The organism is Nonomuraea cavernae, assembly GCF_040655715.1.
Taxonomy (GTDB): Bacteria; Actinomycetota; Actinomycetes; order Streptosporangiales; family Streptosporangiaceae; genus Nonomuraea; species Nonomuraea cavernae_A.
In genome coordinates, this window is sequence record NZ_JBFAKL010000038.1 from 1 (window position 1) to 54948 (window position 54948).

A 54948-nucleotide genomic window follows, 5' to 3' on the forward strand; every position below is an offset into this window, starting at 1 on the left:
CTCATCCTCGGAGTCGGCCTGCGGATCGCCGCCGCAACCGGCAGCCTCCTGATGGTCATGATGTGGGCGGCGGCCCTGCCCCTGACCACCAACCCGTTCATGGACGACCACATCATCTACGCGATCGTGATGGTCGGCCTGGCCCTCGGCGGCGCGGGCACCACGCTCGGCCTGGGCAACCTGCCGATCGTCCGGCGCACCGCCTGGCTGAAGTAGCGGCCACGACCGCGACGCCCACCTCCGGCCACGGAGGTGGGCGTCGCGTTTTGTGCCAGCGGACCGCGTCAGGCGGCCTCGATGCCGTCGAGGATGATCGCCAGGCCGCCGTGGAACGTCTTCCTGGCCTCGCGCTCCAGGTAGGGGCCGCTCTCGTCGTCCGAGCGCGGCGCGGCGGCGGCGGCCTCCAGCCAGGTGACGTTGGGGAAGCGGGCCGCGAAGTCGGGCGCGGCCTCCTTCAGCGTGCCGGACCGGTCGAGCCACCACGCGTCGTCGGACACCCCCGTCGCGGCCTCCGCCTGGCGGGCCTCGGCGATCGTCTGCGCCGCCCCGCGCACGAAGTGGAACAGCGTGCCCACCACGCGCCGCAGCACGTCGCGGTCGAGCCCGGTCTCGCGCAGGACGCCCAGCAGGGTCTCCAGCGTGAGGTACTCGTTGGGGCCCAGCACCGGGCGCGCCTGCGACACCAGCAGCAGCCACGGGTGGCGCAGGTAGCAGGCGCAGGTGTCCTCGGCCCACGCGGTCAGCGCCGCCCGCCAGCCCGCCGTCAGGTCGTAGCGGGTCGGCAGCTCGCCCAGCGCCCGGTCGTACATGAGGTCGACCAGCTCGCCCTTGCCGGGCACGTACGTGTAGAGGGCCATCGCCGAGCGGCCGAGCCGCTCGCCCACGGCCCGCATGGACAGCGCCGCCATGCCCTCGGCGTCGGCGACGGCGATCGCCGCGTCCACGATGCGCTCGACGCTGAGACCGGGCTTGGGCCCCGGGCGCGCCTCGGAGGAGTCACCGGCGCCCCACAGCAGGGCCATGGACCGGCGCGCGTCACCCTGCCCGGCGAAGACCACCACGATGCCGCTCCTCGTCTCTACCGGCCTAAGGATGTCTACCGGCCTAAGGAGTCTCAAGGATAGGGGCGATGCCCCGCCGGGCCCGGCACGCGCACCAGGGCGCAGCCCGAGCTCCTGGGCGTGCCACCGATCGACGCACAGGTGCGTGCCGTCTCAGGTGAGCGGGCCGCGTGGAGTGACCAGCCCGGACTCGTACGCCAGGACCACGAGCTGGGCGCGGTCGCGGACGCCCAGCTTGGTCATGGCCCGGCTGACGTGCGTCTTGGCCGTGGCCGGGCTGATCACCATGTGGGCCGCGATCTCGTCGTTGGACAGGCCGCGCGCGACCAGCGCCACCACCTCGCGCTCCCGGTTGGTGAGGATCTCCAGGCCGACGGGGAAGGGCTCGGGGCGGCGGGCGACGTACTCGGAGATCAGCCGGCGGGTGATCGCGGGAGAGAGCAGCGCGTCGCCCCGAGCCGCGACGCGTACCCCCTGGAGCAGGTCGGCGGGCTCGGTGTCCTTGACCAGGAAGCCACCCGCGCCCGCCCGCAGAGCCTCGAAGACGTACTCGTCGAGGCCGTAGTTGGTGAGGATCACCACGTGCACCCCGCTCAGCCGCTCGTCGGCGGCGATGCGCCGGGTCGCCTCGATGCCGTCCATCACCGGCATCTGCACGTCGACGAGCGCCACGTCGGGCAGGTGCCGCAGGGCCAGGGCGACGGCCTGCTCGCCGTCGGCGGCCTCGGCGACCACCTCGATGTCGTCCTCCGCGCTCAGCAGGGCGCGGAACCCGGCGCGGATCAGCGCCTGGTCGTCGGCGAGCAGCACGCGGATCACAGGCTCTCCTCCAGAGAAGGCGCGGCGGCGGGGCTTTCGGTGAGGGGGAGTTCGGCGCGTACGGTGAAGCCGCCCTCGGGGCGCGGCCCGGCCCGCAGCCGCCCGCCGAGCGCGGTGACGCGCTCCCGCATGCCCCGCAGCCCGACCCCCGGCTCGGACGCGGCCCTGGGGCCGGAGCGGCCGTCGTCGTCGACCTGCACGACCAGATGGCCGCCGGTGTGGCCGATGCGCACCGACGCGGACGCCGGCCCGGCGTGCCTGGCCACGTTGGTCAGCGCCTCCTGGACGATCCGGTAGGCGGCCTGATCGACCTCGGCGGGCAGGGGCTCAGGCCGGCCGTCGACGGTCACGCCGACGGGCAGGCCGGCGGCGCGGGCCCGCCGCACCAGCTCGTCGAGCCGGTCCAGCCCGCTGCCCGGCGGATCGCCGGCCGAGTCGCGCAGCACCTCCAGTGTCGCGCGCAGCTCGCGCATGGCCTCGCCGCTCGCCTCCTGGATGGCCAGCAGCGCCTCGGGCACCTCCTCGCCCCGCTTGCGGGCCAGGTGGACGGCCACCCCGGCCTGCACCTTGATGATCGAGATGCTGTGCGTGAGCGAGTCGTGCAGCTCTCTGGCGATGCGCAGGCGTTCCTCCCCGGCACGCCGCAGCGCCGCCTCCTCGCGGGTGCGCTCGGCCTCGGCGGCCCGTTCCTCGACCTGACGCAGGTAGGCCCGCCGGTGCCGGGACACGGTGCCCGCCACCCCGGCCGCCAGGAACCAGCCCAGCAGCAGGATCGTCCGTTCGGCGAGCGGCTGCGCGGGCCCGCCCGCGGCTCCGGCCAGGTCGCCGGCCAGCCACACACCGAGGAACACGGCCGAGGCCGCCGCGGCGGGCAGCCGGTGACCGCTCCGGGTGGCGGCGAACACCGCCACCAGCACCGGAAACGCCGCCGACGGGCCAGGATCCAGCCGCGACGAGTAGACCAGCATGCACGCCGTGGCCACCGTCAGCGCCACCAGCGGCGCGATCCGCCAGGCGACCAGCGCCAGCGAACCCGCCACGATGACCAGATGGTCGAGGGGCCGCGCTCCGGGCAGCGACAGCGCGCCGATCTCCAGCAGGACGGCGACCGTCAGCGCGAGCGCCGCGTCGGCCATGCGCTCAGAGCTCATCCCCGAACAGTAGAGCCTGATTCGATCATAATCCTCCGCATAAGGGCGGATCCCGGGACTACTCCCGGCGAGGTATCCGCCCCGGACCTACGCCCGGCCGGGTAGCCGCAGATGCCTTCGTACGCAGGACGACCGCGCCCCCCTCCAGCGGCGACGATCTCCTCATGTCCACGACCACTACACCTTCGACCGCCACACCCACGACCACGGACGCCGCCGGTCATCTGCGCGGAGCCTTCGGCGGAAACCTGCACCTGCCCGGCGACGAACGCTACGACGCCGAACGGCTCGCCTGGAACCGCGCCCTCGATCCGCGCCCGGCCATCGTGGCCGAGGCCGCGCACGTCCGCGACGTGCGGGCCGCCGTCATGACGGCCCGCGAGCACGGACTGCCGTTCGCCGTCCAGGCCACCGGCCACGGCACCCATGTGCCCGCCGACGGCGGCCTGCTGCTCAAGACGTCGCGGCTGGCCGCCGTGCACGTCGATCCCGGGCGCCGCACCGCGCGGGCCGAGCCCGGCGCGCTCTGGTCCGACGTGATCGCCGCCGCCGCCCCGTACGGCCTCGCGCCCCTGTCCGGCACGCCCGCGATCGGCGTGACCGGCTACACGCTGGGCGGCGGCACCGGCTGGCTGTCCCGCCTGCACGGGTACGCGGCCGACAACCTGCTGCGCGCCGAACTCGTCACGGCCGGCGGCGAGACGGTCACGGCAGGTCCGGGGGAGCATCCGGAGCTGTTCTGGGCGCTGCGCGGCGGCGGTGGCAACTTCGGCGTGGTGACCGCGCTGGAGTTCCGGCTCCACCCGGTCGCCGAGGTCTACGCCGGCATGACGCTGCACTCCGTGGACCGGGCCGCCGCCACGCTGGCCCGCTACCGCGAGTGGGCCCCGGGCGAGCCGGACGAGTCGAACACCTCGGTCATCCTCATGCGCACGCCCGGCCCGGACGGCTGGGCGCTGGCCGTGCGCGCCTGCCACGCGGGCCCGGCCGAGGAGGGCCGCCGCCTCCTCGCGCCGCTGCTGGAGGCGGCCGGACCGGTGACGACAGGCGGTTTCGCCACGATGACCTTCGGAGAGGCGGCGACGGCCTTCGGGGGCCCGGCGCCGGAGCCGATGGCCGTCAGGCAGCACCTGGAACTGCTCCACCAGGTGCCCGACGACGCGATCGAGACCATCCTGGCCGCGACCGGCTCGCCCATCGCGGCGGTGGAGCTGCGCCACTGGGGCGGCGCGATGGCCCGGCCGGCGCCGGACGCCGGCCCGGTCGGCCACCGCGACGTGCCGTACTCCGTCATCGCCACGGCGATTCCCGGCGGATCCGGTGAGCCCGCTCTCTCCTGCCTGCGCGACCTGGCCGCCGGCCTGAGACCGCACGCGACCGGCGGCTCGTTCCTGAACTTCCTCACCGACCCCGCCAGAACACGCGACGCCTACACCGTGGCCGACCACGAGCGCCTGACCGAGGTCAAGCGGGCCTGGGACCCGGGCAACCTGTTCGGCCGCACTCACAACATCCCGCCCACCTGAACGGAGGATCACGCGGATGCCCGCACCCTTCCCCCACATCACCCCGGTGCCGGCCGAGACGACGACGGGGCGGACCGCCCAGGTGGACGCCCGGCGCGCCGAAGCGGCGGTCACCACGGCGGCCCGGGCCCGCCGCGTGACGGCCGATCCTAGGCCGGTTGGCGTGACCGGGCGGCCGAGCGCTGACCCGGCGGAAGGGTGCGGACGAACCGCTCCTCGGTGGCCGGGACGGCGACCAGGTGGGCCGAGGTCTCGTGCTCGCGGCGCACGCCCACACTGGCCAGGTAGAAGGGGACCAGCAGCGCCTGGGCCCGGCGCCGGCCCAGGCTCAGGTACCCCCAGCGGAACCACTGCGGCACCAGGATCGTCCCCGGCAGTTCCTCCAGCCCGCCGAACGCCTCCATCACGCGGGAGGCCACCTCCCACGCCGCCTCACCCGGCCGCCGAGTCCCGGGAGTCGCGACCGTCTCGCCCCCGCCGTCGTCGGCGAAACGGCGCGTGGACAGGCTCAGCGACGACAGTCTGCCGCCCGCCGCCACCTCGACCGTGGCCGACGCCCTGCCGTACACCGGGATCTCGCGGACGAAGTGGCGGAAGGCGCCGACGGCGCGGCCCAGCACCGGCTCGGCCGTGCGGCCCGGCCGCCCGCCGCCCGCCCCTCCGATCCGCCAGAGGCGCTCGAACGTCAGCCTGTCGCCGGCCGGGACGAGCGAGGCCAGCCCCAGCCGCTCGCCGGCCTGCCGCAGCAGTCCGGTCAGCTCGTCATCGCCCGGATCGGCCTTGAACAGGTCCTCGAACGGCGCCAGGTCGAGCTGCACGGTCAGCGCGCTCGACGCGTGGAACCCGGTCGCGCGCAGCAGGCCGGGCAGGCGGACGACGGTGCGGTCGGGGTGGCCGGTCACCTCCGGGCGCGGCGCCGGCCGGCCGCTCGGTCCGGCGATGGTCTCAACGGTCTCGACGAGCGCGCGCAGGCGCGACCGCACCGTGCCGCGGTCGGGCGGGGGGAGCCGCACCACGTCGATCGCGGCCGGGACGTCTCCGGCCATCGCGGCGAGCTCCTCCACGAGGTCCGTGGCGTACGAGTAAGCGGGCATGGCGCTCCTAGGCTCTTCGCAGGGGCTCTTCTCGGGGTGGCCGGTCAGCCGCGCCCAGCGCCACAGCAGGCACGCCTGACACCGTCGCGGCCGTGCCGACGGCCCTCAATGCTGGGCACGCCCGGCTCGCCGCGCGTCAGGAGGGCACCTGGGGATTGCCCTAGTCACCCGCCGTCGGCGGGTTGTCGAGATCCGGCGGCCGGCGCCGACCAGAGGGTGAGACGCGTCGCGACACCCCGGTGGAGGCACAGGTGAAGTACATGATCCTGATTTACGGCAACCAGGTCACCCGCGGGATCTGGCGTGAGTTGCCCGACGAGCGGCTGGTGGAGGGCTGGCGGGCCCATGCCGCGGTCACCGGTGACCTGGCGGCGTCCGGCGAGTTGGTCGTGTCCGCGGCGCTGGCCGACGCCTCGCTCGCCAGGCGGGTGCCGGCGGGCGGGGGCGAGCCGCTCGTCCCGGGGGCGGACGAGCGGCTCGCCGGGATCCTCCTCGTCGACTGCGAAAGCTTCGAGCGGGCCGTGGAGATCGGCTCCCGGCTGCCCGAGGCGCCGTACGGGGTGGTGGAGGTGCGGCCGGTGCTGCGCGACGGCGGACTGGAGATGTGAGCGCCGGCCTCCCCTGACAGGGGAAGGGCCGGAGACGCGCGACGCGTCTCCGGCCCTCCTCCCCAGGGGCAGCGGGGGATCAACCCCGGGAACGGCTGCCCAGCGTCTTGCGCCAGTGCAGCCCACCCGGCAGGTTGACCGATAACGTGCGCCGGCCGTCGGCGGTGCGGGTGACCCTGAACAGGCGGTTGCCCCAGCTATGTCCGACACCACCACGGGACAGGTTCAGCCGGAACGGCCCCTTCTTGAACGACTTCCGGTAGCTCCAGCCCATCGCTCTTCCTCCATCGAGATCGCGAGGACCACCAGCTACCCGGAAAAGCGACGATCTATCAAAATTCAGCCATGACGGTGTGACCGGCCCTTGCCGAACGTCTTACCGACCTTGAGGCCGCCGGGCAGCCGTACCTTCACCTGCTTGCGGCCGTCGGGCGTCGTCGTCACGTAGAACTTGCGGGTGTTGAAGGTGTAGCTGACCCCGTGCGGCGACAGGGTGACGCGGCACGGCCCGGCCTGAATCGAGTTGATCTTCATGCCCCCTCCTCATGCCCCTCACCAGGGACAACGTGTCATGCTTCGTCCCGATTCCGCCTCAACCGTCGCGCTCGGCCGGGCCTGGGCGTGACAATCGACTGCCACGTTGCCGTGAGGAGAGGAGGCCGGCGTGACCATCGCCGCCTACACCGTGACCGGGCCCGTCGCCGAGCACGCGGAGGGCCCCGTGTGGTCCGGCCGCTGGGCGGGGCTGCGATGGGTCGACATGCTGGCCGGTGACCTGCTGGAGCTCGGCGCGGACGGCACGGTCCGGCGCCGGCACGTGGGCGCCGTCGCCGCGATCATCAGGCCGCGCACCGGCGGCGGGTTCGTGGTCGCGGCAGAGCGCGAGCTCCTGGTGTCCGACGACGACGCCTTCGACGCGCCGCTGCGCTCGCTCGGCCAGGCGTGGACCGACCCGTCGATCCGGATGAACGAGGGCGGCTGCGACCCCGACGGCCGCCTCTACGTCGGCACCATGGCCTACGACCAGAGCCCGGGACGCGGCGCCCTGCACGTCGTCGAGCCCGACGGCTCCTTACGCGTGGTGCTCTCCGGGACGACGATCTCCAACGGCTTCGACTTCAGCCCCGACGGCGGTCGCGCCTACTACGCCGACACGGTCACCGGGCGGGTCGACGTGCTCGACTACGACCCCGAGCGGGGCCTCACCGGACGCCGGCCGTTCGCCGTCGTGGACCCCGGCAAGGGAGCGCCCGACGGGCTGACCGTCGACGCCGAGGGCGGGGTGTGGGTCGCGCTGTGGCAGGGCGGCGCCGTGCACCGCTACAGCCCCGAGGGCGAACTCGACGCCGTGGTGCGGCTGCCCGTCGCCAAGGTCACCGCCGTCGCGTTCGGCGGCGAGCGGCTCGACCGGCTGTTCATCACCACCTCGTGCCTCGATGTCGACCGCTCGCGGCAGCCGGACGCCGGCGCCGTCTTCGCCGCGGACCCCGGCGTCCGCGGCCGCCCCGTCCTGCCCGCGGCGCTCTGACGGGCGTCCCGCTGTCGGGCCGGCGGGGCGCGACGAGGCTCGGGTTCGCGCTGCTTCTGCGGTTCCGCGCTGAACGGCCGGTTCCCGACGGGCCGGGCGGGAGGTGTTCAAGCTGAACGCGATCCGCAAGGTCGGCGCGTAACGCCGGACGCTCGCCCGTTCCGGCGGCGGCGCGGCTGGACCATCCCGGCGATACTGTGGGCGTGGAGTACGTGTCCAGAGTGCCGCGACCGCCGCTGGACGGGCTGATCGACGACCTGTACTACCTGGAGGGTGCGCCGCCGTACGCCCGGCTGACGCTGCCGCCGAGTCCGTCGGCGTTGCTCATCGTCAACCTCGGGGCGCCGTTCCGCATCCGCGCCGGCACCGACATCGAGACGGCCGAGTACGCCGACGGCTGCGTGATCACCACGCCCACCCGCGCCTTCGAGTTCGGCTATCCGCCGGAGACCCGGTCCGTCGGCGTGCACGTCAAGCCGTGGGGGCTGGCGCCGTTCCTGCCGATGCCCGCGGCCGAGCTGTGTGACCGGCCGGTGACGGTAGAGCAGGTTTGGGGCCGGCCCGCCGTTGCTGAGCTGCGAGACCGGCTGTCCACGGCGGACGGACCGCACGAGATGCTGACGCTGCTCGAGGAGGAGCTGATGCGACGGCTGTGCGAGACCGCCGGCCTGGGGCTGGTCCGCCATACGAGCAGCGTCATCGCGGCGGCCGGCGGGGCGGTGGCGATCGGCGACCTGAGCGTGGCAGCCGGTGTCAGCAGCACTCATCTGGCACAGCGGTTCAAGGAGCTCATCGGCGTCACGCCGAAGCGGCTGGCCCGCACCTACCGCTTCACCGCCACCGTGTTCGCGATCAACCCCGCCGGGCCGATCGACTGGGGCGACCTCGCCGGTGGCGCGGGCTACTTCGACCAGGCCCACTTCGGCCACGAGTTCCGGGCGTTCACCGGGCTCACGCCGACCCGGTACGTCGAAGTCCGGCGGCGGTTCCTGCGCGAACATCCCGGCCACGCGCTGGACGGCTGGCCGCTGCCGGCCGATTGATTTCTTACAAGAGCGACAGCTCACGACACGCTAATTTGTGGGCACCCCAACGCAGAGGAGAGCCCCGTGGGCAAGGTGGTCATGTACAGCTCGGTGTCGGTGGACGGCTTCGTCGCGGACGAGAATGACCAGCCCGGACCGCTGTTCGACTGGTTGTCCAGCGGTGACGTCCCGTTGGACGAGAGCGGCGAGCTGAAGGTGTCGCAGACCTCCTACGACCACACCCGCTCGTACTGGGACCAGATCGGAGTCACGATCGCCGGCCGCCACGTCTTCGACCTGACGGACGGCTGGGACGGAAAGCCTCCGAGCGGGATCGACCACGTGGTCGTCGTGACGCACCGGCCGCAGCCCGAGGGCTGGGACCCCGAGGCGCCGTTCCACTTCGTCGACGGCGTCGAGGCAGCCGTGGCCAAGGCGCAGGAGCTTGCGGGTGACCGCATGGTCGAGGTCGCCGCCGGCGACGTCGGTGGCCAGGTGCTTGCCGCGGGCCTGGTCGACGAGGTGCGCATGGACGTCGTACCCGTCGTGTTCGGGTCCGGCAAGCGCTACTTCGGGTCGGTCCACGCGCAGCACCTGTTGGAGGATCCTGACGTGATGATTCAGGGCAACCGGGTGCTTCACCTGCGCTATCGGGTGCGCCGTTGACCGATCTGAGCGGGTATGCGAAGAAGTCCACTCTTGATCGCGTGTACCTGGCTGCACGAGTCTTACCGACACCCCGGTTCGGGGCGCTGGGTTCGGGAGGGTGCCAGGTTCGCGGAGAACGCGGCACAGCGCGCCCGAGGGTGGCCGGGCGCGCTGTGACTGGGATGGGCGGGATCAGCCGACACGCAGGGTGAGCCCGTACGCGCCGAGGATCTCGTTGACCGGCTGGTGGTAGGTGGTGCCGCCGACGGTGCAGTTGCCCGATCCGCCCGAGGTCACACCCTGGGCCTGGCTGCCGGAGATGAACGAGCCGCCGGAGTCACCGGGCTGCGCGCACGCGCTGGTGCGGGTGAGGCCGGTCACCGTGCCCTGCGAGTACCTGACGCTGGCGTTGTGCTGCTGGATGACGCCGCAGCGCCAGCCGGTGGTCGAGCCGGAGCGGCAGATCGACGCGCCGACGGACGCCTGCGTGGATCCGCGCACGATCACGTTCGAGCCGCCGGAGCCGCGTACCCACGGCTGCGGGGTGTGGCCCGGAGTGGCGACCCACGCGTAGTCGTTGCCCGGGAACGACGCGCCCTGGAAGGTGCCGGACGGGTTGCTGGTCGTGGAGCCGGCCATCCGGCAGTGGCCCGCGGTGACGAAGCCGGGAGTGCTGCCACGGGTGACGGAGAAGCCGATGCTGCACCGGCTGGAGCCGATGTAGTAGGCGGCGCCGCCGATGAGGTTGATGTACGTCTGAGGGCTCTCGGCGCTGACGACCACGCGGACCGCCTTGCCGTCCACGCCCGCGGCGGCGGCCAGGGCGTCGCCGGCCTGCTGCGTGGGAGCCTGGATGACGACGCTGTTGGTGGTCACGTCGGCGTACCAGAGGGCCGCGCCGGTCTTGGCCTGCTCCGGTGCCCGGTCGAGCTGGTCCTTGACCGAGTTCAGCTGGGTGAGCGTCCGGGCGACGACGATCGGCTGGCCGCCCTGCGCCTCGATGCCTGGAGCGGCGGCGGGGTCGGTGGTGGCGACCATGAGCTTGGAGGCGTCGGCGTTCAGCCAGGAGCCGCCGTACGACGCGCCGAGGGCGGAGGCCAGCCGGGCCTCGGCCGCCGCGGCGCGCTGCTCGTTGGCCAGCCGGGTGACGGCCTGCTGTTCGGACAGCCCCAGGTCGCGTTCGAGGGCGTCCACCATGGTGGGCGGCGCCGTGTCGGCGGGCTGGGACGGGGGTTCGGAGGCAGCGGCGGGGCTGAGGGGAGTGGCCAGGCAGACGGCCACGATGGTGGCGCCTGCCAGTGCCCAGCGCTTACTCGACATGTGCACTCCTTTGTGGGGGGTGCTGTCAAGTTATCCGCTAGGCAAATTTCGACCTAGATACCAAAAGATCCCTATTACGGAGTTATGGATCGCCGCACATCCTCCACCAGGGCGCCCGCTGCCGCCACGGCCTGCCCGATCTCCTCGGCTGAGCCGCCGATCCGGCCGAGCACCTCTCGGGCGCGGTCCGCGAAGTCGCGCGGGGCGCCGGGCAGCCGACCGGCCGAGACCACCATGCCCTTCTCGTTGATCAGCCAGCGTCCGGCGTGACCGTGCAGGGCCTGGCAGGCGACGCCGACGGCCCGGAAGAGGCAGCCGGCGGCGTACACGGGATCCCGCCCCGAGGCCCCGTACGACGCCAGGCCTACGGAGAAGTGCGCCTCCCACAACCCGCGCACGAGCGCTTCGCCCAGCGCGGCCGGGTAGCGCTGCACCCGCTCGCGCAGCTCGGTGAGCCGCCCGCCGGGATCGGCGAGCACCCGGCAGAGCGCCACCTCGCCGGCGTAGGCGTGCGAGTAGAAGCCCAGGGGATGCCCGGCCTGGACGCCGATCTCGTAGCGGCCCGCCTGGCAGTCGGCCCAGACCCGGTGGACACGGTCGAGATCGCGGTAGATCCAGTCGACCCGCGCGCCGTCGATGGTCAGCCAGCCGCCGCCGTCGACCCACGGCCCCCAGCCGCCCGGCGCCGTCAGCTCCGCCTGGTCACCTGCGTGCCCCACGGCCACGGCCCGGAGTGCCGTGACGTCGAGCTCACCGCGATAGTAGAGCCCGAGGTCGTAGTCGGAGTCGGGGCGGTGCGTGCCGCGTGCCCGGCTGCCGCCGAGCACCACGGCCACCACCGAGGGGATCGCGGCCAGCTCCCGGGCCAGCGCCTCCAGCCTCACGTCATCCATGGTCGTCCTGTCCAGAGGTCGTGGGGGACTCGCGGGCGAGCGCGGCGTTCGTGCCGCCGATCGTAGCGCCGTCAAGGTGATGGACCGTGATGGGAGCCGACGACCGGATGACCTCTGTGGTGAGCGTGACGTGCTACCGCGTACCGGGCAGTCCGATGTCCTCGCAACGAGGAATCCCCCTGGGCGGCACGTCACCCGGGATCTTGGGGAGGTCCACGTACAGGTCCGAAACCCGATAATGGTGGTTGATCCGAATCAGACCGTATGCGTGACCGGGACGATATGGACAGGCGCGGCGGCGTTGAATGCCCAGCAGCCGTTGTGTCGTTGATCCGCGAGGCCGCCGGGCTTGGGTGAGGACCGGCGAACCGGACCTCGATCAACGGGCGGTTCGCGGTGGCTCTCCGCCCAGGCGGTCGCCGTACGCCGATGATCTGCTCGGCGAAGGCGCGTGGATTCTGTCGGTGGCGGAGGACGGGATGGCGACCGCGGTTTCGTGGGAGGAATTCGAGCGGCAGGCGCCGGAGCCGGCGAAGGTCGCGCGGGCGTTGTTGGACGAGCGCCGGCACAAGGTGCTGGCCACGCTGCGCAAGGACGGGGGGTCCGGCAGGTCCGGCGTAAATAATCTACTTTGTAAAGGCGGTGGGTGATTCGAGCACATCCTGTGAGCGTTTCGAGCACGTTCTCATGCACGAAAAAGCCTCCGTCGACGAACAGCGGCTGGCCGGTGACGAACGCTGAGGCGTCGCCGGCCAGGAACACCGCGGCGCAGGCGAAGTCGGCGGGCACGCCGTTGCGGCCGCTCATGTGGCGGCCTGCGAGCGGGTCAGCCCGGCGAGGGCGGCCTTGGACACGCCGTAGACGCCGCTGTCGCCGAAGGCGCTGACGCTCTGCTGCGAGCCGATGTTGATGATGCGGCCCCAGCCGCGTTCGGCCATCCGCGGCCCGAAGTGCTGGCCGAGCAGGTAGGGCGCGGTCAGGTTGACGGCGACGGTCTGCTCGTAGTCGTCCTCGGTGGCGATCAGGCGGGTGTGCCGGATCGGGCCGCGATGGCGCGGAGCAGGCTCCGCACGCCGGCCACGTGTCCGCCCGTCCCGAGGAGAAGCAGCCGGTAGGCGCCCCCGGCCACGCCGGGGAAGACGGCCCGGGTTTCTGCGCGCAGCCGCGTCCTGCCCGTACCGGCCGGCTCCATACGGAAGATCAGCGCATAGGACGAGAAGCGGTGGCGGCCTTCGAGCGCCAGCTCGATCCCCGGATCGGCAGCGGTCACCAGGAACCCGGGGACGGCCGAGCCCACGGCCAGCGGCCGCGGCCCGGAGGCGGCGCGGTCGGCGCACCGGACGAGCCTGGCGTAGCCGGCCGCGTGGGGCCGGGAGAAGGTCCGCTCGACCGTTTCGAGCATCGCGCGCCACACGTCGTCGCGGTCGGCCGTGATGAAGATCGCGTGTTCGTCCAGGTAAGGGGCATGGGATGGGCGCATTTCGGGCTCCAGGGGGCGGGCTCGCCGTGGCGTTCTCATGCGCCGATGGCGCCCTTGTCGGCGGCGAGTTGGGCGCGCATCGCCTCCGCCAGCGCCTGCGCCGCCGTCAGCGGGCGGACCATCACCGTGAGCTCGGCCACCGAGCCGCCCTCGCCGAGGTGTAGCAGGTCAACGCCCTCGATCTCGCGCTCGCCGATGCGGGCGCGGAAGACGAGCGCATGGTCGGGGGCGTCGTCGGCGCCGACCTCCCGTACGTACCGGAAGTCCTCGAAGACGCGCTGGACCGCGTGCAGGATCGGCGCGACGGTGTCCCGCCCCTGGTACGGCTTGAACACGATGGGGCTGAAGAAGACGACGTCATCGGCGAGCAGCGCGACGGCCGCCGCCATGTCGCGGGCCTCGACGGCAGCACGGAAGGGGTGCATCGACTCGCTCTCCCTATAGTCAACAAATTGAATAGCTGCATAGGATACTAATCACAGACAAGGGAGGTTGACCAGATGGCGTTGCGCCACGCGGCACTCACCGCTCTCCTGGAGGGCGAGGCCTCGGGCTACCAGCTCGCCAAGCGCTTCGACGTGTCGGTCGCCAACTTCTGGTCGGCCACACCGCAGCAGGTCTACCGCGAGCTGGAGCAGCTCGAAAGCGCCGGCCTGGTGAGCGGGCGCGTCGTCGAGCAGGCCCGCCGGCCGAACAAGCGCGTCTACACGCTCACGGACGCCGGGCGTGATGAACTCCACGCGTTCACCGCCCGGGCCGCCCGGCCCACGGCGATGCGCGACGACCTCCTGGTCAAGCTGCAGGCCGTGGACACGGGCGACGTGGAAGCGGTCATGAAGGCCCTGACCGAGCGAATGGAGCGGTCGCGGGTCAAGCTGGCCCTGTACGACCGCCTCAGGGACGACCTGCTCCAGGGTCGCGACGAGGAGGAGTTCCTGCGTGAGGCGGAGCGGGTCGGGCCGTACCTGACGCTGATGGGGGGGCGTGCCTACGAGCAGGCGAACCTGCGCTGGGCCACGACCGTCCTGCAACTCCTCGACCGGCGATCCGGCGCGGCCCGCACACCCTGAGCCGCGGCCAGGGCTCCGCTTCGACTGGTGGCGAAGGTGCGGTGAGCCCAACGGCGCCGTACGCCGATGATCTGCTCGGCGAAGGCGCGTGGATTCTGTCGGTGGCGGAGGACGGGATGGCGACCATGGTTTCGTGGGAGGAATTCGAGCGGCAGGCGCCGGAGCCGGCGAAGGTCGCGCGGGCGTTGTTGGACGAGCGCCGGCACAAGGTGCTGGCCACGCTGCGCAAGGACGGGTCGCCGCGGGTGAGCGGCACCGAGTCGCAGTTCCGCGACGGCGATCTGTGGCTGGGGTCGATGCCAGGGGCGGTCAAGGCCCTCGACCTGCGGCGCGACCCGCGGATGGCACTGCACGTCACCTCCGCCGACCCTGGCGAGGGCGATCCGTCGGCCTGGAAGGGGGACGTCAAGCTGGCGGGGCGCGCGGTGGAGATCAGCGACGGGGAGGCGCTGGCCTCGTTCGGCCTGCCGGACAGCGACGCGCACCTGTTCCGGGTCGAGTTGTCCGAGGTGGTGTGGACCCACGTGCAGGGCGACGAGCTGGTCATCGAGGCGTGGCACGAGGGAGCGGGGGTCCGGCAGGTCCGGGCATAAATGATCTACATTGTAAAGGCGGCGGGCCGTTCGGGCGCGCCCTAGTGCACGAAAAAGCCCCCGTCGACGAACAGCAGCTGGCCGGTGACGAACGCTGAGGCGTCGCCGGCCAGGAACACCGCGGCACCGGCGAAGTCGGCGGGCACGCCGTTGCGGCCGCTCATGTGGCGGGCGGCGAGGTGCTCGACGCGTCCCGGGACGGCCTGGGCCGCTTCGGTGAGCGGGGTCAGGACAAACCCGGGGATGATCGTGTTGACGCAGACGCCGCGCGCCGACCAGGCTTCGGCCTGCGAGCGGGTCAGCCCGGCGAGGGCGGCCTTGGACACGCCGTAGACGCCGCTGTCGCCGAAGGCGCTGACGCTCTGCTGCGAGCCGATGTTGATGATGCGGCCCCAGCCGCGTTCGGCCATCCGCGGCCCGAAGTGCTGGCCGAGCAGGTAGGGCGCGGTCAGGTTGACGGCGACGGTCTGCTCGTAGTCGTCCTCGGTGAGCTCGGCCATGGGTTTGCGGATGTTGTTGGCGGCGTCGTTGACCAGGATGTCGATCTCGCCGGCGGCGGCGCAGACGTGTGTGACGGCATCGCGGTGGCCCAGGTCGGCGCTGATGCTGGAGGCGGTCACACCGTGGCGGCGCAGCCGTTCGGTGGCCTTGTCGAGCTCGCCCGGCCGGCGGGCGACGATCACTACGTCGGCGCCCGCGCGGCCGAGCGCCTCGGCGATGGCGTAGCCGATGCCCGAGCTGCCGCCCGTCACCAGGGCGCGGCGGCCGTCGAGGGAGAAGAGTTCGCGAAGGTAGGCAGACACGGATCGTCAAGCTAGCAGTGCTCCACCAGAGGGCGGACGCGGACCCTGGGGTCAGCCGGGTGTGGGGGAGGCCGGTGGAGGGTCGGTGGCGGTGGCGACGATGTGGGCCAGGGTGATCTCGCTGAGCAGGGCGTCCTCGTGCCGGCGGATCTCTTCCCACACGTCGGCCAGCGGGCGGGCGACGCCGGGGAAGTGGCCCACGCCGCTCTCCACGCCTTCGGTCACGCGGATCACGTCGGCCAGGGAGATCGTCTCCGCGGGGCGGGCCAGCCAGTAGCCGCCGTCGGGGCCGCGCTGGCTGTTGATCAGTCCGGAGCGGCGGAGCTGGAGCAGGATGTTGTCGCAGAAGCGGCGGGGGATGTCCTGGCCGGCCGAGATGAGTTCGGCGCGTACGGGGCCGTCGGCGGCGGCGAGCACCACCATGGCACGCAGGGCGTAGTGCGTGCGGGCGGACATGCGCATCATGCGGCGGGGCGGTGGGAAGGCAGGGCGGCGGGGCCGGTCGCCGCGGGACGGATGGGGTGGCGTCCCGGCCGGGTGTTGCGACGAAGCCGGTCCCGGCTGCTCGGGGCAGCCGGGACCGGGTGACGTGCGTTCACGGGCGGCTTCAGGATGCGGACGTCGTCTCTTCCTCGTCGCGTCGGGCTCGCAGCTCGGCCTCGATCGCCTCGACGGACTCCTCGGCCTTGGCGCGACGGTAGGCGCGGACCGAGATGGCGATCGCTCCGGCCCAGATGACGGCGATGGTGATGTAGGCGATGGTCTGCACGTTGCCGGGGGCGTCGATCCAGTCGGAGCGCAGCAGGGTCCGTACGTTGGTCAGGATGATGACACCGCCCACGGCGGAGCCGAGGATGCGCGGCGGGATGTGGCGCACGAGCCAGGCGGCGATGGGCGCGGCGATGACGCCGCCGATGAGCAGGACGGCGACCCAGGAGAAGTCGATGTTCTCCGAGCCGATGCCGACGAAGAAGCCGATGCTGGCGGCGATGGCGACGAGGAACTCGCTGGCGTCGATCGAGCCGATGACCTTGCGGGGCGCCAGGCGGCCGCTGGCCAGGATGGCGGGCGTGCCGACGGGGCCCCAGCCGCCGCCTCCGGTTGCGTCGACGAAGCCGGCGACCAGGCCCAGCGGGCCGAGGAAGCGCTTGCGCAGCGGCTTGCCCAGGTTGTCCTTGGGCAGGCCGAAGGCGGTGAAGCGGATGAGGATGTAGATCCCGAGCGTCAGCAGGATGAGCGACATGATCGGGGCGGCCACGTCGGTCGAGAGGCTGGACAGGAAGGTGGCTCCGGCGAAGGCGCCGACGGCGCCGGGGATGCCGATCTTGGCGACGACTTTCCAGTCGATGTTGTCGAAGCGCCAGTGGGAGACGCCGGAGGCGAGGGTGGTGCCGATCTCGGCGAGGTGGACGGTGGCCGACGCGGCGGCCGGGTTGGTGCCGATGGCCAGCAGGAGGGTCGTGGACGTCACGCCGTAGGCCATGCCTAGGCTGCCGTCGACGAGCTGGGCGGCGAAGCCGACCAGACCGAGCAGGACGAGCGCGCGCACGGGTCCACCTTTCCTTCTTTTCCTACTATGTCGAGTGGGAATAGCGTGTATCAGGGAAGGGTGGTTCGTCAAGCCACGGTTCGCCATCCGCTACGGCCGATCTCAGTGGCAGCGGTGGGCGGGAGGCACCTCGTCCAGGGCGAGCGCGGTCAAGGCGGTGGCCATGGGCGAGGCCGCGCCGGCCTCGGGCAGGCCGAGCAGGATGGTCCGGGTCTCCTCCGGTTCGAGCGGGATCGCGCAGACGCCCGTGGTGCGTGCGGGCAGAGCCAGCTCGGGGATGATCGACACACCGAGGTCCTCGGCGACCAGGGCGAGGATGCTGCCGGTGTCGCGGACCCGGTAGTGGCAGCGCAGGGACGCGCCGGCCCGCCGTACGAGGTCGGTGATCAGCGGCTCGCACCCGCCCGTGGACATGATGAACGGGTGGCGCGCCAGGTCGGTCACCGCGACGGTGGGCCGGGAACTCAGCCGGTGGGCGGCGGGCAGGACGGCGAGCATCCGGTCGCGGGCGAACGGCGTGGTGGCCGGCCCCGGCGCGACGGTGGTGAGAGTGGCCACGTCGACCGCGCCGGTCACCAGCCAGTCCAGCACCTCCTCGTCCGAGCCCTCCAGGACGGTCAGGGTCACGCCGGGGTGGGCGGTGGTGAAGGCGCGCAGCACGCGTGGCAGCAGTGAGGCGTTCGCGCTGGGGATGACGCCGACGCGCAGCCGACCCCGGGACTCGCCGCGGGCGGCCGCCGCCTCCTGTTCGAGGGCGTCGAGCTGGGCCAGGATGAGCACGGCCCGCCGGATCGCGGCGCGGCCGGCGCCGGTCGGCGTCACCCCGTGGTTGTTCCTGGTGAACAGGGTCAGGCCGAGCTCGCTCTCCAGCAGGCGCAGGGCGTGGCTCACCGCGGACTGGGTGGTGGCGAGCTCGTCGGCGGCGCGGGTCATGTTGCCGGTGCGGGCGACCGTCACCAGGATGCGGAGCTGGGTGAACGTCATCGGGCGAGCGCCGCCCGCAGGAATCCGGTGATCAGCGGGTGCGGCCGGCCGGGTAGCGAGCGGGCTTGGGGGACGAACAGCGTGGCCAGGTAGAAGGGGTGGCCGGGCAGTTCGAGGACGCGGGCCTCGCCGCCGGTGTCGGTGCCGCTCACTCGCAGGCCGCCGTCGTGCAGGGCCTGCTGGTGTTCGGGGTTGAGGCCGAAGTCGCAGTAGTACCGCTCCTCGGTCGTGTCCTCGCCGTACAGGGTAGCGGCGGTGGAGCCGGGCACGAGCGCGACCGGCATGGTCGCGCCCTTGAGCGAGCAGGCGAGCTCGGAGACGAACAGGCGCGAGGCGTAGGGGTCGTACTCGGCGTGCTGCGCGTCGGCGAAGCCCAGCACGGTGCGCGCGTACTCGATCACCATGTGCTGGCAGCCGCCGCACGTGCCCAGCGTGGGCACGCCGTGCTCGCGGGCGTGCCGCAGCGCGCGCACCGCCCCGTCGAGGCTCTGGTACGGGCTGCCGGGGGCGCACCAGAGGGCGTCGGCGGACCGTACGGATGACAGGTCGGTCTCCAGGGGAGCGGTCGGCACCCAGCGGGTGTCCACATGGACGCCGAGGTGTTCGGCGGTGTGACGCAGGGCGTCGTCCGTGGCGGTGTGCGGAGTGAACGTGGGGTCGTGGTCGCCGACGATGGCGACGGTCAGGCGGGAGCGCATGAAGCCGACTATCGGGGAGGGGGCACCCGGGCGCCAATGCCGGACGGCGCTCCCGGCATGAGCACCTCTTCATGTCCGGGCGGGCACACGGGAAGAGGCTTGCCCGGCGCCGCGCGGGAGGAGTAAGCTCACACGCTTGGACGCAAATCGCAGAGATTCAACAGACCGCCTGTTAGGAGTATATCAGCTAATGACTAATCGTCAAGAAGTTCTGGCCGAGGCCCTTGACGTCGAGCAGGAGACCGTGTCGATGCTCTACGGCCGGCTCGATCTGGCGCGATCGCGGGCCGAGGCGGCGCTGGCGCGCGTGCACGGCGGCGGCGGAGCGGGCGGCACCCGCCAGGCCAGACTGGAGCGCGACGTGGCGGCCGGCGAGCAGGCGCGCCGGCTGGCGCGGCTCAACGCCGTCGAGCGCGGCCTGTGCTTCGGCCGCGTCGACGACGCGGCAGGCCAGACGGTCTACATCGGGCGGATCGGGCTGCGTGACGAGGAGTACGAGTCGGTGCTGATCGACTGGCGGGCGCCGGCCGCCCGCCCGTTCTACGTCGCCACGGCGGGCGATCCGGGCGGGCTGGTGCGCCGCCGCCACCTGCATCTGCGCGACCGCGCGGTGGTGGGGCTGGACGACGAGGTGTTCGACCTGGAGCGGATGAGCGACGGCGACCGGCGCACGCTGGTGGGGGAGGCGGCGCTGCTGGCGGCGCTGCGGCGTGGCCGTACGGGACGGATGGGCGACGTGGTGGCCACCATCCAGACCGAGCAGGACCGGGTGATCCGGGCCTCGTGGCAGGGGGCGCTGGTGGTGCAGGGCGGCCCCGGCACCGGCAAGACGGTGGCGGCGCTGCACCGCGCCGCCTACCTGCTCTACACCCATCGAGACACGCTGGAGCGGCGCGGGGTGCTGGTGGTGGGGCCGAACGCGATGTTCCTGCGGTACATCGGCCAGGTGCTGCCGGCGCTGGGGGAGACGCAGGTGGTGATGTCGACGGTGGGCGAGCTGTTCCCGGGAGTGCGGGCGACGGCCGTCGACGAGCCGCGGGCCGCGGTGGTCAAGGGGGATCCGCGGATGGCCGAGGTGGTGGCGGGGGCGGTGCGGGAGCGCCAGCGGGTGCCGGCCGGCGATCTGGAGGTGGAGCTCGACGGCCTGGTCCTGCGGGTGCCGCACGAGAGGTGCGCACGGCTGCGCGAGCGGGCCCGGGCGGTGCGGCTGCGGCACAACATGGCGCGCAAGCTGTACGTCACCGAGTTGCTGAAGGAGCTGGCCCTGGCCGAGGCGCGCGCCCTGGAGGGGGCGTTGCGGCTGGACGAGATGGAGCTGGAGGACCCGGAGCTGGCCGAGCCGCTCGACCTCGAGGGCGACCTGGACGAGATGGACATCGAGCTGGCGAGCCGCCGCCTGTGGGAGCTGCCGGAGGTGCGGCGGGCGGTCGACGGGCTGTGGCCGGAGCTGACGCCGCAGCGGCTGCTCGGCGAGCTGCTGGCCACGCCTGCGACGCTGCGGGAGGTCTCGCCCGCGGGGCTGGACTGGCGGGCCCTGGTGCGGCCGGCGGACGCCGGCTGGACGGTGGGCGACGTGCCGCTGCTGGACGAGGCGGCCGAGCTGCTGGGCGAGGACGACTCGGCCCGCCGCGCGGCGGCCAGGGAGGCGCGGGCCGGGTGGCAGGAGCAGGAGCTCTTCGCGCGGGAGGTGCTGGAGACGACCGGGCTGCTGGAGGAGGGCATCTTCGGCGAGGCCGACCGGCTGGCGGCCCGTCACACCGGCGCCGACGACGACCTGACCACCGCGGACCGGGCGGCGGCCGACCGCACGTGGGCGTACGGGCACGTGATCGTGGACGAGGCGCAGGAGCTGTCGCCGATGGCCTGGCGGATGGTCATGCGCCGGGTGCCCGCGCGTTCGCTGACGGTGGTGGGCGACCTGGCGCAGACGGGGTCGGCGGCGGGCGCCCGGTCGTGGGGTGAGGTGCTGGATCCGCACCTGGCGGGCCGGTGGCGGGAGGAGCGGCTGCTGGTCAACTACCGCACGCCGGTGGAGATCATGCGGGTGGCGGCCGACGTGCTGCGGGCGGTGGATCCCGCTCAGGTGCCTCCGGAGTCGGTCCGGGAGGGGGAGTCGCAGCCGCGTGCCGTACGGGGCGGGGTGGCCGAGCTGCCGGCGCTGGTGCGGGAGGAGCTCGCGGCCATCGGGGAGGGTACGGTCGGCGTGATCACCTCGGACGCGCGGCACGCGCAGGTGGCGGCGCTGTTTCCCGGGCACGACCTCGACGCGGCCGTGGTGGCGCTGACGGTGACGCAGGCCAAGGGCCTGGAGTTCGACGCGGTGCTGGTGGTCGACCCGGCGGGCATCCTCGGCCAGTCGCCGATGGGTGGCCAGGACCTGTACGTGGCGGTGACCAGGGCGACCAGGCGCCTGACGGTCGTCCACGACGGCGACCTGCCCGGCGTTCTGTCCCGCCTGACGCAGAAATCTACAAAGTAAAGGCGGCGGGCGAGTTCACACCCTCAATCCTCACCATCAGAAGCCCTCAGCGGGCCGAACAGCTCGTCGGCCACGGCACGGATGCGGCCGAGCACCATGTCGAGGGCGCGCAGGGTGTCGAGGTCGAGGTGCTGCATGATGAGGTTGTACTGTTCCAGGCCGGCGTTGTTGATCTCTTCCATGAGCCTGGCGCCGGCTTCGGTCAGTTCGACGCGGCGCACGCGCCGGTCGTGGGGGTCTTCGTGCCTGCTCACCAGGTCCTGGGCGACGAGGCGGTCGACGATGCCGGTGACCGTGCCGAGTCCGACGCCGAGGCCGGTGGCGAGCTCCTGGCCGGAGGCCGAGCCGTGGATCGAAAGGATCATGACGACCTTCAGCTGGCGCATCGTGAGGTTGGACGCGAACAAAGGAGAGTCGTGCTGGGCGAAGGCCCGGCCGAGGCCACGCTGGGCTGCTGAGATCCGGCGGATCAGGTCATCGCGTTCGTTCTTCACGCTCACCTCTCGTTCCTGAGAAGGTTATCAGGAAGATCGTGTGAGGCTAAATATTCGTATGAGGCGAAGTGTTAGTCTGGGCCGAACTCTCGGAAGGACCCTGATGACCGCATTCGCCCGGTTGAGCCTCGCCAACCGCAGCCTCGTGATCCTGATCGCGCTTGTGATCACCGCGTTCGGCGCGTTCACGATCCCGCAGTTGAAACAGCAGTTGCTGCCGTCGTTGGAGTTTCCCGGGGCGTTCGTGGTGGCACCCTATCCCGGCGCGTCGCCGGAGATCGTGGAGGAGCAGGTCACGGCGCCGCTGGAGGAGTCCTTCCAGGGGGTCGCAGGCATGGAGCAGATCACCTCGACGTCCCAGGAGGGCCTGGCGCAGATCCAGGTGGCCTTCGAGTACGGCACGGACATCGAGTCGTCGATCAGCAAGATGCAGCAGGCCGTGAGCCGGCTCCAGGGGCGGTTGCCGGCAGGTGTGGAGCCGCAGGTCGTGGCGGGCAGCACCGACGACATCCCGGTGATGGTGCTGGCGGTGGGCGACGGTGGGGATCCGCGCGCGATGGCGGACAAGCTGAGCCAGAGCATGGTGCCGAAGTTGCAGGCGATCGAGGGTGTGCGGGAGGCGGCGGTCACGGGCACCCGTGAGGAGGTCGTGACGATCACGCCCGACCTGGGGAAGATGGCGCTGGCGGGGGTGTCACCGGCGCAGATTCCCGAGGTGCTGAAGGCGAACGGCACGCCGATCCCGGCGGGCACGCTGACCGCCGACGGCAAGTCGCTGACCGTGCAGGTGGGCGCGCGGGTCGACTCGATCGCCAAGCTGAAGGCGCTGTACCTGACGCCCGCGCAGCCGCAGCCGCAGCCGGCACAGCCCCAGTCGGGCCAGCCTCAGTCCGGCCAGCCGCAGACGGCACAGTCGGCGCAACCGCAGGCCGGCCGGCCCCAGCCGCAGTCGGGTCAGCCCCAGGCGGGGCAGCCGCAGACCGTGCAGCGGGTGTTGAAGCCGGTCAAGCTCGGTGATGTCGCCAAGGTGGAGCAGGCCCTGGCCGCGCCGACGACGATCACGCGGACCGGCGGTAAGACGAGCCTCGGTGTGTCGGTGACGATGTCGCCGGACGGCAACGCGGTGGCCATCTCGCACGAGGTGCGCGAGCAGCTGCCGGAGCTGACCAAGGAGCTGGGCGACTCGTCGGACACCGCGGTGCAGGTGGTGTTCGACCAGGCCCCGTACGTGGAGAAGTCGATCGAGGACCTGACCACCGAGGGCCTGCTGGGGCTCGCGTTCGCGGTGCTCGTCATCCTGGTGTTCCTGCTGTCGGTGCGTTCGACGGTGGTGACGGCGGTGTCGATCCCGCTGTCGGTGGTGATCGCGTTGATCGCGTTGTGGGTGGGCGACCACTCGCTGAACATGCTGACGCTGGGTGCGATGACGATCGCGATCGGCCGGGTGGTGGACGACTCGATCGTGGTGCTGGAGAACATCAAGCGGCATCTCGGTTACGGCGAGGAGAAGCGCGCGGCCATCCTGACCGGGGTGCGCGAGGTGGCGGGCGCGGTGACGGCGTCGACGCTGACGACGGTGGCGGTGTTCGCGCCGATCGCGGTGGTCGGCGGGATGGTGGGCGAGCTGTTCTCGCCGTTCGCGATCACGGTGGCGGTGGCGCTGCTGGCGTCGCTGCTGGTGTCGCTGACGGTCGTGCCGGTGCTGGCGTACTGGTTCCTGAAGGCGCCGGACCTGACGCCGGAGGAGGCGCGGGCGCAGCGCGCCAAGGCGGAGGCGAAGGAACTACGCAGTCCGTTGCAGCGGGCGTACCTGCCGGTGTTGCGGTTCGCGACGCGGTTCAAGCTGGTGACGGTGCTGATCGGGTTGGCGGTGTTCGTCGGCACGATGGGCATGGCCGGGCAACTGCAGACGAACTTCCTGGACGCCTCGGGGCAGGACACGATCTCGGTGAGCCAGCGGATGCCGGCCGGCACCGATCTGGCGACCACCGACAAGGCGGCCCAGCAGGTGGAGAACGTGCTCGCGGACCTGGACGGGGTGGAGTCCTACCAGGTGACCGTGGGCGGCGGCAACGCGATGATGGGCGGCACCGGTGGCGGCGCGGATCGGGCGTCGTACTCGGTGACGGTCGGCGAGGACGCCGACACGCCGGCGGTGGAGCAGGCGTTGCGCGACCGGCTGGCCACGTTGCCGGACGTCGGCGAGGTGCAGGTCGGCGGCATGCAGGGCGGCGGGTTCGCCACGGACACCGTTCAGGTGATCGTGAAGGCGCCGGACCTCGCGGCGCTGCGGACGGCGGCGGAGACGGTCGCGTCGGAGATGGGCGAGGTGTCCGGCCTGCGTGACGTGTCGTCCAACCTGGAGACGAGCGCGCCGCGTGTGGAGGTGCGGGTCGATCGGGCGAAGGCGGCCGCGAAGGGGTTGTCGGAGGCGCAGGTCGGTCAGTCGGTGGCGCAGGCGTTCCGCGGGGCGCCGCTGGGCCAGGTGACGCTGGACGGCCGGGCGAGTGATCTGGTGCTGCGCGTTGGCGAGGCGCCGGCCAACGTCAAGGAGGTCGGGGCGCTGCAGTTGCCGACGGCTTCGGGGCTGGTGAAGCTGTCGTCGGTGGCCGAGGTGAAGCAGGTCGGCGGGCCGACGCAGGTGACGCGGATCGACGGCGCCCGTTCGGCGACGGTGTCGGCCAAGACGACGAGCAGTGACCTGGGCAGTGTGACGCAGGCGCTGAACGAGCGGCTGAAGGGGCTGTCGCTGGGCGGCGGCGCGTCGTACGAGATCGGCGGGGCGTCGGCGGACCAGGAGGAGGCGTTCAAGGATCTGGGGCTGGCGATGCTGGCGGCGATCGCGATCGTGTTCATGATCATGGTGGCGACGTTCCGGAGTTTCGTGCAGCCGTTGATCCTGCTGGTGTCGATCCCGTTCGCGGCGACGGGCGCGGTCGGGCTGCTGGTCGTGACGGACACGGCGATGGGCGTGCCGGCGTTGATCGGCATGTTGATGCTGATCGGGATCGTGGTGACGAACGCGATCGTGCTGATCGACCTGATCAACCAGTACCGGGATCAGGGGATGGGGATCGTGGAGGCGGTGATCGAGGGCGGCCGGCGCAGGTTGCGGCCGATCCTGATGACGGCGGTGGCCACGATCTGCGCGCTGACGCCGATGGCGTTGGGCGTGACGGGGTCGGGCGGGTTCATCTCGCAGCCGCTGGCGATCGTGGTGATCGGCGGGCTGGTCACGTCGACGTTGCTGACGCTGGTGCTGGTGCCGACGCTGTACGTCATGGTGGAGCGGGCCAAGGATCGCCTGCGGCGCCGTCCCGACGCCGGTGCCCCGTCCGGCCCGGACGTGGACGGCGCGGGTAAGGAGAGCCTGGCCGGCCAGCCGGCCTGACCCCTTCGCGAGCAAGCCCCGGCCGGTCTGGCCGGGGCTTGCTGTGTTCGTGGGTGAGGTTTCACCACGGGAGGGGGCACCGGTGCCTGCCCGGCGCACCCGGGCAGGCTGTTCGCCGGTCCACGACCCCGGTCGATCATTTGTCGGTGGTGTTGGCCCGCTTGTTCGGCCTCTTCTCGAACACCGAGTCCGACGAACTCGACTCCTCTTCCTGGCTCGAGTCCGACGAACTCGACTCCTCTTCCTGGCTCGAGTCCGTCTCCTCTCTCGCCCTCTTCTCCGACTTTCCTCTCTTCTCCTGGGCCGCCTTCTTCTTCTCCTCCTGCCGCAGGAGTTCGTTCTTCTTCTCCGCCGCCTTCTTCTTCTCCTCCTCCTCCTTCGAGGGGAGCAGGGCCCAGACGATGCCGAGCTCGCTGACGTCCTTGTCCGTCAGCGGGACGCGCAACCTCCCCTCCCACTTCTTGCGGTCGTCTCTGACGATGCCCTTACCGCCCTTGTTGCTGGCGATCCATCCGGCCTTGAATATCTGCGTCTCGGTCACCGATCCCGGCTTTCGCATGTCCGGCTCGTACGCGTCGGAGAAGTAGACGTGGTGGAACTTGTTGAGCCATTCCGTGAAGCCCTCCGAGGTTCCGGCGGACTCCACGGGCTCGTTGGCCTTTTTCGGCTTTGGCGCGCTCTTGTTCTGGTTCGTGTCGTAATCCCTGGTGAAGAAGACACCGATGACCAGGCGTAGGCAGTCCGCGTAGTCCGTGTCGACCTTGTCGAGTTTTTGGATGTCCTTTTCGAAGTTGCTTCTGAAGTTCTTCGCCGCGTCGATCGACTGGACCTTCACCTCGATGATGACCTTGTCGGAGCCGCTGGCCGCGACTGTGCCGTTGAGCACCCAGTCGCACGCCATTTTCGCGTTGGGGTAGACGTTCCGCGTCTGCGGAGCCCCCAGGTCGGCCCAGAGGTACTTCTTCTGCAGGTGCAGCGTGAAGGCGGTTCTCAGCGAGTCCTCCCAGCCCTCTCCCGGGTTGGCCCACCATCCCGTGATCGTGTCGAGGTTGGCGTCGGTCCACGCGATCAGCTCTTCGAGGAAGAGTTTCACGGTCAGAAGCTTGGTGTCGCCGGACTGGAGCGGTGTGAGGATCGTCTGTTCCATCGTGCTCGTTCCCCCTGCTGTCCCAGGTGCTCGTTTGAAGGCTTCACCGTGCGCTCGCCCGCTCATCAACCGATTGGCGAATACTTGATGCGCCGGTCAGCGGGTATGGCGGAATACCGCAGAGAAATCTACATTGTAAAGGCCGTGTCGATGGTGCAAATAACACCTACCAAAAGAACAACCACCGCATCACCGATGCGGAGCATGGAATCAAGGTGACGGTCATACCCCGATCGTGGCGGGGTGCGATGGCCGGCCGATGCGGTCGCGGGCCTGGTGCGGTGCGGGTGGAGCCGGGTGAATAGACTTGTCCGACGTGACTTCGAAGCCGCGTATCCCTGATGTCCTGGCCGCTCGCTATGCCTCGCCGGAGTTGGCCCGGTTGTGGTCGCCCGAGTACAAGGTGGTGGCGGAGCGCCGGTTGTGGCTGGCGGTGCTGCGGGCGCAGGCGGAGCTGGGCGTGGCTGTGCCCGAGGGCGCGGTGGCCGATTACGAGAAGGTGGTCGAGCGGGTCGACCTGGAGTCGATCGCGGCGCGGGAACGGGTGACCCGGCACGACGTGAAGGCGCGGATCGAGGAGTTCAACGCGCTGGCGGGGCACGAGCAGGTGCACAAGGGGATGACCTCGCGTGACCTGACGGAGAACGTCGAGCAGTTGCAGGTGCGTGACAGCCTGCTGCTGGTGCGTGATCGGGTGGTGGCGTTGCTGGCGCGGCTGGCGTCGCTGGCGGAGGAGCACGAGGCGACGGTGGTGGCGGGCCGTTCGCACAATGTGGCGGCGCAGGCGACGACGCTGGGCAAGCGGTTCGCGTCGGCCGCCGACGAGCTGCTGGTGGCGTTCCGGCGGCTGGAGGAGCTGGTCGGCCGTTATCCGTTGCGGGGCGTCAAGGGGCCGGTGGGGACGGCGCAGGACATGCTCGATCTGCTGGGGGGCGATCGGGCGAAGCTGGCCGAGCTGGAGGGCCGGGTGGCGGCGCATCTGGGGTTCGAGCGGCGGTTGACGAGTGTGGGGCAGGTCTATCCGCGGTCGCTGGACTTCGAGGTGGTGTCGGCGCTGGTGCAGCTGGCGGCGGCGCCGTCGTCGCTGGCCAAGACGATCCGGTTGATGGCGGGGCACGAGCTGGTGACCGAGGGGTTCAAGGAGGGGCAGGTCGGCTCGTCGGCGATGCCGCACAAGATGAACACCCGGTCGTGCGAGCGGGTCAACGGGCTGGCGGTGGTGTTGCGGGGTTACGCCTCGATGGTGGGGGAGCTGGCGGGCGACCAGTGGAACGAGGGCGACGTGTCGTGTTCGGTGGTGCGCCGGGTGGCGCTGCCGGACGCGTTCTTCGCCTTCGACGGGCTGGTGGAGACGATGTTGACGGTGCTGGACGAGTTCGGGGCGTTCCCGGCGGTGATCGCGGCGGAGCTCGATCGTTACCTGCCGTTCCTGGCGACGACGAAGATGCTGATGGCGGCGGTGCGGGCGGGTGTGGGCCGTGAGCAGGCCCATGAGCTGATCAAGGAGCACGCGGTGGCGTCGGCGCTGGCGATGCGGTCGCGTGGGGTGGCCAACGAGTTGCTGGATCGGCTGGCGGCCGATGAGCGGTTCCCGCTGGATCGGGCGGCGCTGGAGGGGTTGCTGGCTGATCGGGTGTCGTTCACGGGCGCGGCGGCCGATCAGGTGGAGGCGGTGTCGCAGCAGGTGGGTGAGGTCGTGGCGGCGTATCCGGAGGCGGCCGCCTACCGTCCGGGAGCGATTTTGTGATCCGTGAGCTGATCTCGCTGGATCGGGTGCGGGCGGCGTGTGGTGACGACGATCTGCTCATGTGGGGGGCGCAGGGGCTGACGGGCGGGGCGCGGGCGTGGGCGCTCGGTGACGCGGTGGTGGCGGCGGCGCCGGGGGTGGCGCGGCGTGACCGGCTGACGGTGTGGGGCGGGGTTCCGGACGCGGTGGAGTTGGTGCGGCACGCGCTGGCGGAGGTGGGGCCGTCGTTTCGGCTGCTGGGCGGGGCCGGGCTGGTGGCCGAGGTGACGCCGAAGGTCGGCGGGCTGGAGGCCGGGCCGGTGTTCTCGTGGATGAGCCTGCCTGGCGGGTCTTTCGTGCGCGGGGGTGGTGGTCGTTCCGGCGATGCCGCGGGTGCGGGTGGCGTGGGGTGGCTGGGGCCGGAGGAGGACGGTGAGGTGGCGGCGTTGCTGAGGGAGGCGGCGCCGGGGTCGTACGCGGTGCCGGGTGGGGCCGGGGTGCGGCGGTGGGCCGGTCTGCGGGTGGAGGGGCGGCTGGTGGCGGTGGCGGCCGACGCGTGGAGTGCCCCGTCGGTGGGGTTGGTGGCGGGTGTGGCGACGGCGGTGTCCTCGCGGGGGCGGGGGCTGGCCGAGCGGGTGTGCCGGTGGGTGTCGGGTGAGCTGGTGGCGGCGCATGGGCGGGTGGCGCTGATGGTGGACGACGACAATCCGTCGGCGATCGGGGTGTACGTGCGGATCGGGTACGGGCGGGCGCCGGTGATGGTGTCGCGGGTCCGCTGAGCCCGTTCGCGGCCTCCTTCCCGGGTCGAACGGTTCGGGGGATTAATTGGGGTGAGGTTGCGGAGGGCGTCAGGCACAGTGGGCGGTGTGATGTCCGATTTTGTGCCTGGTATTGAGTTGTCCCGTGCGTTCTACGCCGAGGTGGTGGCGCCGCTGGTGGCCGGTGTGCCGCACAGTGCCGCGTTGATCGGGCCGGGGTCTGAGGTGCTGGCGTTCGACACGGGCCGCTCGGCCGACCATGACTGGGGTCCGCGGGTGCTGGTGTTCACGGCGCCGGAGGCGGTGGAGGCCGTGGAGGCGAGGGTGGCGGCGGGGCTGCCTGGCCGGTTTCGCGGTTTTGAGACGGTGTTCGACTATCGCGGGGTGGTGCGGCCGGGGGTGGAGGTGGCGGATCTGGGGGTGTGGCTGGAGGGGCGGCTCGGGTTCGATCCGGAGGGCAGTGGGGGGATTTCGCTGCTCGACTGGTTGTCGGTGCCGTGGCAGAGCCTGGCCGAGGTGACGGGGGGTGAGGTCTTTCACGATGGGCTGGGCCGGTTGGAGGGGGTCCGGGCGGCGTTGCGGTGGTATCCGGCTGACGTGTGGCGGTATGTGCTGGCGTGCCAGTGGCGGCGTATCGCGCAGGAGGAGCCGTTTCCGGGGCGGTGCGGGGAGGTGGGTGACGAGCTGGGGTCGGCGGTGGTGGGGGCGCGGCTGGCGCGTGAGGTGATGCGGCTGGCGTTGCTGTTGCGGCGGCGTTATCCGCCGTACGCGAAGTGGCTCGGTAGTGCGCTGGCGCGGTTGCCGGGGTCGGCGGAGCTGGGGGAGGCGCTGGGGTCGGCGTTGGCGGCGCGGTCGTGGCGGGCTCGGGAGAGCGCTCTGGCGGTGGCGTACGGGCGGGTGGCGGCGATGCAGAACCGGGTGGCGCTGGCGGAGCGGCTGGATGAGCGGGTGCGTGGTTTCCACGATCGGCCGTTTCAGGTGATCGGGGGTGACCGGTTCGCGCGGGCGTTGCTGGAGGCGGTGTCGGATCCGGCGGTCAGGGTGTTGCCGTTGGTGGGGAACGTGGACCAGGTGTCGGATTCGGCGGAGTTGCTGCTGGCTCCGTCACGTGCGCGCGCGGTCGCCGCGGCGGCGCTCGGCTTGGGCGTGTGACGCGTCCTCGCGGTCGATCTCGGAGAGGGGCTGGGGGCATCGTGCGTGCCGGCCGGGCCGGTCGGTGCCCTCGTCTGTGGAATGAACGGGTGTGCTTGTGGCGAACGCGCCGCTTTCCGCCACTTTTCCGGCGGTACGGTGCGCGCATGGCGATGATCGACACTCTGGGGATCGCGTACGACGAGGCGGGGCCGGACGGTGACGTGGCGGTGGTGTTCGTGCACGCCGCGGTGGCCGATCGGCGCATGTGGGAGCACCAGTTCCGGGAGTTGTCGCGGCGGCATCGGGTGATCCGTTACGACTGCCGCGGCCATGGCGAGTCCGGCGATCCCGGCGAGTGGGTGTGCCATCACGAGGATCTGCTGGCGGTGCTCGACGCGCTGGGGGTGCGGCGGGCTGTGCTGGTGGGCTCGTCGATGGGCGGCGCCTACGCCTTGGAGGCGGCGCTCGTGGCGCCGGAGCGGGTGGCCGGGCTCGCGCTGATCTGCTCGGGCCTGACCGGGCATCAGTGGCCGCCGGAGATGCTGGCCCAGGCGCGCGAACGCGTGCACAGCGCGGTGCCGGCCGAGCGGCTGGCCCGCTACGGCGACGGGTCCGCCGGCCGGGTCGACCCGGCCGACACGCTGGCTGTGGCGCGGGCTCACACGCTGTGGCAGGTGGCCGGTCCCGGTCGTGGCCGCGCCGACCTGGCCGACGAGGTGTGGGAGGCCGCGGTGGAGATGTGCCGGGAGGTGTTCCGCCGCGAGTGGAGCGGCCCGCGCGCCGTCGAGCGGCAGCTCGACCCGCCGGCCGCCGGTCGGCTGCGTGAGGTCGCCGCGCCCGCCCTGGTGATCAACGGTTTGGCGGACGTGCCGGGCATTCAGGAGGTGTCCGGGCTGTTGGCGGCGGGCATTCCGGGCGCTCGCGGCCTCGACCTGCCGGAGACCGGCCATCTGCCGCCGCTGGAACGTCCCGTCGAGGTGACCGCCGCCTTGCGTGACTTCCTCGCCGCCGCTCTGACGCCGTGACCGGGCGGGGTGGTCGGGTGGGGCCGTCGGGCGGTCTGGCGCCGGGTTCGGCGGCCTGATCACCAGCCTGACCAGGTGGGCGCCGGGTCGGGCGGGGACGCCGTGGGCGGGTCAGGCGGATCTGTCGCGGGGTTCCTGGTCCCTCACGGGGTGGTCGCGGGGGATGAGGGCCGGGTTGACGTTGCCGAGGACGGTGGCGCGGTCGACGACGACCCGGGCCACGTCGTCGCGGCTCGGCACTTCGTACATGACGTTGAGCAGCACCTCTTCGAGGATCGCGCGGATGGCGCGGGCGCCGGTGCGGCGCAGCAGCGCCTGCTCGGCGATCGCGCCGATGGCGTCCTCGGTGAACTCCAGCTCGACCCCGTCCAGTTCGAACAGCCGCTGGTACTGCTTGATCGGCGCGTTGCGCGGCTCGGTGAGGATCCGCGTCAGCGTCTCGCGGTCCATGGGCTGGAAGGTCGACACGATCGGCAGGCGGCCGACGAACTCCGGGATCAGCCCGAACGCGATCAGGTCGGCGGGCATGACCTGTGCGAGGAGGTCCTGGCGGGGTGGCCGCCGGGTGGCGCCGAACCCGGCGCGGCCGCGGCCGGCGCGCCGCTCGATGATCTGTTCCAGGCCGGTGAACGCGCCGCCGGCGATGAACAGCACGTCGCTGGTGTCGATGGAGATGAGGTCCTGGTGGGGGTGTTTGCGGCCGCCTTGCGCGGGGACGCCGGCGACGGTGCCCTCGAGGATTTTCAGCAGCGCCTGCTGGACGCCTTCGCCGGAGACGTCGCGGGTGAGTGACGGGTTCTCGCTCCGGCGGGTGATCTTGTCGATCTCGTCGATGTAGACGATGCCGGTCCGCGCTTTGCGGACGTCGCCGCCGGCGGCGTTCAGGAGGGTGAGCAGGATGTTCTCGACGTCCTCGCCGACGTAGCCGGCTTCGGTGAGCGCGGTGGCGTCGGCCATCGCGAACGGCACGTCCAGCATTCTGGCGAGCGTCTGGGCGAGGTGGGTCTTGCCGCAGCCGGTCGGGCCGATCAGCAGGATGTTGGACGTGCCGAGCTCGACCTGCTCCTGCTGTCCGGCCGGTCGCCCGCTGTCCAGCCGCAGGCGCTTGTAGTGGTTGTGGACCGCGACCGCGAGCGTCCTTTTGGCGTGGTCCTGGCCGATCACGTACTGGTCGAGGAAGGCGTGGATCTCGCGTGGCGCCGGTGGGCGGCCGGCGACGGCGGGCGTGTCCGGTTCCTCCTCGTGGAGGAGCGCGGTGCACTGTCCGACGCATTCGTCGCAGATGTGGATGCCGGCCGGGCCCGCGATGAGCTTGCGGACCTGGTCCTGGCCTTTGCCGCAGAACGTGCATCGCAGCAGGTCGCCGCGTTCGCCGATGCGTGCCACTCGGGAGACTCCTCCTACAGGGTGACGGGTAGTGAGGTCAGCCGCCAGGTGCCCGGGTCGGGGGCGCGCAGTTCCTCGGCGGTCGCCGTCGCCGCCAGGCGGGGGAAGCGGCGTAGCAGGGCGGTGAGCGCGACCTCGGTCTGTACGCGGGCCAGCGAGGCGCCGAGGCAGAAGTGCGGCCCGTGGGCGAAGCCGAGGTGGCCGCCGGGAGCGCGGGTGAGGTCGAGCCGGTCGGGGTCGGGGAAGGCGCGCGGGTCACGGTTGGCGGCGGCGACGGCGACGGTCACCGTGTCGCCCTTGCGGATCGGCGTGCCGTACAGGTCGGTGTCCTCGCGTGCGTGGCGGGGGATCGTGAGCAGGGTGGGGCCGCACCAGCGGATCAGCTCCTCCACCGCGCGCGGCATGAGGGCGGGATCGGCGCGGAGCGCGGCGAGCTGCTCGGGGCGGCGCAGCAGTTCGTCGACGGCGTTGGCGATGAGGTTGGCGGGGGTCTGCCCGGCGATGAGCAGGTGCCACACGAGGGTGACCAGCTCGTCGTCGCCGAGCCCGTCGCCGTCGTGGGTCTGGGTGCGGATCAGGTCGTCGAGCAGGTCGTCGCCGGGTTGGCCGCGCCGTCGCGCGATGGCGTGCTTGGCGGCGTCCATGATGCCCGGGATGGCTTCGGCGAACGCGGGGCCTGCTCCCATGGCGACGGTGGCGCCGTAGCCGCGCCAGCGTGGCCGGTCGCTCTGGGGGACTCCGACGAGTTCGCAGATGACGTCGATGGGCAGTGGGCGGGCGAAGTGGGCCAGCAGGTCGGCCCGGCCGCCGGTGGCGTGGCCGGGCAGGTCGTCGAGCAGCCGTTCGGCGATCGGTTCGATCCGCGGCCGGAACTCCGCGGCGCGGCGGGCGGTGAAGGCGGGTGCGACCAGTCCGCGTAGCCGGGCGTGCTCGGGGCCGTTCATCTCGCCCATGGTCCGCATGTACGGCAGGCAGTCGGCGGGCACGTCGGGCCGCGTGTAGCTGGTGGCGTCGAGCTCGAAGCGGGTGTCTGTGAGCATGGCGCGGGCGCCTTCGTGGCGGGTCAGCGCCCACAGGGGGCCGAATCCCGGGGCGCTGATGCGGGCGAGTGGCGCCTGCTCGCGGGCGCGGGCGTAGGCGGTGAAGGGGTCGCGCAGCACCGCCGTGTCGGTGAGGTGGATCTCGGGGACGCCCGTCATGCTTTCCTCCCCAGCTGGGATGATCTCGTCATATGATCTCATCATCTGGATGGTCACGGTATCTTGGCGGGAGGCGGACGGCAAACCGCCGGGACCCGGGGGGACGATGGGCCGGCTCACCAGAGCGCAGACGCAGGAGCTTAACCGCGCCAAGGTGCTGTCGGCCGCCCGCGACGAGTTCGCCGACCGCGGTTTTCGTGAGGCCAGGATCGACGACATCGCCGACCGGGCCGGCCTCACCCGGGGCGCCGTCTACTCCAACTTCCCGGGCAAGCGGGCCCTCTACTTCGCCGTCCTGGCCGGCCTCGCCGAGCACGCCCCGCACGCGCCGCCCGTCCAGGACCGCACGGCCCGCGAGGCGCTCGCGGCGTTCGCCCGCGCCTGGGTCGCCCGCCTGCCGCTGTCCACCGACGAACATCACGGGGCCGCCCGCCTCGGCATGGACCTGATGCCCGAGGTCCTCGCCGAGCGACGCACCCGCCTGGCCTACGCCCAGCTGCTGAAGCTCGACGCCATCCTGCTCGGCCTCGCCCTGGAACGGCTGCGCCCGCCAGGCCCGCTGGTCCGCCTCGCCGAGGCCGTCCTCACCACCCTGCACGGCGTCAGCCAGCTGGCCGCCGCCGCGCCCGGCTTCACCGACCCGTTCGACGTGGTCAGCGTCTGCGAGCAGCTGGCCGGGCTCGACCTCGGCGGCGGCCTGCCGCTCACCCCCGATGTGCCGCCCGCCCGCGCCGCCGACGAACCGTGGTCACCGCCCGCGGCCATCGACGCGGTCCGGGGCACGGCCGCCGACCTGGCGGGCGACGGCGTGCTCGCCGTCCTCGGCCTGCACCGTCTCGAAGCGGCCGAGGAGCTCGTGCGCGCCGCGCCGCCCGCCGCCTCTGTCACCGCGGTGCTGGTCACCGGCTCGCCCGACGAGCTCGCCCCGCTGGCGCGGCTCGTCGTCGCCGAGGTGTGCGGCTGCCTGCGCCAGACCTTCCCCTCCTACGCCTGGCCGCGCCTGCGGGTCGTGCACGACGCCTCCGGCGAGCTCGCCGCGGCGGCCGGACTGCCCGCCGTCGGCGACGCCACCGAGGTGGCCGTCCGCGTCGAGGCCGGCCGGATCGTCGCCCGCGCCGACGGCCGCGGCGCCTGCCACGCCGCCGCCACCAGCGGTGTCACGACGCGTGACCACCACACGTGATGAGCCTTCACCGAGCACCGCCTGCCCGTGCGGCAGCTCCCACGGGCTCGGCCTCTCGCCGCCGGTGGGCTCGGATCCGCCGGCGACTTCACCAACTCGTGAGGTGGGATCGATATGCCTGATGGATGGCGGTGGGACAGCACCCTGTTCCAGGGAAGCGCGGCCTACTACGAGCGCGGTCGGCTGCCGTATGCTCCGGGTTTCGCCGGAACACTGGCTACGGCGCTCGGCCTGGACGGCCGGGGCAGACTCCTCGACGTCGGCTGCGGGCCGGGCATCGTGACGCTCGCCCTGGCGCGGTTCTTCGCCGAGGCGGTCGGCGTCGACCCGGATGAGGACATGCTGGCCGAGGCGGAGCGACAGGCGAAGCGTCGCGGGGTGACCAACGCGCGTTGGGTGGCCGCCCGTGCCGAGGACCTGCCGGCCGGTCTGGGTGAGTTCCAGGCCGTGATGTTCGCCCAGTCCTTCCACTGGACGGATCGGGACCGGGTCGCCGCGACCGTGCTGGAGATGCTGGAGCCGGGAGGCGCGTTCGTCCACATGAGCGACCTCAAGCATCCGCCCGTCGAACCGGGGCCGCCGCCGCTGCCCGCTCCCCCCTACGCGCAGATCGGTGACCTGGTACGGCGGTACGTGGGTCCGGTACGCCGCGCGGGGCGGGGGACACTCGTCAACGGCACGCCGAACCGGGAGGACCTCGTCCTGGCACGGGCCGGGTTCGAGAACTTCGAACGACAGGTCGTGCCGGCCGGGGAGGTGGTCAGCCGCACCGCGGACGACATCGTGGCATGGGCGTTCTCCCGATCCGGCTCCGCCCCGCACCTGTTCGGCGACAGGCTGGAGGACTTCGAGGGGGACCTGCGCGCGGTGCTGCGGCACGCCTCACCCGAGGGCCTCTTCGCGGAGCGTCTTCCGGCGACCGAGATCATGACCTGGCGCAAGCCGCCCGGCGAGCGGTGACGTCGCGGCGGCCCCGCTGTCGTCTTCCTCGTCCCGGGCGGCGTCCCTCGGCTCCTCACCCGCGCACCGTGGTGGTCCTCAGCCGCGGGTCGGCGGCGATCTCGGCCTCGGTGAACCGCCCGGTGACCCACTGGCCGCGGGAGAACAGGGCCGTCTGGTCGGTGTGGTGCGCCGAGGCGGGGTTGGCGGACAGGGAGTAGGTTGCGCGGGATCGAACGGCACCCGCCAGGGGCTGAATTCCGGCTCTCCCGGCTGATGCGGACGCCTCAGCCCGGTGAAGAACTCGCGCCACAGGATCGCGCCCTGCCCGTCCAAGGTGGCGCGCCCGTCCCAGTCGCGCAGCGTCGCGCAGGCCTCGCGCACGTTCACCCGCGTGCCGTCGGACGCGGTCGCCGTGGGGTGGGCCCGGCACAGTTTGGCCAGGTCCGCTCGCATGAGTTCGAAGGTGTGGTTGCGCTTGGCCGACACGGTGGCCTGCAGCGTGTCCAGGGTGAAGCCGGGCGCGCCCAGCCCGTCGGCCCCCGACAGCCTTTGGGCGATCATGTCCAGGCTGACCCGGGGACGTGGCTCCAGGTCCGTACGCTCCTCGCCCCACACGCCGGGGTAGCCGGTCAGCGGCGCCGACGGGTTCGTCATCCAGGCGGTGTTGTTGGAGTTGGCCACATAGTCGGCGCGGGTCAGTCTCGGCTGGTTGGCCGGCCCGAAGATGCCGGGCACGACGGCGTCGCGGTCCTTGCCCCACAGGCACGCGGAGGTCGAGCCGTCCAGTACGTACGCCTCCAGCCCCGGCATGGGCGACGGCTTGCCGCAGCGGCGCGCCTTCGCGTCGGTGACGTGGGGCACGACCGAGGCGTCGGCGAAGTAGGCGGTCCCGCCGGCGTCGGTGGCGAGCGTGTGGACGAACGGCATGCCCTGATGGGTGTCCTGCGCCGCGCGCGGCTGCGCGAGGTCGCCCGCTTTGGCCATGGCCAGCCATTCGTCGGCGGCGCGCAGGTTGGCGGCGTTGGCGTCGGCCAGCGCGTAGGCGACCTCGCGGTGGTTCCACAGCGCGCCGTCCGCGGTGGCGTCGAGCGCCCAGCCGGTGGGCGCCGTACCGCGCGTGCACTCCCAGCAGGGGCGCTCGCCGGCCGCCTGGAAGGCGTTGAACAGCGACAGCGTCGCCAAGAGCACCAAGACGCCGACCGCCACCCCGGCGACGATCAGCACCAGCCTGGTCGCCGACTCCCTGCCGCTGCGCAGCGACAGCCGCAGGCCCAGCCGGATCATCGGAGGAGCCCGCTCGCGTACGGGTCGGTGACCCGGCCGTCGCGGACGACGACCTCCCGGTCGGCGCAGGCGGCCACCCGGGCGTCGTGGGTCACCACGATCACGGTGGTGCCCTCCTCGCGGGCCAGCCCGACCAGCAGCTCCATCACGTGCTCGCCGGTCAGCGAGTCGAGCGCGCCGGTCGGCTCGTCGGCGAAGACGACCCGCGGCCGGGTCACCAGCGCTCTGGCGACGGCCACCCGCTGTGCCTGCCCGCCGGACAACTGCCCGGTGCGCCGTCCGCCCAGGCCGGTCAGTTCCAGCCGCTCCAGCCAGGAGGCGGCCCGCGCGTAGGCGTGCTTGCGCCTGGTACGGCCGAGCAGCAGGGGCAGCGCCACGTTGTCGGCCACGGTCAGCTCCGGCACGAGCTGGCCGAACTGGAAGACGAAATCGGCCGCGCACCGCCTCCGCCAGCGCCCCCAGCCGCGCCTGGGTGACGTCGATCCACCGCAGGTCGGCTTCGAGGCGGAACAGGCCATGATCGGCCAGCAGCGCGTCGATCAGGTTGCCGGCGCGCTTGATCTCGGTCAGCTCCCGCATGCGCCGCAGATGCGTCGCACGCTGGGCGTCGAGGTAGTCGCCGGCGTCGCGCCCCAGCATCAGCGTCAGCACGACCTTGGTGAACAGCACCGTCTGCAGGGACGGTTCGGCCGCGACCGGCTCGGCCAGCCACGCCTCGACCTCCTCCTTGCCCACAGGGGTGATGGCGTAGCGCTTGCGGTCGGGCCCGTCGCCCGGTTCGATCCGCCCGGCGATGACCTTGCCGTCTCGGGCCAGCCGGCCGAGCGTGGAATAGACCTGGCCGAACGGCAGGGGCTTACCCCGGCTGAAGAAGGTGTCGTAGTCGCGTTTCAGGTCGTATCCGTGGCTCGGCTCTCGTTCCAGCAGGCCGAGCAGTGCGAGGGGGACGCTCATGACCCGCGACTACACACTGAGGATATATTCGCGGGATATAAAGCGTTGAGGTCACCGAGCCGCCGGCCGGGAACTCACAGCCGGTCCCGACGCCCCCTGCCCGGCGAGCCGCGGCGACCGGAGACGTGCTGCGGCCACGGCGAGCAGGGCCACGGCGGCCAGGGCGAAGGCCGCGTTCCCGGCCAGATCGACCACCGGTTCCACGGGCACGGCGGGAGGCTGCGGAAACCCGTGCCAGGCGTAGGTGAGCACGCCGCCGGCCGCCAGCGCGAACACCTGGGCACGGCCCCAGCCCGGCCGCCGGGACCAGCGGGTCACCAGGACGCAGACCCCGGCGTAGACGGCGAGGTTGACGGCCACGACCGGCCACCCGCCGAGCGTGTCCAAGGTCAGGGCAGCGAGCCAGAACACCGCCCCGGCCGCCAGGGAGAAGCCGAGCACCGGCCACGGCCCCGGAGCCCGCCCCGGCGCCCCGGAGACCGCCTGGCGGCGGCGCAGGGCCAGGACGACCAACAGCCCGGCCGGCACCACCACGCCCGCCACCTGGGCGATGGAAGGCTGGTACGCGGCCGGGTCGAACAGGGCGCTGACCACTGCCCCGAGCCCGAACAGGATCCCGGCCGTCACCAGTCCGGGAACGCGCAGCCACGGCTGCGCCGCCCTGGCCGGCACCAGGGCCTCCACCACCGCGATGGGCACGCAGATGCTGCCCGCGGCGTGCACGCCGCCCAGCACGAAGGTCACCCACCAGGCGCTCACCTCCACGCCGGGGATCCACGCGTACGAGGTGAGGTCCATCCCCGCGTAGCCAGGGTTGAACAGCGAGCGCGTGACCAGTCCCTCTTCCAGCAGCCCGTAGGCGATGGCGAGCAGGACGATGCCGGGCCAGCCGGCGCCCCGGCGCCTGGCCAGCTCGCGGATGAGCAGCGCGCCGCCCCCGTACAGCGGGGCCAGAACGATCAGCGCGGCCAGCATGGTGACGGGCAGGTTGCCCAGCAGGAACTCGCCGATCAGCGGCGACAGGAAGAAGAGCCCGAGTGCGGGCGCGATTCGTTTACCCATGCCCCCAGCCTGGTCAGAGCGGGGCAGGGCAGGTAGTGACGTTTGTCAGAGCCAGCCCTTGGACTCGGCGGCCCGCGCCGCCTCGGCCCGGTTGCGGGCGCCGAGCTTGCCGATGGCCGACGACAGATAGTTGCGCACGGTGCCGTCGGACAGGAACAGGCGGCGGGCGATGTCGGCGATGGTGCCGCCCTCGCCGGCGGCGCGCAGCACATCGCGTTCGCGGTTGGTGAGCGGGTTGGAGCCGGCGGAGAGGCTGGCGGCGGAGAGCTTACGGTCGAACACCGTCTGGCCGGCGTGCACCCGGCGCACGGCGTCGGCCAGTTCCCCGGCCCTGGCGTCCTTGACCACGTAGCCGGCCACGCCGGCGTCCATGGCCCGCCGCAGGTATCCGGGGCGGCCGAAGGTGGTCAGGATGATCACGCGCACGCCGGTGAGCCCGGCCGCCACGGTGAGGCCGTCGCGGCCCGGCATCTCGATGTCGAGCAGCACGACATCCGGACGGAGCCGGGAGACCGCGCCGGCCACCTCGTCGCCGCGCCCCACCTGGCCCACGACCTCGAGGTCGGGCTCCAGGCCGAGCAGCGCCGCCAGCGCCTCACGTACGAGGTGCTGATCGTCGGCCAGCAGGACGCGGATCACGTCCGGTCCGCCACGGGCAGCCGGGCGCTCAGCAGGAAGCCGCCGCCCTCGGCGGCCCCGCCGTACAAGGTGCCGCCCGCCACCTGGATCCGCTCGGCCAGGCCGCGCAGCCCGTTGCCGCCCGCGCCCGCGGCTTCGACGGGCCCGCGTCCGTCGTCGCGCACCTCCGCGTACGCCTGCCCGCCCGCCACACCGAGCTGGATGCGGCAGCGGCGGGCGCCGCTGTGCCGCACGACGTTCGTCGTGGCCTCCCGGATCACCCAGGCCAGAACGGGCTCGACGCCGGCCGGGAGCGGTTCGGCCGCCACCTCCAGCCGCACGCCCGCGGTGCCGAGCGCACGACGCGCGCCGTCCAGTTCCCCGGGCAGCGACAACTCCCGGTATCCCGCGATCGCCTCGCGCACTTCGGACAACGCCTGCCGCGACAGCTCCTCGACCTGCTCCATCTCGGCTCCGGCCCGTTCCGGGTCGGTGCTGGCGAGCCTGCCCGCGAGCTGGCTCTTCACCGTCATCACGGCCAGGCTGTGACCGAGCAGGTCGTGCATGTCACGGGCGAAGCGCAGACGCTCGTTGTCCACGGCCAGCCGCTCGACTGCCACGTTGGCCTCGCTCAGCGCCCTGTTGGCGGCGTTGAGCTGGAGGAAGGCACGGATGGCGACGGTGAAGACGACGACCTGCAGCGGCATCCACCAGAACTCGGCCAGCGATCTGCCGAGCAGCGGAAGGGCGAGCGTGACGGCCACGGCGGTCGCCCCGGCCACCACCGGCAGGGCCCGCTCGGGCAGCGCCGTGGCGGCCGCGGTGATGAGGAAGTACGACGTCGCGAACACCCACATCTCGCCCAGGACCGGCACCATCGCGGCCGCGACCATGTAGAGCAGGACCAGGGCGTACGGGGTGGCGTTGCGATGCGGCCGGTCCAGAGCGGTCCACACCACCCGCAGGTAGAGGGCGACGAAGCCCGCCAGGCCGCCGAACGCCAGCCCGGCCACGACGCCGGAAGGGGCGGCCGCCAGGAACCCGGGCACCGGCAACACCAGGACGACGAGATAGACGGAGGTCCACAGCCGGCCCTTCATGTGTTGCACCCTATCCAGCGGCCTTCCCGCCGAACCCTGACGAATGTCACGAGGCTCAACACGCGACCGGTATTTGTATCCCGACTGTAGAATGAGGCACATGGTACGGCCCCCGCTGACACCCGAGGAACGCCTGCGCGGCGAACGCCTCGGCCTGCTGCTGCGCCAAGCCCGAGGCGAACGCAGCATCGTCGAGGTCGCCGCCGCCGCCGGCATGTCCGCCGAGACCCTCCGCAAGATCGAGACCGGCCGCATCGCCACCCCCGCCTTCTTCACCATCGCCGCCCTCGCCGAGGTCCTCGACATCCCCCTCGACCACCTCGCCGAACGCCTCACCCCCGGCATCCCCACCTGAGCGACCCAGGAGATGCGTCAGTCGGACGGCCTCGGCTCCCGCAGCAGCGGATGCGCCCGCATCGCCACCTCCAGCTCACCCGGCAACTCGTCACGGTAACGCCCCAGCGTCGACAGGTCACTGTGCCCCAGCACCCGCCGCACCGCGTCCATGTCGACCGCGTCGGCCAGCAGATGCGTCGCCGTCGTATGCCGTAACCCGTGCGGCGTCACCGAACGCCGCTGCTCCGGATCCACCCGCGCCCGCACCCGGTCGATCACCGCCTGCACGTCACCCCGCGCCAGCCGCCGACCCCGCCACGACAACAGCAACGCCTTGTCCGGCACCGCCGCCCGGCCCCGCGCCAGATAGTCGTCCAGCGCCGCCGCCACGTCACGGGGGAGCGGCACATCACGCGTGCGGCCCCCCTTGCCGAAGATCCGCCAGTAACGCACCCCGTCATTGGTGTAGAAATCCTCGACGTTGGCCCGCACCAGCTCCGAGACCCGCGGCCCCATCGTCGACAGCAGCAACACGATCAACGCGTCACGCGTCTCCATCCGCTGATCACGCCGGCCGCCGCCGCGCTCCTCGCTCATCGACCGTGCCGCGCCGATCAGCCCCTGGGCCTGCTCCCGCGTCAACGCCCGCCGCTCCGGCCGCAGCCCGCCCCGCTCCCGCGCCGTCACCGTCGAGGACGCCATCGGATCGATCTGCACCCAGCCCGCCAGCACCGCGTGCTTGAACAACGCCGACACCGACCGGCGGAAACGCGCCTGCGACGACGGCGACTGCGACGCGCCCCCGGCCCGCCCCCCACCATCCGCACCGGCCGCCGGAGCGCCGCCCCCGGTGGCGCCGGAGCGCCGACCGTCCGGCTTGCGGGCGAACGCCAGCAACACCGCGTCCATGTCGGCCCCCGTCAGGTCGTCGAGCACCGTCTCCGCACCCGCCAGCGCCACGAACGTCACCACGTCACGCGCGTAGACCTCGGCCGTCGACCTCGACAACCCCCCCGTCAGCGACTTGGCCCGCACCAGCTCCACATAGCGGTCAGCCGCCTCCGCCACCGTCACCCGTTCGAGCTCCGCAGGCCGCACCGTCACCCCTCACCCTCGCCACGAGGACCCGAAGAAAGGAGGATCCACGACAAGAAGATCCACGAGGAGACGGTAGCGGCCGCCACCGACAGAAAATCAGATGTCGCGGAACGTCTCGATCCGCGCCCCCAGCGCGTTCAGCCGCTCCGCCAGATCCTCATACCCCCGGTTGATCACGTACACGTTCCGCAGCACCGACGTGCCCTCGGCCGCCATCATCGCCAGCAGCACCACCACCGCCGGACGCAACGCCGGCGGGCACATCATCTCCGCGCTGCGCCACCGCGTCGGACCCTCCACCAGCACCCGATGCGGATCCAGCAGCTTCACCGACGCCCCCAGCCGCGTCAGCTCCGTCAGATAGATCGCCCGGTTGTCGTAGACCCAGTCATGGATCAGCGTCGACCCCTGCGCCGCCGCCGCGATCGCCGCGAAGAACGGCACGTTGTCGATGTTCAGCCCCGGGAACGGCATCGGATGGATCTTGTCGATGGGGGAGACCAGCTTCGACGGCCGCACCGTCAGATCCACCAGCCGCGTGCGCCCGTTCGCCGCCGGATACTCAACCCCCCGATCGTGATCGAGGCCCATCTCCTCCAGCACCGCCAGCTCGATCTCCAGGAACTCCACCGGCACCCGGCAGATCGTCAGCTCCGAGGACGTGACCACCGCCGCCGCCAGCAGGCTCATCGCCTCCACCGGATCCTCAGAGGGGGAGTAGTCGACGTCCCGCTCGATCGACGCCACCCCGTACACCGTCAGCGTCGTCGTGCCGATGCCCTCCACCCGCACGCCCAGCTGCTCCAGGAAGAAACACAGGTCCTGCACCATGTAGTTGGACGAGGCGTTGCGGATCACCGTCACCCCGTCGTGCCGCGCCGCCGCCAGCAGCGCGTTCTCCGTCACCGTGTCGCCCCGCTCGGTCAGCACGATCGGCCGCGACGGCGACACGTCGCGATCCACCCGCGCATGGTAGAAGCCGCCCGTCGCCGTGATGTCCAGCCCGAAGGGCCTCAGCGCCGACATGTGCGGCTGCACCGTACGGGTGCCCAGATCGCACCCGCCCGCGTACGGGATCCTGAACTGCTCGGTCCGATGCATCAGCGGGCCGAGGAACATGATCACACTCCGGGTACGGCGAGCCGCCTCGGTGTCCATCGCCTCCAGCTCCAGCCGCGCCGGAGGCACGATCTCCAGATCGTTGCCCTCGTTGATCCACCGCGCCCGCACTCCGATCGACGCCAGCACCTCCAGGATCCGGTAGACCTCCTCGATCCGAGCCACCTTCCGCAGGATCGTCCGCCCCGAGTTCAGCAGCGACGCGCACAGCAGCGCCACGCACGCGTTCTTCGACGTCTTGACGTCGATGCTGCCCGACAGCCGCCGGCCGCCCACCACCCGCAGATGCATCGGACCCGCGTAGCCCAGCGACACGATCTCGCTGTCGAGCGCCTCACCGATGCGCGCGATCATCTCAAGACTGATGTTCTGGTTGCCGCGCTCGATCCGGTTGACCGCGCTCTGACTCGTCGCCAGCGCGTCGGCCAGCTGGAGCTGCGTCCAACCACGATGCTGACGCGCGTCCCGGATCAACCGGCCAATACGTACAAGATAATCGTCTGCCACAGGACGAGACCATATCTCACATATGAGATGCGTCCGGCGTGTCCGCGCCCGACGCGCCGGACGACTCCCGATGCACCGCCAACCGCGCCGGAGTCGACCCCGCCGCCCGCTTGCCCACGAACGCCTCCCGCGCCGCCCGGAACCCGCCCCGATCATCGAACATGTCCCGGCTCATCTCCGCCAGCTCCTCCACCCGGTACGCGTCCAACGGCTTACGCCCCTCATCCGCCTCCCGCGCCGCCCGCTTGGCCGCCAGCAACCGCTCATAGCCGGCATCGGCCGCCAGCCGCTCGGCGTACTCCACCACCCGCCGCTCGAACTCCAGCCGCGACCCCGCCACCACCCGGTCCGCCAACCCCAGCTCCACCGCCTCCACCGCGCCCACCGGCAACGCCTCCCACGTGAGCCGCCTCGCCACCGACGCCCCCACCCGGCGCGGCAACACGTACGTCCAGAACTCCGACCCGTACAACCCCATCGTCCGATAGTGCGGATTCAGCACCACCCCCTCCCGCACCACCACCCGATCCGCGCCGAGCGCCATCATCACCCCGCCCGCGCCCGCGTTGCCGGCCACCGACGCCACCACCAGCTGCCCCGTGCACGCGATCACCTCACGGCACACGTGATTGATCGCGTTGATGTTCCGCCACGCCTCCACCTCCGGATGACGCGCCGCCTCGATCACGTTCAGATGGATCCCGTTGGAGAACACCTCGCCACCACGCACCACCAGCACCCGCGTGTCCTGCGCCACCGCGTACCGCAACGCCGACACCAGCCTCAGGCACTGCTCGGCCGACATCGCCCCGTTGTAGAAGTCGAAACTCACCACCCCGACGCCCCCGCCACGGTCGTAGGTCACCTCGCTGCACCCCGCACGCTCCGCCACCCCGGCGATCCGCTCACCCAGCACCAGGTCCGCCGGCAGCTTCACCCCTCCCGGCACGTCCAGGCGCAGCTGCCCGACCCACACCGACCCGTCGCCGGTGCGCACCAGCACCGCACCCTCACTCCGCCCCACCACCGACCCCGGCGGCCCGGCCCGCTCCGTCAGCACCGGACCCGGGTACACGTCGAACACCCGCACCGGCAACCCGCACAACTCCGCCCGCCCACCCGGAGCACCATCGGCGGCCCGCACCCGCCGCACCACCGCGTCCGCCGGCTCCGCCCACGAGAACTCCCGATCCGCCCGGCGCATCGCCGGCCGCGCACAGCCCCGCACCTCCGGCCGCCGATAGTCCAGCGGCACCGGCGCGAACCCCGGATCGGCCGCCTTCGCCGCCACCTCCGCCACCAGCTCCACCGCCGCGTCCGCCACCGCCCCGTTGTACAGCGCCGACTTGCGCGGCGGCTCGGCCGGCAGCGGGAACGTCCGCCACCCCCAGATCGGGCCGGCGTCCATCTCCTCCACCGCCTGCAACGCCGTCACCCCCCACTCCGGCTCCGCGCCGGCGATCGCCCAGTCCAGCGACGACGGCCCCCGATCGCCCGGCGGCCCCGGATGGATGACGACCGTGCGGTGGTGACGCCACAGCCGCTCCGGCACCCGCTCCTTCAGGAACGGGCAGATCACCAGATCCGGTTTGGCCAGCTCGACCGCCTCGAGCATCACCCGCTCCGACAACGCCAGCTCCACGCTGACATCGTGACCGGCCCGGCGCAGCTCCAGCCAGGCGCGCTGGGTCAGGCCGTTGAACGACGAGCACAGAAGCAGGATCCGCAACGGACAGTTCCTCCGGACGTTCGAGGGGATGGGTAAAACCCATCGATCCTGACACGTCCGAGCAAACTTCGCTGACAAATCACCACAAAGAGAACCCCGCGTCAGTGCTCACGCCCACGGAACGACCCCAGCCACCCCGACACCTGATCGAACCGGTAGTACAACCGCGGCGGAACATACGGAAGCACCCGCGAATGCCGCCGGCCCAGCACCGCGATCAGCTGCTCCGGCGGCAGACCGATATAACGCGGCAGACACTCGTACCACCGGGCGCTGCAACGAGCCGCCCGCTGAGGAGCCCGGAGCGTGGCCTTGCGCGACCGCTCGAAACCGGTCAGCGCGGGCTCCAGCTCCATGCCCGTGTGCAGCGCGTTGACCAGGACCGCCGCGTCCTCCAACGCCAGCGCCGTCCCCGCCCCGATGGAGTAGTGCGTCGTATGCGCGGCGTCCCCGAGCAGCACCAGATTGCCGCGAAACCACGTCCGGTTCGTCACCGTACGAAAGTTCAGCCAGTGCGCCCCGCCATCAGCCTGCGACCGCCCGATCAGCGGATGCCCGTCCAGCACGCCGGCGAACAACTTCTCCAGCAGGCCCAGGCAGTCGGCCTCGTTCGCCTCGTCGAGCCCCAGCCCACTCCAGGTCGCGGGGGAGCACTCGATGACACAGGTGCTCTGATCCTCATCGAACCGGTAGCCGTAACACCAGATCCAGCCATGCTCGGTCTCGGTGAAGGCGAAGGTGAACGCCTCGAACGTCCTGGTGGTGCCCAGCCAGATGTACATGTTCCGGCCGACCGCCACCTCGGTGCCGAAATGCTCGGCATGACGCTCACGCAGCACACTGTTCACGCCGTCACCCGCGATGACCAGGTCGGCGTCGGCCACCTCCTCCTCACCGGCGATCTCCCGCTCGAACACGACGTCCACCCCGAGCGACCGGGCCCGCTCGGTGAGAATCGACAGCAGCCGGTGCCGGCCGAGACCGAAGCCCTCCTCGCCGTACTCCACCGTCACCACCGCGCGGTCATGGATGCGCGCGGCCCAGCTGTCCCACTGGACCGAGCTCTCCTCGATGGCCTTCGCGGACTCGGGGTCGGCGCCGTGCAGATTGCTGAGCAGTTCGTCCCAGTAGGTCACCCCCCAGCCGTACGTCGACCCGGCCGGGTTCCGCTCGTAGACGGTGATGTCGTGGGACGGGTCCGTCCGCTTCATCAGGATCGAGAAGTACAGGCTGGCGGGTCCGCCACCGACGCAGGCGACCTTCACAAGAACTCCCGTTGTAACACAATGTGTTCGATATGTCGCACACGGTAATCGAAGGTGTCACGGCGGGACCATCCTGTCGCGTACATCTGCCGGTCAGGAGATGACCAAGCCGCGCAGCGGCCCGCGCGCCGGGGGAGTGGGGCCGCCTGGCCGCCCACGAGCGGCGCGCTGTCAGAACGCGAAGGCGGTGACGCCCTCGTACTCGCCTTGGCGTGCTGGGCCGGTCACCTCGTACTCCAGGAGCAGCAGGCCGTTCGGCGTAGCTTCGTGGCGGAGCAGGCGGAGGCCGGACGGGGTGCCTGCGCCGGTCAGTAGCCGCCGGCCGGTCCGGAGGACGGCGGGGGCGACCGCGAGGCGGAGCGTGTCGATCAGGCCCGCCGCCAGCAGTGAGTCGCCGAGGCGAGCGCTGCCGTGGATCTGGAGTTCCCGGCCTGGCTGTGCCTTGAGTTCGGTGACCGCATGGACCGGATCGCCCTTGAGGACGGTCGTGGGGTTCCAGGTCCCCTCGGTGAGGGTGTTCGTCACGACGTACTTCGGCAGGGTGTTCATCCGCTCGGTGAACGGGTCGGCCGGGTCGGTGATCTTCGGCCAATCGCGTGCGAACGCCTCGTAGGTCCGCCGTCCGAGCAGCAGGCCGTCGGCGAGGTCGAGCCATTCGGAGGCGCGCTGGACGAACGTCCCGTCCATGTGGGGGACGAGCCAGCCGCCACGGATGAATCCGTCGCTGGTGTCCTCGTCCGGCGAGCCGGGGCCCTGACTGACCCCGTCGAGTGTGACGAACTCGGTGAGAGTGATCTTCATCGCACGCCCTCGGTGAGTGCGGCCAGCTGGCCGGTGACCATCCCCCAGCCCTCGGCGAAGCCGAGTTTCTCATGATGAGCGCGGGCCTCCGGGTCGCGGTGCTGGACGACGATCCGGTAGTCGGTGCCGTCCGGGTGATCGTTCAAGGTGATCGTGGCGGTCATCACGATCGGGGCGGGGCTCACGGGACGCCACGCGCTGTCGATCGCGTTGGTGAACACGATCCGCTCAAGCTCGTCCACTGCGAGAAAGCAGGCGTCCATGTGCGGGACGTACTCGGCCCCGTCGTTGGTCAGCCGCGTCACGAACGCCCCGCCGGGCCGCAAGTCCAGGCGATCCACCCGGCAACGGGACGGAGCCGGGACCCACCACCGCTCAAGCCGGGACGGCTCCGTCCAGGCCCTCCACACGGTCGCGCGCGGGGCGCGGATGATCCGCTCCAGGCCAAGGTCGAGATCGGGATTCACTGCCTGTTCTCCTCTGGGTCGGTGACGAACTGTTCGAGGCGGTCGGTGTGCTCCGTCCAGATCCGGCGCTGCTCCGCGAGCCAATCGTCGACCAAGGCGAGCCGCTCGCGGTTGAGCACGCAGGTGCGCACCCGGCCGGACTTGACCGTGTGGATGAGCCCGTTCGATTCGAGCATCCGCACATGCTTCATGAACGAGGGGAGGGTCATCGGGAACTCGCGGGCGAGGTCGCCGACGCTCCTGGGTCCGTGGCCGAGGCGCCGGACGACGGCGCGCCGGGTCGGGTCGGCGAGGGCGACCAGCACCCCGTCGAGCTGCGCCGGATACTGTGCCATGCGGCTAAGTATGGCGGTCTCGAAATGGTTAGCGCAAGGGCTAAGTGTCGGGGGCCGTCCAGGGGATCGCCGGGCGGCCCCGGGGATCGTCAGAGACGGCCGGTTTGCGCTGCTTTGTTCTTCAATGAGAGGTATCGGCTATACCAAACAGAATCCACCTTCTGTCCGGTATCGAATCGGTGTTCCGTTCAGACGGCAGGCCGGCTTCCTGGGGGTGGGCCAGCGTGGCGGGCGCGCGTATGCGGTGACTTCACTGCTTATGCGGCGCCGTCGCGACTCACTACCATTCCGCCATGTTGTTTTACGCCTTTGTGATCGTGTTCGTGGGCCTTCCCTTAGCGATCGCATCCGGGGCCGTCCTTGCCGCGATGCACTCCGCCCCGCCCAACCGCCATGAGTTCATGAGCCGGCGATTCGTCGTCATGGGACTGTCCGTGTCACTCGCCGGCGCCGGGCTGATGGGGCTTGGCGCCTGGCTGGCACGTGAGGATTCGCGCTACGGCGGCTTCGAAGCCCTCGGGATACTGCTGATCACCCTCATCGGCGCGGGCCTGCTCGTCGCCGGTCTCGGCCCGCTGCCCGCGTGGCTGCTGGAGATCCCCGGCCGGTACGCGGAACGGCTGCCGCTGCCCTTGCGGCTGGCTGTCCGGGACCTGGCCGGTCGTCGTGTTCGCGCGGCGTGCGCGATCACGCTGACGATGACGGCGACGGTCTTCGGTGTCGGGCTGACGGTCATCGCGGTCGGCCAAACGTCGCAGAGCAGGGCCGAATACTCTCCCCGTGCCCGGCCGGGCACCTTAGTGGTCCGGTCGAGCGCCTTCCTCGCGGAGCCTTTCTCGGCGGCCGATGCCGGCGCCGTACGTGCGGCGATCGAACGGGAGATACCCGGGGTGCCGATCGCCCAGAGCGAGCGCCCTTCGAGCGAATCTCGGCACTTCGGGGCGCGCGCGGAGAACGTCGAGATGCCGGAGGAGGCCCTTTACGAGTATCAGGCCATCGGTGACGAGAAGCTGCTGCGGTATCTCACCGGCGATCAGTCGACGCCGTACGACGAGGGCACGGCCGTGGTGATCACGTCAGCCGACGTGAAGGTCGACTCGGTCGACCTCTCCTATGAGATCGAGGAGAACGACGAGGCGATGGAGACCAAGACCGTGCCGGCGGTCACCGCCAGGACCGTCGACCCGCACATGGAGACGATCTTCGTCCCCTCGAAGATCGTGCGGGACCTCGGCTACCGGCTGCAACCGGATGAGCTGATCGTCGATCCCACCCTTCGCCAGGTCACGGTGCAGGAGCAGAAGCGCCTCGACGACCGGCTGGACGACGCGGTCGCGGAGGCGTACGTCGAACGAGGCTTCGAGGCTTCGACCGGGTGGGTGCCCGGCGTCGTGGCAGCCCTCCTCGTCGCCCTCGCGTGCGCGCTGACCGCCGGCTTCGGCGAGGCCGCCAACGCGCGCCAGGGCCGGGTCCTGAGGCGGGCCGGAAACGGATCGGCCGCGGCCTTCCGGTGGTTCTGCGCCTCTCGCGCGGGTCTGAGCGCCCTGTACGGAACGGTCCTCGGCGCGGTCGCCGGCTGCCCCGCCGGGATGTTGCTGCTGTGGCCCCTGACGATGCCTGTGACGTGGGGGGATCCGGCACGGGTGCCGTTCGAGACCCCGTGGTCGGCGATTGTGGCCGTCGTCGTCGGACTTCCTCTGCTGGCCGCCGCCTTCGGCGCGGTCCTCGGCCGTGAACACTCGCACGTCCCGGCATCCGCAGTGGCTCGGCACTGAAGTGGCGTGGGTGCGGGCGGGGCGCGGGGAAGGTCAGAGGCGGTTGACGTAGCGGGTGGCGGCGCGGTGGCTCATGCCGGTCTCGCCGCGGACCAGGAACACGGCCTCGCGAAGTTGGCCCAGCGCCTTGAGCTCGCGAGCCTTGTCGACGAGGTCGTCACTGGGTGCGGGGCTGTTGCGCGGCCGGTGGGTCAGTCGTACGGCCAGGATGATCAGGTAGATGATCGCGGCGGTGACGACGGCGGTGAGCGCGACGAGGCCCGGGGTGGAGATCGCCAGGCTGAGCATGCACTGATCGTAGCGCCGTCCCGGCGGCGGCGTCAGAGGCTGTTGGCGAACTGTGTCGTTCTAGCGTGATCGTCGTGCGGCGATCTGGCCGGTGAGGCCGCATCCGCAGATGCTTGATAATGAGCATTATGTCAAGTAGGCGGTCTTGACGACGGCCCGTGACCGTGACCGCACGCTTGACCTTCAGTCGATTCGCTGTTCTCGCAAGGTCGTGGCCCTTAGGGTGGGAATCTGCTATCGCGCCGCGAGAGGAGCAGCACGTGGGGAACCAATCTGTTTTATGCCCGGTCTGTCAGGGGGTTCTGCCTGCTTCGGGGCGGGACTCGTACACGACGCTGCGGGGGCGGCTCATCGTCACGAACGGTTACTGCGCGGGTGGCTGCGAGGAGCGGCTGGCCGACTCGGAGCAGACACGGCAGGTGGCACGCCCGGTCGCGCCGGTGCAGCAGCAGGTTCAGCAGGCGGGCGCTCCGGTGCCGCCGGCTCGCGTGGCGCCCGCGTTGCGCGCGGTTCGCTGACGAGGTCGGCCGTCGGGGGCCGCGTCGCCGGTGAGGCGATGCGTCGTGCTGGTGGGGGCCACTCCCCTGGTTCGCGTCCCGGTCAGTGGTGGCCGTCGGTGGTGTGCCAGTAGTCACGGGTCTGTACGGCGAGGCCGTCGGGGTTGAAGCGGGCGAAGACGCAGCCGGCGAGGGTGACGGGTGCGCCGTTGTCGATGGTGTGGGCGTGGAATTCGATGGCCGCCTGGTCTCCGTCGACGATGGGTGTGGCGAAGATGATCCTGGGGTCTGTTTCGTTGGTGAACGACCAGCGGATGTAGTCGGCGATGGCCCCTCTCCCCCGGTGTGGCGGGCGGAACGGCATTGAGGTGTGGACGGCGTCGTCGGCGTACAGGGTGAGGATGCTGTCGACGTCGTGGTGGGTCCATCCGTGTTGCCAGGTGTCGGCGAAGCGTTGTGCGGCGGTTCGGGGGTTCATGGTGGTCATTGTGGTGGTCGGCGGGGGTTTGTGCGGGCTGTTTCGGGGTGGCGGGTTCAGCGGGGCCGGTAGGGGCGCGTGGTGGTGACGGCGTGGAGCGGGAGTGGCCCGTACAGGTGGGGGAAGCCGCCTTCGTCGCGGATGTCGAGCCCGGTGGGGTCGATGTCGAGGATGAGCAGGGGTTCGGTGACGTGGGCGTAGAAGGTGTCGTGGACCTCGTGGAGTTGGGTGAGGTCGTGGCTGCAGTGGATGAAGCCCTCCTGGTCGAGGGTGCGGCCGAGGGTGGAGACGCGGTAGTCGCCGGCTGATCGGGCGTGGTCCCAGTCGGTGTGGAGGGCGAGGTGGAGGATGGTCATGGGGTCCATTCGCTTTCGAGCATGGCGTAGATGACCTCGTCGGCCCATTCGCCTTTGACGCGTTCGTTGTGGATGAGGTGGGCTTCGCGGCGCATGCCGAGTTTTTCCAGGACGCGGGCGGAGGCGGTGTTGCGTCCGTCGAGGCGGCCGACGATGCGGTGCAGGTGGAGGTCCTGGAAGCCGAGGCGGAGCAGGGGTGTGCCGACTTCGGTGGCGTAGCCGTGTCCGTGGTGGTCGGGGTGCAGGACGTAGCCGATCTCGCCTTGGCGGTGGTGGGCGCTGGTCCAGATGAGGATGCAGTTGCCGATGAGCCGGCCGGTGTCGCGCAGGGTGATGGCGAGGTCGAGGGCGTCGCCTTCGTGGTGCAGGGCGGTGCGGGTGATCTTCTTGTCGAGGTAGGTGCGGACGGTGTCGAGGTCGCGGGGTTCCCAGTAGAGGTAGCGGGCGACGTCGGGGCGGGATTCGTAGGCGTGCAGGTCGTGGAGGTCGGCTGGGGTGAAGGGGCGTAGGAGCAGGCGGTCGGTGGTGATCGGGTAGCGGGGTCGGAGCACGTGGGCAGTGTAGAGAACGGTCAGGTGGGGGGCGAGGCGTTTTCGACGGCGATGGTGAGGAGTGTGCGGGTTTCGTGGAGGGGGCGTTGTTCGACGAGTTGTTCGAGCCAGAGGGTGGAGACGGTGGTGTAGAGGAGGCGGACGCGTGGGTGGTCGGGGGGTTGGGCGAGGGTTTCGGCGATGAGGTGGACGCAGCCGTCGGTCCAGCGGCGGGCGATCTGCTGGAGGACGGGGTCGCGGCCGGCGTGGACGTAGAGCTCCCAGAGGCCGAGTTGGCGGTGGCGGTCGGCGGTGGCGATCTGGTCGGCGAGGGCGGTGAGGCCGTGGTCGGTGATCCAGGCGTGGAGGGTGGTGAGCTCGGTCTGGATGAGTTGGGCGAAGGCTTCGGCGAGGAGTTGGTCGCGGGAGGTGAAGTAGTAGGTGGTGGCGGCGAGGGGCAGGTGGGCGCGGTGGGCGACGGCGCGGTGGGTGACGGCGGCGAAGCCGGCTTCGGTGAGGAGTTCGACGGCGGCGGTGAGGAGGATGGCGCGTCGTCTGCGTCCGCGTTCTTGGGGTGGTGGGGTGTGGGAGGTCAATGGCCACCTGCGAGGTTGAGGACGACGACGCCGATGATGATGAGGAGGATACCGCCGATCTTGAAGGGGGTCAGGGTTTCGCCGAGGAGGAGGGCGCCGATGAGGGCGATGGCGGCGGTGCCGGCTCCTGACCAGATGGCGTAGGCGGTGCCCATGTCGAGTTGGAGTTTGAGGGCTTGGGCGAGGAGGGCGAAGGAGATGATGTAGCCGGTGGCGGCGGCTGCGGTCCAGGCGTGGTGGGTGAAGCCGTCGCTGAGTTTGAGGGCGGTGGTGGCGATGATCTCTGAGGCGATGGCGAGGGCGAGGAGGAGCCAGGCCATGGGGGGTCTCCTTCGGAGAGTGGGACGCTCGTACCAGTTTAGTCGTGGTGGTTGTTCGTCTTCCTGTCGTGGGCGCGGTGGGGCGAATGTGTGAAGCGGTTGAAAAGCGAGTCGAAAGCGTGTTCCACTGTGGGGTGTGGGTTGGGACGCGCTTCCGCTGGTGCACGCCGACGACGACCGTCCGGTGATCGAGCGGCGTGCGGTTCTGCGTGGTGGGTTCTACGAGACGCAGGCCCGCACGATGATCGAGCGGGTGCCGCGGACCGCGGGCATCGCCCAGCGGTGGGCGGTCTCGCCCTACCGGGGTTGCGCCCATGCCTGCCGCGGCTGCGGTGCCCGCGCGGGTCACCGGCGGCTGGGTCTGGATTCCGGGCGTGATTTCGACACCCGCGTCGTGGTCAAGCCCAACGCGGTGGCGCGGTTGCGTGCCGAGCTGGGGCGCTGGGGTGGTGAGCCGATCGCGGTGGGTGTGACGGGTGACTGTTACCAGGAGGCCGAGCGGACCTACCGGTTGATGCCGGGTCTGGTGGAGGCGCTGGCGGGGGCGGGGGTGGCGTTCACCGTCTACACCAAGAGCCCGTTGGTGTTGCGTGATGCCGGGTTGCTGGCGCGTACGGGGGCGCAGGTGGCGGTGTCGATCGCGTTCGTCGACGAGCGGATCCGGCGGGCGGTGGAGCCGGGTGCGGTGGGCGGGCAGGCGCGTTTGGAGTTGGTGTCGGCGTTGGTGGAGGCGGGGGTGGCGTGCCGGGTGCTGATGGCGCCGGTGCTGCCGTTGCTGAGCGACGCGGCCGATCAGTTGTCGGCGACGGTGCGGCGGATCGCGGCGGCGGGGGCGGCGGCGGTGGAGCCGGTGGTGTTGCGGCTGCCTGCGGGCACGCGGCAGTGGTACATGTCGTGGCTGGCCGGTGCGCATCCGCGTCTGGTGGAGCGTTATGAGGAGCTCTACGACGCGGCTGGGCTCCCCTCCCCCGAGTACGAGCGGCGCATCACGGGGCAGATCGGGCAGTTGTGTGAGATGTACGGGATGCGGTCGGGGGCGCCCGAGCAGGTGGAGCGGGTGCCGCGGTTCCCGCAGCTGTCGCTGGTCTGAAATTCGGTTGACGCCGTTGTTAGCGTGCGGCGTATGCGGATCATGGATGTGGAGCGGTTCGTCGCCGACGGTTTCGTCAAGGTGGAGTCGGTGGTGCCGCGTGAGGTGGCCGATGAGGCGCGGGCGGTGTTGTGGCGGCAGATCGGCCTGTCCCCCGATGATCCGGCGGGGTGGACGCAGCCGGTGGTGTGGGCGTCCGATCTGACGGGTGCCGGGCCGTTCGGTGAGATCGTGCGGAGTCCGCGGCTGGGTGCGGCGCTGGATCTGGTGGCGGGGCGGGGCGGGTGGCTGCCCACAGGTTCCCTGGGGAACATCCCGGTCCGTTTCCCGAAGGTGCCGGCGGCCGGCGATCGCGGTTGGCATGTCGACTCCAACGCCGAGGGGGCGGACGGCGCGTGGGCGGTGAGCGGGCGGCCGTCGACGATGTTGCTGCTGGTGTTGTTGTCGGAGGTGGGGGCCGATGACGCGCCGACCCGGATCCGGGTGGGTTCGCAGCGGGACGTGGGGGCGTTGCTGGCGGAGCGGGATGGGGAGGTCCTGGATCCGTTCGTGGCCGGTCCGATGGTCGATCGGGTGAGCGTGGATCGGCCTGTGGCTTATGCGGCGGGGCGGCCGGGTGATGTGTTCCT

The 54948-nt window shown here is 71.5% G+C and carries 56 protein-coding genes and 4 pseudogenes (1 of these 60 only partly in view); 21 read left to right on the forward strand and 39 right to left on the reverse strand.

Going from position 1 to position 54948, the window contains the following annotated elements; genetic code table 11:
• A pseudogene (locus tag AB0I38_RS36585) lies at positions 1 to 216 on the forward strand (hypothetical protein); the annotation flags it as partial.
• Positions 217 to 284: 68 nt separating this feature from the next.
• Here the strand turns inward: AB0I38_RS36585 and AB0I38_RS36590 are convergent.
• From AB0I38_RS36590 to AB0I38_RS36600, 3 genes are all read right to left on the reverse strand, one after another.
• Positions 285 to 1061 carry a TetR/AcrR family transcriptional regulator C-terminal domain-containing protein gene (locus AB0I38_RS36590; RefSeq protein ID WP_358492702.1) on the reverse strand — a complete coding sequence of 259 codons (777 nt, stop codon included), beginning with the start codon at positions 1059 to 1061 and terminating at the stop codon, positions 285 to 287.
• Positions 1062 to 1214: 153 nt separating this feature from the next.
• Entirely contained in the window at positions 1215 to 1880 is a 666-nt protein-coding gene (locus AB0I38_RS36595; protein ID WP_358492705.1) for a response regulator transcription factor, read from the reverse strand.
• On the reverse strand, positions 1877 to 3031 hold the full coding sequence (locus AB0I38_RS36600) for a sensor histidine kinase (protein ID WP_358492709.1): 1155 nt from the start codon (positions 3029 to 3031) through the stop codon (positions 1877 to 1879). The genes AB0I38_RS36595 and AB0I38_RS36600 overlap by 4 nt, the downstream gene beginning before the upstream one ends.
• Before the next feature lie 164 nt (positions 3032 to 3195).
• Here AB0I38_RS36600 and AB0I38_RS36605 point away from each other — a divergent pair, with 164 nt between their 5' ends.
• Positions 3196 to 4557, forward strand: coding sequence for an FAD-binding oxidoreductase (locus AB0I38_RS36605; RefSeq protein ID WP_358492713.1), 1362 nt, complete (start codon positions 3196 to 3198; stop codon positions 4555 to 4557).
• A gap of 149 nt (positions 4558 to 4706) precedes the next feature.
• Here AB0I38_RS36605 and AB0I38_RS36610 read toward each other — a convergent pair whose 3' ends face one another.
• Positions 4707 to 5651, reverse strand: coding sequence for a hypothetical protein (locus AB0I38_RS36610; RefSeq protein ID WP_358492716.1), 945 nt, complete (start codon positions 5649 to 5651; stop codon positions 4707 to 4709).
• A 260-nt stretch (positions 5652 to 5911) separates the two neighbouring features.
• On the opposite strand from AB0I38_RS36610, the gene AB0I38_RS36615 reads away from it, so the two are divergent.
• A complete protein-coding gene (locus AB0I38_RS36615) occupies positions 5912 to 6259 on the forward strand; it encodes a YciI family protein (protein ID WP_358492719.1) in 348 nt (115 codons plus the stop codon).
• A gap of 79 nt (positions 6260 to 6338) precedes the next feature.
• Here the strand turns inward: AB0I38_RS36615 and AB0I38_RS36620 are convergent, their stop codons facing one another.
• Positions 6339 to 6533 carry a DUF4236 domain-containing protein gene (locus AB0I38_RS36620; RefSeq protein WP_358492722.1) on the reverse strand — a complete coding sequence of 65 codons (195 nt, stop codon included), beginning with the start codon at positions 6531 to 6533 and terminating at the stop codon, positions 6339 to 6341.
• Between the two features lie 65 nt (positions 6534 to 6598).
• A complete protein-coding gene (locus tag AB0I38_RS36625) occupies positions 6599 to 6793 on the reverse strand; it encodes a DUF4236 domain-containing protein (RefSeq protein WP_358492725.1) in 195 nt (64 codons plus the stop codon).
• 130 nt (positions 6794 to 6923) lie between these two features.
• Between AB0I38_RS36625 and AB0I38_RS36630 the strand changes: the two genes are divergently transcribed.
• From AB0I38_RS36630 to AB0I38_RS36640, 3 genes are all read left to right on the forward strand, one after another.
• Positions 6924 to 7787 carry an SMP-30/gluconolactonase/LRE family protein gene (locus AB0I38_RS36630; protein WP_358492728.1) on the forward strand — a complete coding sequence of 288 codons (864 nt, stop codon included), beginning with the start codon at positions 6924 to 6926 and terminating at the stop codon, positions 7785 to 7787.
• Positions 7788 to 7990: 203 nt separating this feature from the next.
• On the forward strand, positions 7991 to 8830 hold the full coding sequence (locus AB0I38_RS36635) for a helix-turn-helix domain-containing protein (RefSeq protein ID WP_358492733.1): 840 nt from the start codon (positions 7991 to 7993) through the stop codon (positions 8828 to 8830).
• Positions 8831 to 8896: 66 nt separating this feature from the next.
• Positions 8897 to 9478 (forward strand): dihydrofolate reductase family protein, encoded by a 582-nt coding sequence (locus AB0I38_RS36640; protein WP_358492738.1) that lies wholly within the window; start codon positions 8897 to 8899, stop codon positions 9476 to 9478.
• Positions 9479 to 9652: 174 nt separating this feature from the next.
• Here the strand turns inward: AB0I38_RS36640 and AB0I38_RS36645 are convergent, their stop codons facing one another.
• Together AB0I38_RS36645 and AB0I38_RS36650 are read right to left on the reverse strand one after the other, a co-directional pair.
• Positions 9653 to 10780, reverse strand: a complete 1128-nt coding sequence (locus tag AB0I38_RS36645; protein WP_358492743.1) for a S1 family peptidase — start codon at positions 10778 to 10780, stop codon at positions 9653 to 9655.
• Positions 10781 to 10854: 74 nt separating this feature from the next.
• Positions 10855 to 11673: a nucleotidyltransferase domain-containing protein gene (locus AB0I38_RS36650; RefSeq protein ID WP_358492747.1), complete on the reverse strand. Its 819-nt coding sequence runs from the start codon at positions 11671 to 11673 to the stop codon at positions 10855 to 10857.
• 479 nt (positions 11674 to 12152) lie between these two features.
• Between AB0I38_RS36650 and AB0I38_RS36655 the strand changes: the two genes are divergently transcribed.
• Positions 12153 to 12323: a hypothetical protein gene (locus AB0I38_RS36655; protein WP_358493013.1), complete on the forward strand. Its 171-nt coding sequence runs from the start codon at positions 12153 to 12155 to the stop codon at positions 12321 to 12323.
• 106 nt (positions 12324 to 12429) lie between these two features.
• Here AB0I38_RS36655 and AB0I38_RS36660 read toward each other — a convergent pair.
• From AB0I38_RS36660 to AB0I38_RS36670, 3 genes and pseudogenes are all read right to left on the reverse strand, one after another.
• Positions 12430 to 12713 (reverse strand): annotated as a pseudogene (locus tag AB0I38_RS36660) (SDR family NAD(P)-dependent oxidoreductase); the annotation flags it as partial.
• A complete protein-coding gene (locus AB0I38_RS36665; RefSeq protein ID WP_358492751.1) occupies positions 12695 to 13153 on the reverse strand; it encodes a hypothetical protein in 459 nt (152 codons plus the stop codon). The pseudogene AB0I38_RS36660 and the gene AB0I38_RS36665, both read right to left, overlap by 19 nt.
• A gap of 35 nt (positions 13154 to 13188) precedes the next feature.
• Entirely contained in the window at positions 13189 to 13578 is a 390-nt protein-coding gene (locus tag AB0I38_RS36670) for a nuclear transport factor 2 family protein (protein ID WP_358492755.1), read from the reverse strand.
• 75 nt (positions 13579 to 13653) lie between these two features.
• Between AB0I38_RS36670 and AB0I38_RS36675 the strand changes: the two genes are divergently transcribed.
• Positions 13654 to 14223: a PadR family transcriptional regulator gene (locus AB0I38_RS36675; protein ID WP_358492760.1), complete on the forward strand. Its 570-nt coding sequence runs from the start codon at positions 13654 to 13656 to the stop codon at positions 14221 to 14223.
• 41 nt (positions 14224 to 14264) lie between these two features.
• Positions 14265 to 14816: a pyridoxamine 5'-phosphate oxidase family protein gene (locus AB0I38_RS36680; protein WP_358492764.1), complete on the forward strand. Its 552-nt coding sequence runs from the start codon at positions 14265 to 14267 to the stop codon at positions 14814 to 14816.
• 41 nt (positions 14817 to 14857) lie between these two features.
• Here the strand turns inward: AB0I38_RS36680 and AB0I38_RS36685 are convergent, their stop codons facing one another.
• From AB0I38_RS36685 to AB0I38_RS36705, 5 genes are all read right to left on the reverse strand, one after another.
• Positions 14858 to 15619 (reverse strand): SDR family NAD(P)-dependent oxidoreductase, encoded by a 762-nt coding sequence (locus AB0I38_RS36685; RefSeq protein WP_358492767.1) that lies wholly within the window; start codon positions 15617 to 15619, stop codon positions 14858 to 14860.
• A gap of 51 nt (positions 15620 to 15670) precedes the next feature.
• Positions 15671 to 16075: an RrF2 family transcriptional regulator gene (locus AB0I38_RS36690; protein WP_358492769.1), complete on the reverse strand. Its 405-nt coding sequence runs from the start codon at positions 16073 to 16075 to the stop codon at positions 15671 to 15673.
• 151 nt (positions 16076 to 16226) lie between these two features.
• Positions 16227 to 17168 (reverse strand): sulfite exporter TauE/SafE family protein, encoded by a 942-nt coding sequence (locus AB0I38_RS36695; RefSeq protein WP_358492772.1) that lies wholly within the window; start codon positions 17166 to 17168, stop codon positions 16227 to 16229.
• Positions 17169 to 17270: 102 nt separating this feature from the next.
• Complete coding sequence (locus AB0I38_RS36700; RefSeq protein WP_358492777.1) at positions 17271 to 18152, reverse strand: LysR family transcriptional regulator; 882 nt, start codon at positions 18150 to 18152, stop codon at positions 17271 to 17273.
• A complete protein-coding gene (locus AB0I38_RS36705; protein ID WP_358492781.1) occupies positions 18149 to 18850 on the reverse strand; it encodes a CTP synthase C-terminal region-related (seleno)protein in 702 nt (233 codons plus the stop codon). The genes AB0I38_RS36700 and AB0I38_RS36705 overlap by 4 nt, the downstream gene beginning before the upstream one ends.
• Positions 18851 to 19040: 190 nt before the next feature.
• Here AB0I38_RS36705 and AB0I38_RS36710 point away from each other — a divergent pair, with 190 nt between their 5' ends.
• A complete protein-coding gene (locus AB0I38_RS36710) occupies positions 19041 to 21329 on the forward strand; it encodes a HelD family protein (RefSeq protein ID WP_358492785.1) in 2289 nt (762 codons plus the stop codon).
• Positions 21330 to 21352: 23 nt separating this feature from the next.
• Here the strand turns inward: AB0I38_RS36710 and AB0I38_RS36715 are convergent, their stop codons facing one another.
• Positions 21353 to 21829: a MarR family winged helix-turn-helix transcriptional regulator gene (locus AB0I38_RS36715; protein WP_358492790.1), complete on the reverse strand. Its 477-nt coding sequence runs from the start codon at positions 21827 to 21829 to the stop codon at positions 21353 to 21355.
• A gap of 97 nt (positions 21830 to 21926) precedes the next feature.
• Between AB0I38_RS36715 and AB0I38_RS36720 the strand changes: the two genes are divergently transcribed.
• Positions 21927 to 25214, forward strand: a complete 3288-nt coding sequence (locus AB0I38_RS36720) for an efflux RND transporter permease subunit (RefSeq protein WP_358492793.1) — start codon at positions 21927 to 21929, stop codon at positions 25212 to 25214.
• Between the two features lie 136 nt (positions 25215 to 25350).
• On the opposite strand, the gene AB0I38_RS36725 is transcribed toward AB0I38_RS36720, so the two are convergent.
• Positions 25351 to 26361, reverse strand: a complete 1011-nt coding sequence (locus tag AB0I38_RS36725) for a hypothetical protein (protein ID WP_358492797.1) — start codon at positions 26359 to 26361, stop codon at positions 25351 to 25353.
• Between the two features lie 316 nt (positions 26362 to 26677).
• Between AB0I38_RS36725 and purB the strand changes: the two genes are divergently transcribed.
• The 4 genes from purB to AB0I38_RS36745 all read left to right on the forward strand — a co-directional run bounded on the left by purB (position 26678) and on the right by AB0I38_RS36745 (position 31004).
• Entirely contained in the window at positions 26678 to 28108 is a 1431-nt protein-coding gene (gene purB, locus AB0I38_RS36730) for an adenylosuccinate lyase (RefSeq protein WP_358492802.1), read from the forward strand.
• Positions 28105 to 28866: a GNAT family N-acetyltransferase gene (locus AB0I38_RS36735; RefSeq protein ID WP_358492807.1), complete on the forward strand. Its 762-nt coding sequence runs from the start codon at positions 28105 to 28107 to the stop codon at positions 28864 to 28866. The genes purB and AB0I38_RS36735 overlap by 4 nt, the downstream gene beginning before the upstream one ends.
• A 117-nt stretch (positions 28867 to 28983) precedes the next feature.
• Positions 28984 to 29997: a DUF4037 domain-containing protein gene (locus AB0I38_RS36740; RefSeq protein ID WP_358492812.1), complete on the forward strand. Its 1014-nt coding sequence runs from the start codon at positions 28984 to 28986 to the stop codon at positions 29995 to 29997.
• Between the two features lie 146 nt (positions 29998 to 30143).
• Entirely contained in the window at positions 30144 to 31004 is an 861-nt protein-coding gene (locus AB0I38_RS36745; protein WP_358492816.1) for an alpha/beta hydrolase family protein, read from the forward strand.
• Positions 31005 to 31115: 111 nt separating this feature from the next.
• Here the strand turns inward: AB0I38_RS36745 and clpX are convergent, their stop codons facing one another.
• Both clpX and AB0I38_RS36755 read right to left on the reverse strand, forming a co-directional pair.
• Positions 31116 to 32390, reverse strand: coding sequence for an ATP-dependent Clp protease ATP-binding subunit ClpX (clpX, locus tag AB0I38_RS36750; protein WP_358492821.1), 1275 nt, complete (start codon positions 32388 to 32390; stop codon positions 31116 to 31118).
• 14 nt (positions 32391 to 32404) lie between these two features.
• Positions 32405 to 33589 carry a cytochrome P450 family protein gene (locus AB0I38_RS36755; RefSeq protein ID WP_358492825.1) on the reverse strand — a complete coding sequence of 395 codons (1185 nt, stop codon included), beginning with the start codon at positions 33587 to 33589 and terminating at the stop codon, positions 32405 to 32407.
• A 106-nt stretch (positions 33590 to 33695) separates the two neighbouring features.
• Between AB0I38_RS36755 and AB0I38_RS36760 the strand changes: the two genes are divergently transcribed.
• Together AB0I38_RS36760 and AB0I38_RS36765 are read left to right on the forward strand one after the other, a co-directional pair.
• Entirely contained in the window at positions 33696 to 34772 is a 1077-nt protein-coding gene (locus AB0I38_RS36760; protein ID WP_358493000.1) for a TetR/AcrR family transcriptional regulator, read from the forward strand.
• Between the two features lie 114 nt (positions 34773 to 34886).
• Positions 34887 to 35732 (forward strand): class I SAM-dependent methyltransferase, encoded by an 846-nt coding sequence (locus AB0I38_RS36765; RefSeq protein WP_358492830.1) that lies wholly within the window; start codon positions 34887 to 34889, stop codon positions 35730 to 35732.
• 78 nt (positions 35733 to 35810) lie between these two features.
• Here the strand turns inward: AB0I38_RS36765 and AB0I38_RS36770 are convergent, their stop codons facing one another.
• The 6 genes and pseudogenes from AB0I38_RS36770 to AB0I38_RS36795 all read right to left on the reverse strand — a co-directional run bounded on the left by AB0I38_RS36770 (position 35811) and on the right by AB0I38_RS36795 (position 40732).
• On the reverse strand, positions 35811 to 36998 hold the full coding sequence (locus AB0I38_RS36770; protein WP_358493005.1) for a penicillin acylase family protein: 1188 nt from the start codon (positions 36996 to 36998) through the stop codon (positions 35811 to 35813).
• A pseudogene (locus tag AB0I38_RS36775) lies at positions 36995 to 37444 on the reverse strand (ABC transporter ATP-binding protein); the annotation flags it as partial. The gene AB0I38_RS36770 and the pseudogene AB0I38_RS36775, both read right to left, overlap by 4 nt.
• Positions 37445 to 37724: 280 nt before the next feature.
• A pseudogene (locus AB0I38_RS40460) lies at positions 37725 to 37952 on the reverse strand (PadR family transcriptional regulator); the annotation flags it as partial.
• Between the two features lie 51 nt (positions 37953 to 38003).
• Positions 38004 to 39014 (reverse strand): hypothetical protein, encoded by a 1011-nt coding sequence (locus AB0I38_RS36785; protein ID WP_358492834.1) that lies wholly within the window; start codon positions 39012 to 39014, stop codon positions 38004 to 38006.
• Positions 39015 to 39059: 45 nt separating this feature from the next.
• Positions 39060 to 39653 (reverse strand): response regulator transcription factor, encoded by a 594-nt coding sequence (locus tag AB0I38_RS36790; protein WP_358492838.1) that lies wholly within the window; start codon positions 39651 to 39653, stop codon positions 39060 to 39062.
• Positions 39650 to 40732: a sensor histidine kinase gene (locus tag AB0I38_RS36795; RefSeq protein ID WP_358492844.1), complete on the reverse strand. Its 1083-nt coding sequence runs from the start codon at positions 40730 to 40732 to the stop codon at positions 39650 to 39652. Before AB0I38_RS36795 ends, AB0I38_RS36790 begins: the two co-directional genes overlap by 4 nt.
• A 100-nt stretch (positions 40733 to 40832) precedes the next feature.
• Here AB0I38_RS36795 and AB0I38_RS36800 point away from each other — a divergent pair, with 100 nt between their 5' ends.
• On the forward strand, positions 40833 to 41087 hold the full coding sequence (locus tag AB0I38_RS36800; RefSeq protein WP_358492850.1) for a helix-turn-helix domain-containing protein: 255 nt from the start codon (positions 40833 to 40835) through the stop codon (positions 41085 to 41087).
• A 17-nt stretch (positions 41088 to 41104) separates the two neighbouring features.
• Here AB0I38_RS36800 and AB0I38_RS36805 read toward each other — a convergent pair whose 3' ends face one another.
• The 7 genes from AB0I38_RS36805 to AB0I38_RS36835 form a co-directional block, all read right to left on the reverse strand.
• On the reverse strand, positions 41105 to 42166 hold the full coding sequence (locus tag AB0I38_RS36805; RefSeq protein WP_436838816.1) for a tyrosine-type recombinase/integrase: 1062 nt from the start codon (positions 42164 to 42166) through the stop codon (positions 41105 to 41107).
• A gap of 96 nt (positions 42167 to 42262) precedes the next feature.
• Entirely contained in the window at positions 42263 to 43759 is a 1497-nt protein-coding gene (locus AB0I38_RS36810) for a UDP-N-acetylglucosamine 1-carboxyvinyltransferase (RefSeq protein WP_358492861.1), read from the reverse strand.
• A 49-nt stretch (positions 43760 to 43808) separates the two neighbouring features.
• Positions 43809 to 45521, reverse strand: a complete 1713-nt coding sequence (locus AB0I38_RS36815; RefSeq protein ID WP_358492865.1) for an enoyl-CoA hydratase-related protein — start codon at positions 45519 to 45521, stop codon at positions 43809 to 43811.
• A gap of 101 nt (positions 45522 to 45622) precedes the next feature.
• Entirely contained in the window at positions 45623 to 46786 is a 1164-nt protein-coding gene (locus tag AB0I38_RS36820) for an FAD-dependent monooxygenase (protein WP_358492869.1), read from the reverse strand.
• A 171-nt stretch (positions 46787 to 46957) separates the two neighbouring features.
• Complete coding sequence (locus AB0I38_RS36825) at positions 46958 to 47587, reverse strand: dihydrofolate reductase family protein (protein ID WP_358492873.1); 630 nt, start codon at positions 47585 to 47587, stop codon at positions 46958 to 46960.
• Complete coding sequence (locus AB0I38_RS36830) at positions 47584 to 48054, reverse strand: SRPBCC domain-containing protein (protein ID WP_358492878.1); 471 nt, start codon at positions 48052 to 48054, stop codon at positions 47584 to 47586. Before AB0I38_RS36830 ends, AB0I38_RS36825 begins: the two co-directional genes overlap by 4 nt.
• Entirely contained in the window at positions 48051 to 48389 is a 339-nt protein-coding gene (locus tag AB0I38_RS36835) for an ArsR/SmtB family transcription factor (RefSeq protein WP_358492883.1), read from the reverse strand. Before AB0I38_RS36835 ends, AB0I38_RS36830 begins: the two co-directional genes overlap by 4 nt.
• 401 nt (positions 48390 to 48790) lie before the next feature.
• On the opposite strand from AB0I38_RS36835, the gene AB0I38_RS36840 reads away from it, so the two are divergent.
• Entirely contained in the window at positions 48791 to 50164 is a 1374-nt protein-coding gene (locus tag AB0I38_RS36840; RefSeq protein WP_358492886.1) for a hypothetical protein, read from the forward strand.
• Between the two features lie 33 nt (positions 50165 to 50197).
• Here AB0I38_RS36840 and AB0I38_RS36845 read toward each other — a convergent pair whose 3' ends face one another.
• From AB0I38_RS36845 to AB0I38_RS36870, 6 genes are all read right to left on the reverse strand, one after another.
• On the reverse strand, positions 50198 to 50452 hold the full coding sequence (locus AB0I38_RS36845; protein ID WP_358492889.1) for a hypothetical protein: 255 nt from the start codon (positions 50450 to 50452) through the stop codon (positions 50198 to 50200).
• A gap of 600 nt (positions 50453 to 51052) precedes the next feature.
• A complete protein-coding gene (locus tag AB0I38_RS36850; protein ID WP_358492893.1) occupies positions 51053 to 51427 on the reverse strand; it encodes a nuclear transport factor 2 family protein in 375 nt (124 codons plus the stop codon).
• Positions 51428 to 51483: 56 nt separating this feature from the next.
• The gene (locus AB0I38_RS36855; protein WP_358492898.1) at positions 51484 to 51783 is read right to left on the reverse strand and encodes a DUF952 domain-containing protein; all 300 of its coding nucleotides are present in this window, start codon (positions 51781 to 51783) and stop codon (positions 51484 to 51486) included.
• Positions 51780 to 52334 carry a GNAT family N-acetyltransferase gene (locus tag AB0I38_RS36860; RefSeq protein ID WP_358492903.1) on the reverse strand — a complete coding sequence of 185 codons (555 nt, stop codon included), beginning with the start codon at positions 52332 to 52334 and terminating at the stop codon, positions 51780 to 51782. Before AB0I38_RS36860 ends, AB0I38_RS36855 begins: the two co-directional genes overlap by 4 nt.
• 20 nt (positions 52335 to 52354) lie before the next feature.
• On the reverse strand, positions 52355 to 52909 hold the full coding sequence (locus AB0I38_RS36865) for a TetR/AcrR family transcriptional regulator (RefSeq protein ID WP_358492909.1): 555 nt from the start codon (positions 52907 to 52909) through the stop codon (positions 52355 to 52357).
• Positions 52906 to 53229, reverse strand: coding sequence for a DMT family transporter (locus AB0I38_RS36870; RefSeq protein ID WP_358492913.1), 324 nt, complete (start codon positions 53227 to 53229; stop codon positions 52906 to 52908). Before AB0I38_RS36870 ends, AB0I38_RS36865 begins: the two co-directional genes overlap by 4 nt.
• 136 nt (positions 53230 to 53365) lie before the next feature.
• On the opposite strand from AB0I38_RS36870, the gene AB0I38_RS36875 reads away from it, so the two are divergent.
• On the forward strand, positions 53366 to 54319 hold the full coding sequence (locus AB0I38_RS36875) for a radical SAM protein (RefSeq protein ID WP_358492918.1): 954 nt from the start codon (positions 53366 to 53368) through the stop codon (positions 54317 to 54319).
• A gap of 33 nt (positions 54320 to 54352) precedes the next feature.
• Positions 54353 to 54948 carry the 5' portion of a phytanoyl-CoA dioxygenase gene (locus AB0I38_RS36880; RefSeq protein ID WP_358492921.1) on the forward strand. The gene runs 139 nt beyond the window's last position, so only the first 596 of its 735 coding nucleotides appear in the window; the start codon lies at positions 54353 to 54355; its stop codon lies beyond the right edge, outside the window.

Coding starts and splice junctions, on each gene's coding strand:
- AB0I38_RS36800 (WP_358492850.1), top strand. CDS start 40,833: ATGGTACGGCCCCCGCTGACACCCGAGGAACGCCTGCGCGGCGAACGC.
- AB0I38_RS36615 (WP_358492719.1), top strand. CDS start 5,912: ATGATCCTGATTTACGGCAACCAGGTCACCCGCGGGATCTGGCGTGAG.
- AB0I38_RS36600 (WP_358492709.1), bottom strand. CDS start 3,031: ATGAGCTCTGAGCGCATGGCCGACGCGGCGCTCGCGCTGACGGTCGCC.
- AB0I38_RS36675 (WP_358492760.1), top strand. CDS start 13,654: ATGGCGTTGCGCCACGCGGCACTCACCGCTCTCCTGGAGGGCGAGGCC.
- AB0I38_RS36605 (WP_358492713.1), top strand. CDS start 3,196: ATGTCCACGACCACTACACCTTCGACCGCCACACCCACGACCACGGAC.
- AB0I38_RS36760 (WP_358493000.1), top strand. CDS start 33,696: ATGGGCCGGCTCACCAGAGCGCAGACGCAGGAGCTTAACCGCGCCAAG.
- AB0I38_RS36650 (WP_358492747.1), bottom strand. CDS start 11,673: ATGGATGACGTGAGGCTGGAGGCGCTGGCCCGGGAGCTGGCCGCGATC.
- AB0I38_RS36770 (WP_358493005.1), bottom strand. CDS start 36,998: ATGATCCGGCTGGGCCTGCGGCTGTCGCTGCGCAGCGGCAGGGAGTCG.
- AB0I38_RS36645 (WP_358492743.1), bottom strand. CDS start 10,780: ATGTCGAGTAAGCGCTGGGCACTGGCAGGCGCCACCATCGTGGCCGTC.
- AB0I38_RS36665 (WP_358492751.1), bottom strand. CDS start 13,153: ATGCGCCCATCCCATGCCCCTTACCTGGACGAACACGCGATCTTCATC.
- AB0I38_RS36700 (WP_358492777.1), bottom strand. CDS start 18,152: ATGACGTTCACCCAGCTCCGCATCCTGGTGACGGTCGCCCGCACCGGC.
- AB0I38_RS36745 (WP_358492816.1), top strand. CDS start 30,144: ATGGCGATGATCGACACTCTGGGGATCGCGTACGACGAGGCGGGGCCG.
- AB0I38_RS36850 (WP_358492893.1), bottom strand. CDS start 51,427: ATGAACCCCCGAACCGCCGCACAACGCTTCGCCGACACCTGGCAACAC.
- AB0I38_RS36835 (WP_358492883.1), bottom strand. CDS start 48,389: ATGGCACAGTATCCGGCGCAGCTCGACGGGGTGCTGGTCGCCCTCGCC.
- AB0I38_RS36690 (WP_358492769.1), bottom strand. CDS start 16,075: ATGTCCGCCCGCACGCACTACGCCCTGCGTGCCATGGTGGTGCTCGCC.
- AB0I38_RS36855 (WP_358492898.1), bottom strand. CDS start 51,783: ATGACCATCCTCCACCTCGCCCTCCACACCGACTGGGACCACGCCCGA.
- AB0I38_RS36705 (WP_358492781.1), bottom strand. CDS start 18,850: ATGCGCTCCCGCCTGACCGTCGCCATCGTCGGCGACCACGACCCCACG.
- AB0I38_RS36870 (WP_358492913.1), bottom strand. CDS start 53,229: ATGGCCTGGCTCCTCCTCGCCCTCGCCATCGCCTCAGAGATCATCGCC.
- AB0I38_RS36720 (WP_358492793.1), top strand. CDS start 21,927: ATGACCGCATTCGCCCGGTTGAGCCTCGCCAACCGCAGCCTCGTGATC.
- AB0I38_RS36670 (WP_358492755.1), bottom strand. CDS start 13,578: ATGCACCCCTTCCGTGCTGCCGTCGAGGCCCGCGACATGGCGGCGGCC.
- AB0I38_RS36755 (WP_358492825.1), bottom strand. CDS start 33,589: ATGACGGGCGTCCCCGAGATCCACCTCACCGACACGGCGGTGCTGCGC.
- AB0I38_RS36655 (WP_358493013.1), top strand. CDS start 12,153: ATGGCGACCGCGGTTTCGTGGGAGGAATTCGAGCGGCAGGCGCCGGAG.
- AB0I38_RS36765 (WP_358492830.1), top strand. CDS start 34,887: ATGCCTGATGGATGGCGGTGGGACAGCACCCTGTTCCAGGGAAGCGCG.
- AB0I38_RS36610 (WP_358492716.1), bottom strand. CDS start 5,651: ATGCCCGCTTACTCGTACGCCACGGACCTCGTGGAGGAGCTCGCCGCG.
- AB0I38_RS36725 (WP_358492797.1), bottom strand. CDS start 26,361: ATGGAACAGACGATCCTCACACCGCTCCAGTCCGGCGACACCAAGCTT.
- AB0I38_RS36625 (WP_358492725.1), bottom strand. CDS start 6,793: ATGAAGATCAACTCGATTCAGGCCGGGCCGTGCCGCGTCACCCTGTCG.
- AB0I38_RS36840 (WP_358492886.1), top strand. CDS start 48,791: ATGAGCCGGCGATTCGTCGTCATGGGACTGTCCGTGTCACTCGCCGGC.
- AB0I38_RS36795 (WP_358492844.1), bottom strand. CDS start 40,732: ATGAAGGGCCGGCTGTGGACCTCCGTCTATCTCGTCGTCCTGGTGTTG.
- AB0I38_RS36710 (WP_358492785.1), top strand. CDS start 19,041: ATGACTAATCGTCAAGAAGTTCTGGCCGAGGCCCTTGACGTCGAGCAG.
- AB0I38_RS36785 (WP_358492834.1), bottom strand. CDS start 39,014: ATGGGTAAACGAATCGCGCCCGCACTCGGGCTCTTCTTCCTGTCGCCG.
- AB0I38_RS36620 (WP_358492722.1), bottom strand. CDS start 6,533: ATGGGCTGGAGCTACCGGAAGTCGTTCAAGAAGGGGCCGTTCCGGCTG.
- AB0I38_RS36825 (WP_358492873.1), bottom strand. CDS start 47,587: ATGAAGATCACTCTCACCGAGTTCGTCACACTCGACGGGGTCAGTCAG.
- AB0I38_RS36845 (WP_358492889.1), bottom strand. CDS start 50,452: ATGCTCAGCCTGGCGATCTCCACCCCGGGCCTCGTCGCGCTCACCGCC.